The sequence below is a fragment of the Stenotrophomonas sp. 17(2023) genome (genome assembly GCF_030345315.1).
GTDB lineage: Bacteria > Pseudomonadota > Gammaproteobacteria > Xanthomonadales > Xanthomonadaceae > Stenotrophomonas > Stenotrophomonas acidaminiphila.
Genome location: NZ_CP128405.1, coordinates 469,023 through 524,216, shown reverse-complemented (window position 1 = coordinate 524,216; position 55,194 = coordinate 469,023). Strand labels below are relative to the sequence as shown.

Below are 55,194 nucleotides of genomic sequence, written 5' to 3'. Positions count from 1 at the left end.
GATATCAACGGCCGCTGGCTCGACCTGCTGCGCCGCCAGCCGGGCGTGGAGGCCGCCGGCGTGGTCAACAGCCTGCCGTTCGCGCAGCGCGCCGGCGCCGCCGGCGTCACCCTGGACCCGGAAGGCAAGCGCTTCGGCGGCGTGCCGCACTTCTACACCTTCGACCCCGGCGCGATCCGGGCGCTGGGGCTGGTGCCGGTGCAGGGCCGTGCCTTCACCGCCGCCGACTACCAGCCGGTCGAGAACTTCCTGCCGGCCAACGCGCAGGTGTGGATCACCCGCGATTTCGCCGAGCACCTGTGGCCCGGCGAGAATCCGCTCGGCCGTGAGTTCTGGATGAGCACCTTCCACCTGACCGTGGCCGGCATCGTCGACCACTTCGCGGTGCCCAATCCCGGCCGCAGCGAAGGCGGCATCGCCGCGGCGCAGTGGTCGGTGATCGTGCCGGTGGCCACCGATGCGCAGAGCGGCACCTACGTGGTGCGTGCCGATCCGCGCGACCTGCCCGGGATCGTGCAGACCGCGGTGGCCGCCGCGCCGACCCTGGTGCCCGAAGCCATCCTCAACCGCGAGTACAGCACCACCCTGGCCGAACTGCGCCACCGCTATTTCACCCAGGACCGCGCCATGACCCGGCTGCTGCTGGGCGTGTGCCTGGCGATGCTGCTGGTCACCGCGCTGGGCATCGTCGGCCTGGCCAGCTTCTGGGTGCAGCAGCGCACCAAGCAGATCGGCATCCGCCGCGCGCTCGGCGCCACCCGGCGCCAGGTGGTGGCCTACTTCCAGACCGAAAACCTGCTGCTGAGCGCCGCCGGCATCGTGCTGGGCATGCTGCTGGCCTATGCCGGCAACCAGGTGCTGATGCACTACTTCGAGACCGCGCGGCTGCCGCTGCTGTACCTGCCGCTCGGCGCCATTGCCCTGTTCGCGCTCGGCCAGGCAGCCGTCATCGGCCCGGCACTGCGCGCCGCCACCGTTCCGCCCATCGTCGCCACCCGCGGTCAGTGACCGCCCGCAAGGACCCGTCCATGTTCGCCTACTACTTCAAACTGGCGCTGCGCAGCTTCCGTCGCAACAAGGTGCTCACCGCGTTGATGGTACTGGCCATCGCGCTCGGCATCGGCGCGGCGATGACCACCCTGACCGTGTTCAAGGTGCTGTCCGGCGACCCCATCCCGCACAAGAGCGAGCGCCTGTTCTATGTGCAGCTCGATCCCTACACCAAGGAAGGCTACAAGCCGGGCGAAGAGCCGGAGCAGCAGCTGACCCGCTTCGATGCCGAGGAACTGCTGCGGCAGAAGAAGGCCCCGCGGCAGGCGATGATGACCGGCGGCGACGGCATCGTCGATCCGCGCGTGGATGCGCTCAAGCCGTTCAGCGTGAGCGCGCGTTACACTTCCGCCGATTTCTTCCCCATGTTTGACACGCCGTTCCTGTACGGACAGGGCTGGAGCGGCGCCGAGGACAGCGGCCACGCCCGGGTGGCGGTGATCAGTCGCAACCTCAACGAGAAGCTGTTCAAGGGCGGGAACAGCGTCGGCCGCGAGGTGCTGTTCGAAGGCCATCCGCTGCGCATCGTCGGCGTGCTCGACACCTGGTCGCCGCAGCCGCTGTTCTACGACGTGTTCGTCGGCAAGTACGACCGCAAGGAAGAAGTGCTGCTGCCGTTCTCCACCTCGCGCGACCTGAAGCTGGACCGCAGCGGCAACATGAACTGCTTCGGCCGCGAGATCGTCAACGACGCCACCGCGCTGAACGTGCCCTGCGCCTGGATCCAGTACTGGGTGGAACTGGATTCGGCCGGTGATGCCGGCACGTTCAAGACCTACCTGGACAACTACTCCGACCAGCAGCGCGCCGCCGGCCGCTTCGAGCGCCCGGCCAATACCCGCCTGCGCAACGTGATGCAGTGGATGGACTACCGCGGCGTGGTGCCCGGCGACGTGCGCCTGCAGATGTGGCTGGCGTTCGGCTTCCTGCTGGTGTGCCTGGTCAACACCGTGGGCCTGCTGCTGGCCAAGTTCCTGCGCCGCAGCGGCGAGATCGGCGTGCGCCGGGCGCTCGGCGCCAGCCGCGGCGAAATCTTCAAGCAGTGCCTGGTCGAAGCCGGCACCGTCGGCCTGGCCGGCGGCCTGCTCGGCCTACTGTTCGCGCTTGCCGGACTGTGGGCGGTGCGGCAGCGCCCGGCCGAGTACGCGTCGCTGGCGCACCTGGACGGCTCGATGCTGCTGCTGACCTTCGCCATGGCCATCTTCGCCAGCCTGCTCGCCGGCCTCCTGCCGGCATGGCGGGCGATGCAGGTGACCCCGGCGCTGCAGCTCAAGAGCCAGTAAGGCTGGAACGACTGGAGGGGTGGCGAGCAGGTCCGACCGGCTCTCCGCCCGCTTCCCACCCCTCGTTTTTTTCTTCCGCTTCCGGAGAACCCCATGGAAATCCGCCCCATCCTCTCCACGCTGGCGCGCCACAAGATGGCGGCTGCGCTGATCGTGCTGGAGATCGCGCTGAGCTGCGCCATCATCTGCAACGCACTGTTCATCGTCACCCAGCGCCTGGAGACGCTGAACCTGGCCAGTGGCATGGACGATGACCGCCTGGTCGAGATCGCCCTGAGCGGCATCGGCCAGCAGACCGACGCCGATGCCCGTACCGCCGAGGACCTGGCGTCGCTGCGCGCCATCGCCGGCGTCGAACGCGTGGCCATCACCAACCAGCTGCCGTTCCAGAACGGCAGCTGGAACACCTCGCTCTCGCTCAGTGCCGAGCAGGAAGTCCCCACTCTCAGTGCCACCCAGTACATGTTCAGCGAAGGCGCGCTGGCGTCCATGGGGCTGAAGCTGGTCGCCGGCCGCGACTTCAACGCCGACGAATACAAGAGCAACGACGAGCTGAGCAAGATCGAGGACGTCAGCAACCTGTCCTCGGCCATCATCCTGAGCAAGGCCGCCGCCGACAAGATGTTCCCGGAAGGCGACGCGATCGGGAAAACCGTGTACATGGCCAACATCCCGCTGACCATCGTCGGCGTGGTCGACACCCTGCTGCGGCCGAACATGATGGGTGGCAACCGCACGTTCTCGGTGATCTTCCCGATCCGCATGAACTTCTCCAACGGCGGCCGCTACCTGATCCGGGTCAGCGACCCGGCACGCCGCGCCGAAGTGCTCGAACAGGCACTGGCCGCGCTGGACAAGAACGATCCCAACCGCCTGGTCTGGCGCAAGCAGACCTACGAAGAGGGCCGCGCCAGCTACTTCGCCAACGACCGCGACATGATCGGCCTGCTGCTGATCGTCAGCGCCCTGCTGCTGCTGGTGACCGCACTGGGCATCGTCGGCCTGGCCAGCTTCTGGGTACAGCAGCGCACCAAGCAGATCGGCATCCGCCGCGCGCTCGGCGCGACCAAGGGCCAGATCCTGCGCTACTTCCAGACCGAGAACTTCCTGCTGGCCACGATCGGCATCATCGTCGGCATGCTGCTGGCCTACCTGCTGAACCAGTGGCTGATGGGGCGCTACGAACTGCCGCGCCTGCCGCTGCTGTACCTGCCGGTCGGTGCCGCCGCGCTGTGGCTGCTGGGCCAGCTGGCGGTGTTCGGCCCGGCGCGCCGCGCCGCGGCGATCCCGCCGGCCGTCGCCACCCGCAGCACCTGATCACGGACGTCCCTGCCCGCACGGGCAGGGGACGGACGCCCCGCCCCGGCACATCCAGCCCCCTGGCAATACCGCGATACAGGAGCCTACATGCTCGGTTACTACCTGCAGCTCGCGCTGCGGAGCTTTGGCCGCAACAAGGTGCTGACCACCCTGATGGTGGTGACGATCGGCATCGGCATCGGCGCGGCGATGACCACGCTCACGCTGTACAAGGTGCTGTCCGGCGACCCGATACCGGAAAAGAGCACGCGCCTGTTCTACCCGCGGCTGGAGCCACGCACGCTCGGCCGCGACGTCAGCCTGGACCCGGAGCCGATGGACCAGCTGACCCGCTTCGACGCCGAGGAACTGCTGCGGCAGAAGCGCGGCGTGCGCCAGGCGATGATGAGCGCCGGCTCGGTGACCATCCTGCCCGAAGGCACCGCGGCGCAGCCCTTCCGCGCCTCGTCGCGCTACACCTCGGCCGATTTCTTCACCATGTTCAACGCGCCGCTGCGCGCCGGCCGCGGGTGGAGCGCGGACGATGACGGTGCCCGCGCGCGGGTTGCGGTGATCGGCTCCAAACTGGCCGGGAAGCTGTTCGGCGACGCCGATCCGGTCGGACGCGAGATCCACCTGTCGCAGGGCGTGCTGCGCGTCATCGGGGTGATGGACGAGTGGACGCTCAACCCGCGCTTCTACGACCTGAGCAACCGCCGCTTCGGTGGCGGCGAGCAGCTGTTCCTGCCGTTCTCCACCTCGCGCGACATGCGCCTGCCGACCCAGGGCAGCATGAACTGCTGGGGCAACAGCAACACGGACGCGGAAGGTGCGCGCGGACTCAACGCACCGTGTGCCTGGATACAGTACTGGGTGGAACTGGAATCGCCCGGACAGGCCGCCGACTACCGCAAGTACCTGGCCGACTATTCGGACCAGCAGCGCGCCGCCGGCCGTTTCGAGCGCCCGGCCAACGTGCGCCTGGACGACGTCATGGGCTGGCTCGACTACAACCGCGTGGTACCCAACGACGTACGCATGCAGATGTGGCTGGCGTTCGGCTTCCTGCTGGTGTGCCTGCTCAACACCGTCGGCCTGCTGCTGGCCAAGTTCCTGCGCCGCAGCGGCGAGATCGGCGTGCGCCGGGCACTCGGCGCCGCGCGTGGCGACATCTTCCGCCAATGCCTGGCCGAGGCCGGCGCCATCGGCCTGGCCGGCGGACTGCTCGGCCTGGGCTTCGCCGCGCTGGGTCTGTGGCTGATCCGCCAGCAGCCGGACGATTACGCGCGGCTGGCGCAGATGGACACCGCCACGTTGCTGCTGACCGTCGCCCTGGCGCTGGGCGCCAGCCTGCTTGCCGGCCTGTTGCCGGCGTGGCGCGCGATGCAGGTGCCGCCGGCGCTGCAGCTCAAGAGCCAATAGGGAGAGCAAGACCCATGGAAATCCGTCCCATCCTCTCGATCCTGATGCGGCACAAGACCGCCGCGGCGCTGATCGTGCTGGAGATCGCATTGAGCTGCGCGATCATCTGCAACGCGATCTTCGTGATCGGCCACCGCACCGGGGAGATGCGCCGCGACAGCGGCATCGTCGAGGACGAGCTGGTCTACCTCAGCGTCAGCAGCCTGCAACCGGACCGCAACCGCGATGCGATGCGGCGCGAGGACACCGCCACCCTGTCCGCCGTGCCCGGGGTCCGCTCGGTCACCAGCGTCAACCAGCTGCCCTACGGCGACAATGTCTGGGCATCGGGCATCAACCTGCGCCCGGGCCAGGCCGACGCCATCCTCACCGCCTCCAATTACATGGACGATGGCCGCCTGCTGCCCACCCTGGGCCTGCGCGTGGTCGAGGGCCGCGGCTTCAACCCGGACGAGTACCAGGGCCAGGACGCCCTGGACGTACCGGGCCAGACGCCGCAGGTGCCCGCCGTGCTTCTGAGCCGCGCGCTGGCGGCGCGGCTGTTCCCCGGGCGGAGCGCGGTCGGCCAGGACATCTACGTATGGGGCGATGCGCCCAGCCGCGTGGTCGGCGTGGTCGACCGGCTGATCGCGCCCGGGCGCGGGCGCATGTTCGAGGACAGCTTCCACACCATGATCTTCCCGTTGTGGGTGTCCAACGGCGGCTATGTGCTGCGCACCGATCCGGCGCGCCGCGACGAGGTGCTGAAGGCCGCGGTGGCCGCGCTCGACCGCGCCGATCCGAACCGGATCATCGACACCCGGACAACGGTCAGCGAGATGCGCCGTGATTTCTACAGCCGCGACCGCGCGGTGATCTGGCTGCTGGTGAGCGTGTGCGTCGCGCTGCTGGCGGTCACCGCCTTCGGCATCGTCGGCCTGGCAAGCTTCTGGGTACAGCAGCGCACCCGCCAGATCGGCATCCGCCGCGCGCTGGGCGCCACCCGCACCCAGATCCTGCGCTACTTCCAGGCCGAGAACTTCGTGCTCACCAGCACCGGCATCCTGCTGGGCGTGCTGCTGGCCTACACCTTGAACCTCACCCTGATGCGCCAGTACGAGCTGCCGCGCCTGCCGCTGGCCTACATCCCGGCCAGCGCGCTGGTGCTGTGGCTGCTGGGCCAGGTCGCCGTGTTCGGCCCGGCGCGCCGCGCCGCGGCAATCCCGCCCGCCGTCGCCACCCGCAGCGCCTGACCGGCGCAGGAGAACCACCATGAAACCCCTGCTGTACCTGTTGCCCCTGCTGCTGGCGGCGCCCGCCGCTCCGGCGCTGGCGGACGACGACCTGGCCACCACCATCGCCGCGCTGGACCACGCCGTGTTCGACAGCTTCAACCGTTGCCAGGATCCGGCGCAGCTGGAGCGGCACGCCGGTTACTTCGACCCGGCGGTCGAGTTCTACCACGACACCGGCGGCGTCACCTGGACCCGCGAGGCCATGCTCGACAACACCCGCAGGCACGCCTGCGGCCGCTACACCCGCGAACTGATCGACGGCAGCCTGCAGGTTTTCCCGATCAAGGACTTCGGCGCCATCGCCCAGGGCAGCCACCGCTTCTGCGACACCGCCAGCGGCACGTGCGAGGGGCTGGCCGACTTCGTCATGCTCTGGCACCTGCACGATGGCCGGTGGTCGATCACCCGCGTGCTGAGCTATGGCCACCGCGCGGCCCACCCGCCTGCCGCGCAACCATGAACTACACGCTGGAGACCGGCATGCGCGGCTGCCTGCGGCATCCGCGGACAATGCTGCTGGCGATCCTGACCCTGGCGCTGGGACTGGCGTCGGTGATGACCATGCTGACCCTGTTGTCGGTGCTGTCGGCCGATCCGCTGCCCGGCATCAGTCACAAGCTGCACATCGCCTGGGCCGATTCGCGACCGGCGCCCCGCAGCGGCGAGGACGACAGCACCGACGGCACTGGCGCAGGCGTGCCGCCGTTATGGAAACTGGACGACGTGCAGGCCATGCGCAGCCAGCGGGCAGATATCCGCCAGGCGGGGCTGCTGACCGCTCCGCTGTCGGTGGCCAATGCCGACGGCAGCAACACCCGCACGGCATCGGCGGTACTGGCAGTGGGACCGATGCTGCAGATGTTCGGGGTGCCCCTGCGCCACGGCCGTACCTGGACCCCGGCCGAGGAACAGGCGCGCGCGCCGGTGGTGGTGATCAGCCGCGCGTTGAGCCTGCGGCTGCTCGGCCGCGAGGACGGCACCGGCGCCGCCATTCGACTTGGCCGCCATACGTTCCGGGTGATCGGAATCAGCGAGCGCTGGGCGCCACGCCCGCGGCCGCACTTCCTGCCCGGCAACGATCCCGGCTGGAAGGGGGACGGCGACGAGATCTTCGTGCCCGCGATGGCCGCGGTTGAAGCGGGGGCGGAGATAACCAGCACCCGGCAATGCGATGGCGGTGGCTTCGACGGCTTCCGCTTCGACGAGATCAACGTCGGCAACTGCCGTTGGCTGGTGCTGTGGGCCGAGCTGCAGGACGACGCACAACGCGAGGCATACGTCCACAGCCTGCAGGCATTCGCGGCGCAGCGTCGTGCCAGCGGTGCCTTTGAACGCGCTGCGTACACGAATCTGCGGCCAATGGCCGAATGGCTGCGCTTCAATCGCGTGGTACCCGATAGCGTGCGCCTGAACCTGTGGCTTGCTGCCGGCCTGCTGATGCTGTGCCTGGTCAACGTCGCCGGGCTGCTGGCTGCGCGCTTCCTGCGGCGTGCCGGCGAGCACGGCGTGCGCCGCGTACTCGGTGCGCCACGCCGCTCGATCATCGCCGCCTGCCTGGTGGAAGCCGGCCTGGCCGGGCTGCTGGGTGGCGTATGCGCCCTGCCGCTGACACTGGCGGGCCTGTGGCTGATGCGCCAACAAGGAGAGGCGTACGCGCCACTGGCGCGCTTCAGTCCCGCACTGTTCATCGTCCTGCTGGCCCTGGCACTGCTCACCGGCCTGCTGGTGGGACTGCTGCCTGCGGTGCGCGCGGCCCGGCAGGAGCCGGCGCTGCAGGTCAAGACGCTCTAAGGAGGACCGGCATGTTCCCTCTGTTGTCCGCGCTGCGTCGCAACCCGCTGATGCCACGCCTGATCGCGCTGCAGGTCATGGTGGCCTGCGCGATTCTCTGCAACACGCTGTTCCTGCTCGGCCAGCAAGCGGCCCCGCTGCTGGTCGACGATGGACTGGCCGGAGACGAACTGGTGATCGTCGACCAGGTGGTCAGCCGCGGCGCCCCCTGGACACCTGCGCAGGTCCGCGCCGGCCGCGATGCACTTGCATCCATTCCCGGCGTACACGCCGCCAGCGCCGCGTCGGGCGTACCAATGCGCCAGACCCTGACCCTGACGTTCGACCTCAAGTCTGCCGGCGGCCCGACACTGACGACCACCGGCTACATCGGTGAGCGCCTGCTGGATACCTTCGGCCTGCGCCTGACCCGGGGCCGCGACTTCCTGGACACCGAGTACCGCGACATCAACATGTCCAACGACATGCGCACCCCGATCATCATCACCGAAGCGCTCGCACGGGAACTTCTGGGGGACGGCGACCCCGTCGGTGCGACGCTGAGCTCGGGCGACGGCACCGGCAGCTACACCGTGGTCGGCGTCGTCGCCCACCTCATGCGCTACCAGTTGTCGGAGCTTGACGACGGCAAAGCCGAATACTCGGTCATCATTCCCGGCATCCTTGCCGGCATGCCCATCGCCAGCTATGTGCTGCGTACCGCTCCGGAGAACCGCGAAGCGGTGCGTGCACAGGTGGCGCAGGTGCTTGAACAGAGCTTTGCCGGGCAACTGGTGCCGGGCATCGAGCCGGTCGTGGCCGACTACGAACGCCTGCGGGACGACGGGCTGCGTACCCGCCGCGCCGCGGTCTGGCTGCTGTCCACGGTCAATGCGGTGGTCGCCACGATCACGCTGATCGGCATCGCCAGCCTGAGTGGCTACTGGATCCAGCAACGGACGCGCCAGATAGGCATACGCCGCGCGCTGGGAGCCACCCGCGGGCAGATCCTGCGTCATTTCCTGGCTGAGAACCTGGTACTGGTCGGTGTGGGGTTGGCGCTGGGGCTACTCCTGGCACTGGGCATCAACCACTGGCTGATGCAGCATTACGAGCTGGCACGGCTGCCGTTACCCTACCTGCCGGCGGCGGCGGTGTTGCTGCTGGCGCTGGGGCAGCTGGCGGTCGCCGGTCCGGCGCACCGCGCCGCGGGGCTGCCACCTGCAAGCGCGGCCCGCAGTGTGTAAGGCCGGCGCTTCCCCAACCCTTTCTTTCCTGCAAGGCCCCGAATGCCGCAGATACTGATCATCGACGACAACGCCGCCGTGGCCACCGCGCTGGACGTGCTGTTCTCGCTGCACGACATCGAGACGCGCCACGCGTGCTCGCCCGAGCAGGGGTTGGCGATGCTCGCCGAACAGGAGTTCGACCTGGTCATCCAGGACATGAACTTCACCGCCGACACCACCTCCGGCGAGGAGGGGCAGGTGCTGTTCCGGCAGATCCGCGACAGCTGGCCGGACCTGCCGGTGATCCTGCTTACCGCCTGGACCCACCTGGACAGCGCGGTGGAACTGGTCAAGGCCGGTGCCGCCGACTACCTGGCCAAGCCCTGGGACGATGGGCGCCTGCTGACCACGGTCAACAACCTGCTGGAACTGGCCGAGACCCGCCGCGAACTGAGCCGCCGCCGCCAGCGCGAGCTGAAGCAGCGCCAGAGCCTGCACGAACGCTACGACCTGGCCGGGGTGGTGTTCGCCGACCCGGCCAGCGAGCGCGTGATCAGCCTGGCCTGCCAGGTCGCGCGCTCGGACCTGCCGGTGCTGATCACCGGCCCCAACGGCGCCGGCAAGGAGAAGATCGCCGAGATCATCCAGGCCAACTCCGGCAAGCGCGGCGGCGCGTTCGTCGCGCTCAACTGCGGCGCGATCCCGGCCGAGCTGATCGAGGCCGAGCTGTTCGGCGCCGAGGCCGGCGCCTACACCGGCGCCAACAAGGCGCGCGAGGGCAAGTTCGAGGCCGCCGACGGCGGCACCCTGTTCCTGGACGAGATCGGCAACCTGTCGCTGGCCGGGCAGATGAAGCTGCTGCGCGTGCTCGAGACCGGCCGCTTCGAGCGCCTGGGTTCCAACCGCGAGCGCCAGGTGAAGGTGCGCGTGGTCAGCGCCACCAACGCCGACCTGCCGGCGATGATCCGCGACGGCAGCTTCCGCGAGGACCTCTATTACCGCCTCAATACGGTGGAACTGGCGTTGCCGGCACTGGCCGAGCGCCGCGAGGACATCCTGCCGCTGGCCCGCCACTTCCTCGGCGACGAGGGCAAGCCGCTTTCGCCGCAGGCCGCACAGGCGCTGCAGCGGCACACCTGGCCCGGCAACGTGCGCGAGCTGCGCAACGTGATCCAGCGCGCCTGCCTGCTCGCGCAGGGGCCGCGGATCGAAGTGGCCGACCTCAACCTGCCGCGCGCGCCGCAACGGCCCATCGCGCAGGCCGACGAGCCGGACCGCGCGCGCATCATCGGCGCCCTGGAACGTGCCGGCGGGGTCATCGCCCAGGCCGCGGCGGACCTGGGCCTGAGCCGCCAGGCGCTGTACCGGCGCATGGACCGCCATGGCATTCCGCGCGAATGACACGCCCATGCTGAAAACCCGCTCCTTCACTTTCCGCCTGTTCCTGCGCCTGTTGCCGGTGCTGGCGCTGGCCGCGGCGCTGCCGTGGCTGCTGGCCTACTGGATGGACCGCGGCTGGGTGGTCACCGTGGTTTCCACGGTGCTGCTGCTGTCGCTGATGTGGTGGACACTGCGCCGCGCCACCGCGCCGATCCGTTCGCTGCTGCGCTCGCTGGCAGGCATCACCAGCAGCTACCGGGACGGCGAATACAACTTCGGCGTGCACTGGCGCGGCGACGACGAGCTGGCGCAGCTGGTGAAGGCGCATGCCGAACTCGGCGACGTGCTGCGCGAACAGCGCCAGTCGCTGGTGCAGCGCGAACTGCTGCTCGACACCATGGTGCAGAACACGCCGGTGGCGATGCTGTTGCTGGCCGACGGCGGCGATGGCGTCCAGCGCGTGGCGTTCTCCAACATCTCCGCACGCAAGCTGCTGCACGGCGGCTGGAAGCTGGAAGGCAAGCGCATGCACGAGCTGCTGGAGAACATGCCGGTGGAACTGCGCAACGCCATCGCCCGCGGCGGCGACAGCCTGTTCGCGGTGCGCGAGGCCGACGGCGACGAGGACGACGAGCAGATCTACCACCTGTCGCGCCGCAGCTTCCACCTCAACGGCCGTCCGCACGACCTGCTGCTGCTGCGCCTGCTCACCGCCGAGCTGCGGCGGCAGGAAGTACAGACCTGGAAGAAGGTCATCCGGGTCATCAGCCACGAGCTCAACAACTCGCTGGCGCCGATCGCCTCGCTCGCCCATTCCGGCGCCGAACTGGTGCGGCGCGGGCGCATCGACCGGCTGGAAGACATCTTCGGCACGGTCGAGGAGCGCGCACGCCACCTGGAGGGCTTCATCCGTGGCTACGCGCGCTTCGCCAAGCTGCCGCAGCCGCAACTCCAGACCATCGCGTGGGCGCCGTTCCTGCGCGGGCTGCAGCAGCAGATCCCGTTTCGCATGGTGCCGCCGCCCGATGACCTGTGCAGCCGCATCGATCCGGCGCAGTTCTCGCAGGCGCTGCTCAACCTGCTCAAGAACGCGCACGAGGCCAGCAGCGACAACGGCGTGACCGACGACACGGTCGAGGTCAGGATGGCGCGGTTGCCGCATTGGCTGCGCATCGAGGTGCTGGACCGCGGCACCGGCATGAACGAAGCGGTGCTGCAGAACGCGCTGATGCCGTTCTATTCGACCAAGCGCAACGGCACCGGCCTGGGCCTGGCGCTGACCCGCGAGATCATCGAGGCGCATGACGGCCGCATCTCGCTGCAGAACCGCAACGACGGCGGCCTGTGCGTGACCCTCCTGCTGCCCACCAGCGGCTGAGCCGCGCGCGGCGCCACGCCGGGGCGCGCGGTTCGATGTCCGCCACCGCCGTCATCGGCGCCCTGCCCGCTTCCCGCCTGCCGGTACGCCGGGCGACCGCGGCGGCACCGGGCCACGCAGCGCATGCCGGGGGACGGGTCGCGGCGCGCCGACCGCCCTGCCACGGTGGCGGCGATCAGACCTTCTTCTGCGGACGCTTCCAGCCTTCGATGGTCTGCTGGCGGCTGCGCGCCACCGTCAACCGGTCCGCCGGCGCGTCACGGGTGACCACCGAACCGGCGGCGATGGTGGCGCCGTCGCCCAGCGACACCGGTGCGATCAGCGCGCTGTTGGAACCGACGAACACGCGGTCGCCGATGCGGGTCTGGAACTTGTTCACGCCATCGTAGTTGCAGGTGATGGTGCCCGCGCCGATGTTGCTGCCGCTGCCGATCACCGCGTCGCCCAGGTAGGTCAGGTGATTGGCCTTGCTGCCCTTGCCCAGCGTCGCGTTCTTGGTCTCCACGAAGTTGCCCACGTGCACGCCGTCGGCCAGCACCGTGCCGGGGCGCAGCCGCGCGAACGGACCGATCTGCGCGGCACCCTCGCTGACCACGCCCTCCAGGTCGCAGTGCGGGCGCACCTGGGTGCCGGCGCCGAGGCGGACGTCCTTCAGCCGCACGAAGGCGCCGATGGTGACGCCATCGCCCAGCTCGACCTCACCCTCCAGCACCACGTTGGCATCGATCTGCACGTCGCGCCCGGCCTTGACCGTGCCGCGCTGGTCCAGGCGTGCCGGGTCCAGGAGGCGCACGCCCTGCTCGCACAGCGCACGCGCCGCGCGCAGCTGCCAGGCGCGTTCGAGCTGGGCCAGCTGCCAGGGATCGTTGGCGCCTTCGGCTTCCTGCGGGTCGGCCACGTGCACCAGCAGCGCCGGCGTGTACTCGGCCGCAGCCGCGGCGAACACATCGGTCAGGTAGTACTCGCCCTGCGCGTTGGCGTTGGACAGGCCGGACAGCCAGCGCCGCAGCGCGGTGGATTCGGCGGTGATGATGCCGGTGTTCACCGTGCGGATGCGCTTGTGTTCGTCGTCGGCATCCTTCTGCTCGACGATGGCCGCGACCTTGCCTTCGGCATCGCGCACGATGCGGCCGTAGCCACTGGGGTCGTCGAGTTCGGCCACCAGCACCGCGAGCCGCGGCGCGTCGTGCAGCAGCGCACGCAGGGTATCGGCACGGATCAGCGGCACGTCGCCGTACAGCACCAGCACCTGCGCGGTGTCCGGCACGACCGGCATCGCCTGCAGCACGGCATGGCCGGTGCCCAGCTGCTGCACCTGCTCGGCCCAGGCCAGGTCGTCCTGGCCGGCGAAGGCGGCACGCACGGCCTCGCCGCCGTGGCCATGCACCACGTGGATGCCGGCAGGCTGCAGCTGTCGCGCGGTCTCGATCACATGCGCCAGCATCGGCCGCCCCGCGACCGGCTGCAGCACCTTGGGCAGGGCCGACTTCATGCGCTTGCCGGCGCCGGCGGCGAGGATGATGACGTGCAGCGGTTGGCTCATCGGCGGATTTCCGGTAATCGATGCTGGGATTCTAAGAATGCGCCGTCAGGCCGTCGAGCGCGATGGCGCGGCATGTCCCGGATGTGCGTGGCAGGCAGGCAGGCGCCGGACCTGCGCCGCCACTGCACGATCACGGCGGGAGACCCGCCGCATGGATGCCGTTGCAATCGCGATGGGCAACCGCTGCCGACGTCGCGGCCGTCGCCAGCGGGTAGCATGGGCGTCTTTCCGTGTCCGCGTTCACCCTGATGACCCTGTTGCGACAAGGCGGCCGCTATATCGCCGCCGGCCTGATGCAGCTGCTGCTGGACTGGCTGGTGTTCGTGGCGGCCACCGCCGCCGGCCTGCCGCCTGTGCCGGGCAACCTGCTCGGGCGCGGCAGCGGCGCATTGCTGGGGTTCTGGCTCAATGGCCGCTACACGTTCCCGCGCGACGACGGACGCCGCCACGGGTGGAGCCACTTCGCCCGGTTCCTCGCGCTGTGGCTGCTGATGACCGCCGCCAGCAGCGGGCTGCTGGCGTGGACCACGGATACGCTGGGGCTGCAGATGGCGTGGCTGGCCAAGCCGCTGGTGGAAGGCGGGCTGGCGGTGCTGAACTTCTTCCTGCTGCGCCACGTGGTCTACCGCTGAGCCGGCCCACGCAGGCAAGGCGGGCGCTTCGACGGCATGCCGGTCGCGCGTGCCCGCGGCTGCCGGTGCAGGGGGCGCGCAAATGAAAAACGCCGGGCAAGCCCGGCGTTCCTCGTTACCTTGACCGCAGCGCGCTCAGTGCTTGAGGTTGCGGCGCAGGCGTTCCAGCGCCTGCAGCTGGGCGGTGACTTCGGCCAGGCGCTGCTGCGCCTCGGCCAGCTCCATGGCTTCGCCACGGTTGGCCAGCACGCGCTCGGCTTCTTCCTTGGCCTTGCGTACCGCGGCCTCGTCGATGTCGGTGGCGCGGATGGCGGTGTCGGCCAGCACGGTCACGACCTGCGGCTGCACTTCCAGGATGCCGCCGGAGATGGCGAAGTCCAGGTGCTCGCCGGCGGCGGTGGTGACCACGACCTTGCCCGGCTTCAGGCGGGTGATCAGCGGCGCATGCTTGGGCGCGATGCCCAGCTCGCCCAGTTCACCGGTGGCCACGACCAGGGTGGCTTCGCCGCTGAAGATCTGCTGCTCGGCACTGACGATGTCGCAACGGATGGTGCTCATGGAACTCTCTTCGCCTGGTTGGGTGGGCCTGCGCCCACCGCAGGATGCCGCAGAGGCGGAGCGGACTCCGCCTCACGCCGGAATTAGGCCTTTTCGGCCATCTTCTTGGCCTTCTCGACCGCTTCTTCGATGCCGCCGACCATGTAGAACGCCTGCTCCGGCAGGTGGTCGTACTCGCCGTCGACGATGCCCTTGAAGCCGCGGATGGTTTCCTTCAGCGGCACGTACTTGCCCGGCGAGCCGGTGAACACTTCGGCCACGTGGAACGGCTGGCTGAAGAAGCGCTCGATCTTGCGCGCGCGCGACACGGCCTGCTTGTCTTCCTCGGACAGTTCGTCCATGCCCAGGATGGCGATGATGTCCTTCAGCTCCTTGTACTTCTGCAGGGTCTGCTGGACGCGCTGGGCGGTGTCGTAGTGCTCGTTGCCGATGACCTGCGGGTCCATCTGGCGCGAGGTCGAGTCCAGCGGGTCGACCGCCGGGTAGATGCCCAGCGAGGCGATCGAACGCGACAGGGTCACGGTCGAGTCCAGGTGGGCGAAGGTGGTGGCCGGCGACGGGTCGGTCAGGTCGTCCGCGGGCACGTACACGGCCTGGATCGAGGTGATCGAACCGGTCTTGGTCGAGGTGATGCGCTCCTGCAGGACGCCCATTTCCTCGGCCAGGGTCGGCTGGTAGCCCACCGCCGACGGCATGCGGCCCAGCAGCGCCGACACTTCGGTACCGGCCAGCGTGTAGCGGTAGATGTTGTCGACGAACAGCAGCACGTCCTTGCCCTTGCCGTTGGCGTCCTTCTCGTCGCGGAAGTACTCGGCCATGGTCAGGCCGGTCAGGGCGACGCGCAGGCGGTTGCCCGGCGGCTCGTTCATCTGGCCGTACACCATCGCCACCTTGTCCAGGACGTTGGAGTCCTTCATCTCGTGGTAGAAGTCGTTGCCCTCGCGGGTACGCTCGCCCACGCCGGCGAACACGGACAGACCCGAGTGCGCCTTGGCGATGTTGTTGATCAGTTCCATCATGTTGACGGTCTTGCCGACGCCGGCGCCGCCGAACAGGCCGACCTTGCCACCCTTGGCGAACGGGCACATCAGGTCGATGACCTTGATGCCGGTTTCCAGCAGCTCGGTCGAGGAGGACTGGTCTTCGTACGACGGCGCGGCGCGGTGAATTTCCCACGAATCGGACGCGGCGACCGGGCCGGCCTCGTCGATCGGGCGGCCCAGCACGTCCATGATGCGGCCCAGGGTGCCGGCACCGACCGGCACCGAGATGGCGCGGCCGGTGTTGTTGGCGATCAGGCCGCGCTTCAGGCCGTCGGTGGAACCCAGCGCGATGGCGCGGACGATGCCGTCGCCCAGCTGCTGCTGGACTTCCAAGGTGATGTCGGTGTTGTCGACCTTCAGCGCGTCGTACACCTTCGGCACGTCGCTGCGCGGGAATTCGACGTCGACGACGGCGCCGATGATCTGAACGATCTTGCCCTGACTCATTGCTGCATCCTCTAATTAAATGCTTTGACTGTGCGCGTCAGACTGCTGCCGCGCCGCCGACGATTTCGGAGATTTCCTGGGTGATCGCTGCCTGGCGGGCCTTGTTGTAGACCAGCTGCAGGGTTCCGATCAGCTTGTTCGCGTTGTCGCTTGCCGCCTTCATCGCCACCATGCGTGCCGCGTGCTCGGAAGCAACGTTCTCCAGCACGGCCTGGTACACCAGCGACTCGATGTAGCGCGTGATCACGTGCTCGAGCACGGTCGCGGCATCGGGTTCGTACAGGTAGTCCCAGTCGTGCGAGGCGACCTGCGTCTCGCTGGCCGGCAACGGCAGCAGCTGGTCGAAGGACGCCTTCTGCGTCATCGTGTTGATGAAGCGGTTGTAGACCAGGTACACGCGGTCGACCTTGCCTTCGGTGAAGGCGTCGAGCATCACTTTGATCACGCCGATCAGCGTCTCCAGCTTCGGCTGGTCGCCGATGTGGGTGACGCTGCCGACCATGTTCACGTTGACCCGGCGGAAGAACACGCTGGCCTTCTGGCCGACGGTCACCATGTCGATCTCGGCGCCCTTTTCCTGCCAGCCGCGCATTTCGGCCACGGCCTTGCGGAACAGGTTGTTGTTCAGGCCGCCGGCCAGGCCGCGATCGGAGGAGATCACGATGTAGCCCACGCGCTTGACGTCTTCGCGCTCGACCAGGAACGGATGCTGGAAGTCGGTGCTGGCCTGGGCCAGGTGGCCGATCACCTGCTTCATCGCCTGCGCGTACGGACGCGAGGTCTTCATCCGATCCTGCGCCTTGCGGATCTTGGAGGCGGAGACCATCTCGAGCGCGCGCGTCACCTTGCGGGTGTTCTGCACGCTCTTGATCTTGGTTTTGATTTCGCGTCCGCTTGCCATCTCTTATTCCCATGAAGCGGGGGCCTTCCCCCGCTGTGTCACAGTGAAGCGGGGCCAGGGCCCCGCTCTACGTGCGGCTTACCAGCTGCCGGTGGTCTTGAACTCGGAGATGCCCTTCTTGAAGGCGGCTTCAATCTCGTCGTTCCAGGCGCCGCTGGCGTTGATCTTGGCGGTCAGTTCGCCGGCGGTGTTGGCGAAGTGGGCATGCAGGCCCTCTTCGAACGCCAGCAGCTTGTTGACCGGCACGTCGTCCAGGTAACCCTCGTTGACGGCGTAGATCGACAGCGCCTGGTTGGCGATGGACATCGGCGCGTACTGCTTCTGCTTCATCAGCTCGGTGACGCGCTGGCCGCGCTCGAGCTGCTTGCGGGTGGCTTCGTCCAGGTCCGAGGCGAACTGCGCGAACGCCGCCAGCTCGCGGTACTGCGCCAGCGAGATGCGGATGCCGCCGGACAGCTTCTTGATGATCTTGGTCTGGGCCGAGCCGCCGACGCGCGACACCGAGATACCGGCGTTCACGGCCGGGCGGATGCCGGCGTTGAACAGGTCGGTTTCCAGGAAGATCTGGCCGTCGGTGATCGAGATCACGTTGGTCGGGACGAACGCGGACACGTCGCCGGCCTGGGTCTCGATGATCGGCAGCGCGGTCAGCGAACCGGTCTTGCCGGTGACCTTGCCTTCGGTGAACTTCTCGACGTACTCCTCGGACACGCGGGCAGCGCGTTCGAGCAGGCGCGAGTGCAGGTAGAACACGTCGCCCGGGTAGGCTTCGCGGCCCGGCGGACGCTTCAGCAGCAGCGAGATCTGGCGGTAGGCCACGGCCTGCTTGGACAGGTCGTCGTACACGATCAGGGCGTCTTCGCCGCGATCCATGAAGTACTCGCCCATGGTGCAGCCGGAGTAGGCGCTGATGTACTGCATCGCGGCCGACTCGGAAGCGGTGGCGGCCACGACCACGGTGTGGGCCAGCGCGCCGTTCTCTTCCAGCTTGCGCACGATGTTGGCCACGGTCGAGGCCTTCTGGCCGATCGCGACGTACACGCACTTGATGCCGGTACCCTTCTGGTTGATCACCGCGTCGATCGCCATGGCGGTCTTGCCGGTCTGGCGGTCACCGATGATCAGCTCGCGCTGGCCGCGGCCGATCGGGATCATCGAGTCGACCGACTTGTAACCGGTCTGCACCGGCTGGTCGACCGACTTGCGCCAGATCACGCCCGGGGCAACGCGCTCCACCGGTGCGGTCAGCGAGGTGCCCAGCGGGCCCTTGCCGTCGATCGGCTCGCCCAGCGCGTTGACCACGCGGCCGAGCATTTCCGGACCCACCGGCACTTCCAGGATGCGGCCGGTGGTCTTGGCCACGTCGCCTTCGCGCAGGTGCTCGTAGTCGCCCAGCACCACGGCGCCGACCGAGTCGCGCTCCAGGTTCAGCGCCAGCGCGTAGGTGTTGTTCGGCAGCTCGATCATTTCGCCCTGCATCACGTCGGCCAGGCCGTAGATGCGCACGATGCCGTCGGACACCGAGGTCACGGTGCCTTCGTTGCGCGATTCCGCGGACAGCGCGACCTTCTCGATGCGGTTCTTGATCAGTTCGCTGATTTCGGAGGGGTTGAGCGTGGTAGCCATCGTCAAGTCCTAGTGCCGGCGATCAAGCCGGACGATAAGTGAATTCAGTTTGCGAGCGCGGTCTGCAGGCGCGACAGCTTGCCCTTGAGCGAACCATCGATGACCACGTCGCCGGCATCGATCACGGCGCCGCCGATCAGCGAAGCGTCCACCGCGGTCGAGACCTCGACGTCGCGGCCGAAACGCCTGCGCAGCGCGAGCTTGATCTTTTCCAGTTCGTCGGCCGAAAGCGCGGCCGCCGAGGTGACGGTGGCCTTGACCACGTTCTCGGCTTCGGCGCGCAGCTGGTCGAACAGGCCGGCGATCTCCGGCAGCTGCTGCAGGCGGTGCGACTCGGCCAGCAGGGTCAGGAAGCGGCCGTAGGTTTCACCCGCCGCTTCCGGGGCCAACAGGGCCACGGCGTCGCCGCGGGCCAGCTCCGGATTGGACAGCAGGGCCGACACGCGCGGATCGGCGGCAACGCGGGCGGAGAACGCAAGCGCTTCCGACCACGGCGCGAACTTGCCTTCCTCGCGCGCAATCGCGAACGCGGCGCGGGCATACGGGCGGGCAAGCGTGAGGGCCTGGCTCATCTATCAGATCTCCGCGGCCAGCTCGTCGAGCAGCGCCTTGTGGGCGTTGGCGTCGATTTCGCGCTTGAGCAGCTTCTCGGCACCGGTCACGGCCAGCGCGGACACCTGCTTGCGCAGGTCTTCGCGGGCGCGGTTGGCGGCGGCGTCGATTTCAGCCTGGGCCAGGTCTTTCTGGCGGTTGGCTTCGGCGATGGCTTCGTTCTTGGCGGCCTCGACGATCTGGTTGGCGCGGGCGTGGGCCTGGTCGATGATCTCGTTGGCCTTGCCACGGGCTTCCTTCAGCGCCTCGTTGACCTTCACTTCCGCCTGGGCCAGGTCTTTCTGGCTGCGGTCGGCAGCGGCGAGGCCTTCAGCGATCTTCTGCTGGCGCTCTTCGATGGCCTTCATCAGCGGCGGCCAGATCTTGGTCGCGATGATCCAGATCAGCGCGGCAAAGGCCAGTGCCTGTGCAAAGAGGGTGAGATTGATATTCATGGGTTAGCTCGATCGCTGGTGTCGGGGTGGTTGCGCCGCCGCGGCGGCGCAACCGGACCTTCATCCGAAGCCGGATGCCATCAGGCACCCGGCCGTCTCACTTCAGCTGGATCAGCCCGCCAGCTTGGCGGCTTCGGCCAGCAGGGCAGCGGCCAGCGGGTTGGCGAAGGCCAGCAGCAGGCCGACGGCGACCGAGATGATGAACGCGGCGTCGATCAGGCCGGCGGTGATGAACATGCGGACCTGCAGGACCGGGATCAGTTCCGGCTGGCGGGCAGCCGATTCCAGGAACTTACCAGCCATGATGGCCAGACCCAGACCGGCGCCCAGCGCGGCCAGGCCGATCATGATGCCGACGGCAAGGGCGGTGGAGCTCTGAACTTGGGCGAGATTGGTCAGGACGGCGAAGTACATGGTTTTCTCCGAGAACTATGGGTAGCTAAGGGTGATGAAACGGATGAAGGTTGGAACTGGTTGAAGCTTGTAGCTTAGTGGCTGTCTTCCGACAGGCTCAGGTACACGATCGACAGCATCATGAAGATGAAGGCCTGCAGCGGAATCACCAACAGGTGGAACAGCATCCAGCCCAGGCCGAATACGCCACCGGCAACAGCACCGAACACGCCGGCGCCGCCCAGCACCCAGATCAGCAGGAAGACGATCTCGCCGCCGAACATGTTGCCGAACAGTCGCATCGCCAGGGAGATCGGCTTGCTCAGCCACTCGACGATGTTGAGGATCAGGTTGAACGGCATCATCCACTTGCCGAACGGGGCGGTCAGGAACTCCTTGACGAAGCCGACCAGACCCTTGGAACTGAGCGAGAAGAAGACCATCAGGAAGAACACGCTGATCGACATGCCCAGGGTGGCATTGACGTCGGCGGTCGGCACCGGCTTCCAGTAGTGGACGCCCGCCCATTCCAGCGGCTTGGCGATGAAGTCGGCCGGGATCATCTTGATGAGGTTCATCAACAGGATCCAGAAGAAGATGGTGATCGCGATCGGCGTCACCAGCTTGCTCTTGCCGTGGTAGGTGTCCTTGGCCTGGCGGTCAACGAACTCCAGGCAGATCTCGACGAACGCCTGCCACTTGCCCGGCACGCCGGCGGTGGCCTTGCGGGTGGCCATCCAGAAGGCGAACACCATCAGCAGGCCCATCAGCACCGCGGTGACGACGGTATCGACGTGGATGGTCCAGAAGCTGCCGCCGTCCCCGACCTTGGCGGTCAGGTTCTGCAGGTGATGCTGGATATAGGTGGTAGGGGTTAGAGCCTCGCCCGCCATGAGTCCGGATACCTTTTATGAATTCGATCAACGCCTGGCCAGAGCCAGAACCTGGAACATCAGCGCCACTGGAATCGCCGCCAGCAGCGCCAAGGGAGGAAGCCGCCACCAGACGAACGCCATTGCCAGCACGGCGACAATCAGCACGATCTTCAGCGCGAACCCCAGGAACATGCGGATCATCGCCGAACCGGCGGCCTGAACGCCGCCGCCGAGCCCCACCCATGCCGCCAGCACCGTCCCCGCCACCACCGCCGCGCCTGAAACCAGCGCACCGAGGGCGTACTTCGGCCCCACCAGCAGGAAGGCCAGCGCCAGGACAACCACTGCGACCAGCGGGTACACCGCGGCACGCAGCATCAGCCGCCGACCCGCATCAACGGAGTTCAGCACGTGGAATGTCCTGCTTCATGGAACAAGGAGATCTGGGCGGCGCCAGGGGGCGCCTCGTCGAGCCGCGAAAGTATAGCAGCGGGACATTTTGCGAGACAACCGCCACAAGCCGCCCCCGGCGGATCGCAAGTTGTGGCATTTACTGGATTTTTCGGCCGGACCGGGTTAGGACGGGCAAATCCCGTTTTTGCGCCGCAGCATGCGGAACTTCGGCCGCGGCGGCGGGTCACACATGCACGTCCGCCGCCATTACCTCGTCGATGTGCGCGACGGACGCACAGGGCGAGGTGGCCCGCCCAGGGCCACCTCGCCGCATTTTGCACACCGCGTGCACTCCGCGGTCACGCAGGTGCCACATCGCTTCGGCCACGGTAGCCGCTCCCTGATTTCCTACACGGAGCGAACCGAACGATGCGCCTCCCCCCGCACCTCACGATCTGCGCGTCCTGCGCGCTTGCCCTGGCCCTGCTGCAGGCCGCGCCCGCCCACGCCGCGGACGGCGATCCGCGCTTCACCCTGCGCCTGGGCGCGATGAACATCGATTCTTCCAATACCCTGCGCGGCAGCGGCACGGTCGGTGGCCAGGAACTGGCCTTCGACGAGGATTTCGACCTCGGCGGCAAGGAATGGGAGCCGCGCGTGGACGGCCTGTTCCGCATCAGCGAGCGGCAGCGGCTGATCTTCGATTACTTCCGCTACGACAAGGACCGCCGCCAGGCGCTGGGCGAGAGCATCAGCTTCGACGGCACCACGGTGCCGGCCGGCAGCTTCGTCAAGGGCAACCTGAAGTACCAGGTGGCCAGCCTGGTCTATGACTACGCGGTGGTCGACGGCGAGCGCTTCGACCTCGGCCTGCAGCTCGGCGCCGAGTACGCCAAGGTGGACGCCAACGCCTATGCCGATCTCGGCCAGCTGTACCAGGGCCAGGTGCTCGACGAGAAGACCGACGGCATCGCCCCGGTGGTCGGCGCGCGCCTGACCTTCACCCCGTCCGAGCACTGGCTGATCAACCTGCAGGGCCAGTACCTCAACACGCGCTGGGGCAACTTCGATGACTACGAAGGCGACCTGAGCCGCGCCAACGCCATCGTGCAGTACAACGTCAACCCGAACTTCGGCATCTTCGCCGGCTACGACTGGTTCAAGCTCGACGTAGACCGCAAGGGAAGCGATGGGCTCATCGGCCTGAAGCAGGAGTTCAAGGGGCCGCTGGCCGGCATCAGCGTGTCGTTCTGACCCGCCTGCGCGCGCCACCACCGGTGGCGCGCTTTCCGCCGGAGCCGGGAACAACGACGCCCCGGCGAAGGGGCGTCGTGACGATCACGGCGTATGCCGCTTACTTCTTCTTCGGGATGTACAGGTCGGTGATGGTGCCGTCGTAGATCTCCGAAGCCATCGCCACCGATTCGCTCAGCGTCGGGTGGGCGTGGATGGTGTGGCCGATGTCCTCGGCCTCGGCGCCCATCTCGATGGCCAGTCCGATCTCGGCCAGCAGTTCGCCGGCATGCACGCCGACGATGGCGCCGCCGATCACACGATGGGTCTCTTCGTCGAACACCAGCTTGGTGAAGCCCTCGGTGCGGCCGATGCCGATGGCGCGGCCGCTGGCCGCCCACGGGAACTTGGCCACGCCGACCTTCAGCCCCTTGGCCTTGGCCTCGGTCTCGGTGACGCCGACCCAGGCGATCTCCGGGTTGGTGTAGGCCACCGACGGAATCACCCGCGCCACCCACTCCTTCTTCTCGCCGAAGGCGACTTCCGCGGCCAGCTTGCCCTCGTGCGTGGCCTTGTGCGCCAGCATCGGGTTACCGACGATGTCGCCGATGGCGAAGATGTGCGGGACGTTGGTGCGCATCTGCCGGTCGACCGGGATGAAGCCACGCTCGGTCACTTCCACGCCGGCCTTGTCGGCATCGATCTTCTTGCCGTTCGGCGCGCGGCCCACGGCCACCAGCACGCGGTCGAAGGTACCGCTCTGCATCGCCGGCTTCTCGCCCTCGGTGGCGGCCTCGAAGGTCACGGTGATGCCCTTCTTGTCGGCGCTCACGCCCGCGGCCTTGGTCTTCAGGTGCACTTCGATGCCCTGCTTCTTCAGGCGCTCGGCCAGCGGCTTGACCAGGTCCTTGTCGGCGCCCGGCATCAGCTGGTCCATGAACTCGACCACGGTGACCTGGGCGCCCAGCGCGCTGTACACGGTGGCCATTTCCAGGCCGATGATGCCGCCGCCCACGACCAGCAGCGACTTCGGCACTTCGGCCAGTTCCAGCGCGTCGGTGGAATCCATCACGCGCTTGTCGTCCCACGGGAAGTTCGGCAGCTTCACCGCCTGCGAGCCGGCGGCGATGATGCACTGCTCGAAGCGCAGCAGCTGGGTCTTGCCGTCGTCGCCGGTGATCTCCAGCTCGTTGGCCGAAACGAATTTCGCCACGCCCTGCACGGTGCGCACCTTGCGCTGCCTGGCCATGCCGGCCAGGCCCTTGGTCAGCTGGCCGACGACCTTTTCCTTGTACTCGCGCAGCTTGTCCAGGGTGATCTTCGGCTTGCCGAAGGCGATGCCCAGCTCATCGGCATGCGCGGCATGGTCGATGATCTCGGCCGCATGCAGCAGCGCCTTGGACGGGATGCAGCCGACGTTGAGGCAGACGCCGCCGAGGCTGGCGTAGCGCTCGACCAGCACCGTGTCCATGCCCAGGTCGGCCGAACGGAACGCGGCGGTATAGCCGCCCGGGCCGGCGCCCAGCACCACCATCCGGCATTCGATGTCGGCGGCGCGGCCGGTCGACGGCAGCGCACGGGCGGCCACGGCCGGGTCCGGCGCGCGGTGCGACGGGGTCACCGGCGGCCTGCTGCCCGGCGCCACGTTGCCGACGCCGGCCGCGGGCGTGGCGCCCTGCGCGTCCAGCACCACCACCACGTCGCCCTCGGACAGCTTGTCGCCGAGCTTGACCTTGATCTCCTTGACCACGCCGGCGGCGGTGGACGGCACTTCCAGCGTGGCCTTGTCCGATTCCAGCGTCACCAGCCCCTGGTCCTTCTTCACCGTATCGCCCACGGCCACCAGGATCTCGATCACCGGCACGCCGCTGTAGTCGCCGATGTCCGGCACCTTGACCTCGACCGGGCCGGTTGCGGCCGCGGTGGCCGGCGCACTGACCGCCGCCGGAGCGGCCGCGGCAGCCGGCTGCGCGGCGGGAGCGGGGGTCGCGGCCGGGGCAGCGGCGGGCGCCGGCGCGGCAGCCGCGCCTTCGGCCTCCAGCACCACCACCACGTCGCCCTCGGACAGCTTGTCGTCGAGCTTGACCTTGATCTCCTTGACCACGCCGGCGGCGGTGGACGGCACTTCCAGCGTCGCCTTGTCCGACTCCAGCGTCACCAGGCCCTGGTCCTTGGCCACCGTGTCGCCCACGGCCACCAGGATCTCGATCACCGGCACGTTGCTGTAATCGCCGATATCGGGGACTTTGACTTCAATCGTGTTCGCCATCTTTCAAGTCCTCGGGATCAGAGCAGCACGCGGCGCATGTCGGCCAGCACCTGCGACAGGTACGTGGTGAAGCGCGCGGCCAGGGCGCCGTCGATGACGCGGTGGTCGTAGCTCAGCGACAGCGGCAGCAGCAGCTTCGGTGCGAATTCCCTGCCGTTCCAGACCGGCTGGATCGACGACTTGGAGACGCCGAGGATGGCCACTTCCGGGGCGTTGACGATCGGGGTGAACGCGGTGCCGCCGATGCCGCCCAGCGAGCTGATCGAGAAGCAGCCGCCGCTCATGTCGGCCGGGCCCAGCTTGCCGTCGCGCGCCTTCTTGGCCAGCTCGCCGGTTTCCTGCGCGATCTGCACCACGCCCTTCTTGTCCACGTCGCGGATGACCGGCACGACCAGGCCGTTCGGCGTGTCGGCGGCAAAGCCGATGTGGAAGTACTTCTTCAGGGTCAGGTTCTCGCCGCTGGCATCCAGCGAGGCGTTGAACTCGGGGAACTTCTTCAGCGCCGCGGCACTGGCCTTGATCAGGAACGCGAGCATGGTCAGCTTGATGCCGGCCTTCTCGTTTTCCTTGTTCAGCGCCACGCGCAGGGCTTCCAGCTCGGTGATGTCGGCCTGGTCGAACTGGGTGACGTGCGGAATCATCGCCCAGTTGCGCGCCAGGTTGGCGCCGGAAATCTTCTTGATCCGCGACAGCGGCTGCACTTCGGTCTCGCCGAACTTGGCGAAGTCCACCTTCGGCCACGGCAGCAGGTTCAGGCCACCGCCAGCGGCCACCGGGGCGCCGGCCACGGCAGCACCGCCGCCGGTCAGCGCGCCCTTGACGAACTTCTGCACGTCGGCCTTGGTGATGCGGCCGCCCTTCTCGGTGCCGGCCACCTGGGCCAGGTCCACGCCCAGCTCGCGGGCGAACACGCGCACCGCCGGGCTGGCGTAGGGCACGTTGGACGGCAGCACGCCCTCGGCGTTGAACTGCACCGGCGGGCTGGCCGGCTTGCTGGCGGCCAGCACGGCTTCCTGCGCGATTTCGCGCTGGGCCAGCTTGTCCGCCACCGGGGCCACGGCCACCGGCTCGACCCTGGCGCCGGTCTCGGCGGTCGGCTCGACCTTGGCCGGTGCGGCCGGCGCGGCGGCGGCGGCCGGCTTTGCGCTCTCCTCGGCCACTTCGATCAGCGCCACGACCTTGCCCTCGGACAGGGTGTCGCCGACCTTGACCTTGATTTCCCTGACCACGCCGGCCACGGCCGACGGCACTTCCATGGTCGCCTTGTCCGATTCCAGCGTGACCAGGCCCTGGTCCTTCATGACCGTATCACCGACGGCGACCAGTACTTCGATCACCGGGATGTCGCTGTAGTCACCGATATCGGGGACAACTGCTTCCTTGATTTCGGCCATGAAACTACTCCAGCAACAGTGAGGGAAACTCCTATTGTGGCGCCAGTGCGCCGCAGCGCCAACCGCCGCCCGTGGATTCGCATACGTATGTCCGCGGACAGGGACGGGCCATGGCAGGCCGGGCGCGGCTGCGCGCGCCCGCCGCGCGGGCATCACCGGCCAGGTGCCTGTCCCGGCCTGTCTCCACGGCCAGGCACCGCGGAAATGGACTGTTCCGCCACCGGCAACCACGGCGCCAGCCGGCGCCATTCATCCAGCAGCCGCGCGAACGACCAGGCGGCGTTGGCCGGGCTGGTGGACGGCAGCGCCAGCACGGTCACTCCATGTCCGGCCGGCAACGCGGGGTGCACATGGCGTTCGAACGCCTGCGCCGCCGCGGCGCCGTTGCAGGCGATCGCGCGCAGATGCGGCAGCCGCCGGAGCAGTTCCGGCAGCGGGTTGGCGACTTCGCTGCCACGGACGATGGCCGCGTCCAGGCTGCCACGCCGCCGGCACCGGCCGATCACGTCCCACAGGCCGACACCGGCCTGCTGCAGCCGGGCCAGCCGCAATGGATAGTCCAGTGCCGGGTCGAAACCGCACAGCGCCCCCATCAGCGGCCAGAAGCGATTGCGCGGATGCGCGTAATAGCGCGCCGCCTGCAGCGAAGCCATGCCCGGCATCGAACCGAGCACGAGCACGCGGCAGTGCGCGTTCACCTGCGCAGGCAACCCCAGCAGCAGCGTTTCGTTCGTCACGCGCGCCCCAACTCCATGAATGATCCTGCCGCACCCGCGCCCGCCATTCCGGGCGTGGCGCCATTTTCGCTGAACGACGCAGCATGAGGGCATTGGCGCGTACGGATCGATTCATCCTGCCGCGGCGAGGATGGGCGCGCCCCGAACGAGGGCCTCGATAACAACGCAATCCCGAGAGCACTACGAGGAGTCACCCCATGCGTACCATCAAGATCATGAGTTTCGCCGTCCTGGGCGCCCTGGCGCTGTCGCCCGCCGCGTTCGCGCAGGACGCCGGCGCCGCGCCGGCCGATACCGCCTCCGGCAAGCGCTTCGCCGTCGTCGGCGGCGTGACCCTGCTGCAGCCCAAGAGCGGCCCGGCCACCGGCATCGACAAGGTCGACGGCGGCCCGGCGCCGACGCTCAGCGCCAGCTATTACTTCAACGACAACGTCGCGGTCGAACTGTGGGGCGCGGCGGACAAGTTCGACCACCGCGTGCGCACCAGCGGCGGCGCCAAGGCCGGTACGGTCGAGCAGCAGCCGCTGGCGCTGAGCGCGCAGTACCACTTCGGCGCGGCCGACAACGTGTTCCGTCCGTTCGTGGGCGCGGGCTACTACGAGTCGAACTTCAGCAACGAGAAGATCGACGGCCTGGCCGCCGGCGGCGACCACGTGGGCCTGCGCACCGCCAAGGGCGCCATCGGCACGGTCGGCGTGGACATGAACATCAACTCCACCTGGTTCGCCCGTGCCGACGCGCGCTACATGCATGCGCGCCCGGAACTGAGCGTGGCCGGCAGCGGCACCGGCGAGAAGCTCAAGCTGGACCCGTGGACCGTGGGCTTCGGCATCGGCGCCCGCTTCTGATCCAGCCCGCAAACGGCGCCAACGGCAGGCACGGACCGTCCGCGGTCCGTGCCTGTCGCGTTCATGGCCCCCGGCGCTGCGCCAGCAAGGTCATGGGGTACCGTCGTCGCCCCACTGCAGGGCGCGGTAATCGAAGCCCGACTGCAGCCGCGGCTTGACGATCTCGAAGAACGGCGACACGTCGAAATCGCGCGGCGTGTACAGGCTGTAGTTGCGGATATGCAGGATCTCGCGCTGCTGCTGGCGGCCGCCGGCATGGCCAAGCACGGTCTCGATCCCGGGCAGGATCGGGTAGCGGATCGACTCGAACGCCTGCGCCAGCAGGGTCGAGCAGATCGCCTTGGTCGGCTCGCCGCTGCCCGGGCACATGCGCCGGCGCATGTGCCCGGGCACCGGCGGCAGGATCAGGTAGCGCGCCAGGTCGAACACGTTCTTCAGGTCGTAGCTGTAGCCGATGCGCGCGCGCATGAAGCCGACCAGCTGGTCGATGACCGGCGGCGGCAGTCCGTGCGCGCGGCAGATGCGGGTATGCACGTCACTGAACGCGTCCAGCGGCACCCGCCGCACACCCGCTTCCACGTCCACGTCCACGTCGATCAGCATCGGCCGCCGCGGCCCGCCCGGCGCCAGCGCTTCCTCGCCGATATACAGCGCCGCGTGCGACCAGGTGGACTGGGTGAGGTACTTGATGACGGTGGAGAAGCGGCTGTTGCCTTCCACCAGCAGCACGTCGCCACGGCGCAGGGTGCGCGCCAGCAGCTGCGGGCCACTGGTGGGCGGATGCGCCTGGCGCCGTCGCGGCTGGGCCAGGAAATGCGCCATGCGACGCCCGGCGAAACGCAGCAACCCCATCGGCAAGCTCCCCTGGAACGGAGCATGAGCCTAACGGCAGCGGCGCGATGCCGCCAAATCGGGCGCCCCGGCGCAGTGCGCCCGCGCCGGGGCGGGCGCAGCGGCCATCCTCAGAACGCCGGCAACACCGCGCCCTGGTACTTGCTCTGGATGAAGGCCTTCACTTCCGGACCGGTCAGCGCCTTGGCCAGCTTCTGCACGCGCGGGTCGTCGCGGTTGTCCGGGCGCGCGACCAGGAAGTTCACGTACGGCGAATCCTTGCTCTCGATCGCCAGCGCGTCACGGGTCGGCTCGAGCCCGGCGTCGAGCGCGTAGTTGGTGTTGATCAGCGCCAGGTCGACCTGGTCGAGCACGCGCGGCAGCATCGCCGAGTCCAGCTCGCGGAACTTGAGCTGCTTCGGGTTGTCGATGATGTCGCGCTGGGTGGACAGCGCGTTGGACGGATCCTTCAGCTTGATGACGCCGGCCTTGTCCAGCAGGATCAGCGCGCGGCTGTTGTTGCTCGGGTCATTGGGGATGACCACGTCGGCGCCGGCCGGCAGCTCGGCCAGCGACTTGACCCGGCGCGAGTACGCACCGAACGGCTCGATGTGCACGCCGACCACGGTCACCAGCTGGGTCTTGCGGTCGCGGTTGTAGGCATCCAGGTACGGCTCGGTCTGGAAATAGTTGGCGTCGACCTGCTTCTGCACCAGCTGGTCGTTGGGCTGCACGTAGTCGTTGAACACGCGCACGTCCAGGGTGACGCCCTGCTTTTCCAGGATCGGCTTGACCACTTGCAGGATCTCGGCATGCGGCACCGCGGTGGCGGCCACCACCAGCCTGGACTCGTCGGTGGCGGGCTTGCCGCAGGCCGCCAGCGCCAACACGGCGGCAGCGGCGAGCAACGGGCGGAACAGGGAAGTCTTCATCGGGATTCCAGTGCGGGAAGGGGGCCGCTCAACGGCGAGTGTAGTGGCGCACCAGCCGGTCGCCCAGCATCTGCAGCAGCTGCACCAGCACCAGCAGCAGCACCACGGTGACCAGCGCCACGTCGGTGTGCGAACGCTGGTAGCCGTCGCGGAAGGCCAGGTCGCCGAGTCCGCCCGAGCCGATGGCGCCGCCCATTGCGGTGAAGCCGATCAGAGCGATGGTGGTGACCGTGGCGCCGGCGATCAGGCCCGGCCGCGCTTCGGGCAGCAGCACCTTGAACACCAGTTGCGCGGTGGTGGCGCCCATGGCCTGGCTGGCCTCGATCACGCCGCGGTCCACTTCGCGCAGCGCGGTCTCGACCAGCCGCGCATAGAACGGCGCGGCGCCGACCACCAGGGGCAGGATCGCGCCACGCACGCCCAGCGATGTGCCCATCAGCGCCAGCGTCAGCGGGATCAGCACGATCATCAGGATGATGAAGGGCACCGAGCGCAGCACGTTCACCAGCAGCGCGGTGACGCCGTACAGCAGCGGGCGGCGGCGCAGCTGCGGCGAGCCGGTGAGGAACAGCAGCACGCCCAGCGGCAGGCCGATGGCCATGGTCAGCGGCAGCGAACCGGCCAGCATCAGCAGCGTATCGATGGTGGCCTGGCCGATGTCGGCCCATTTGCCGGCATCCAGGTGGCGGAAGAAACCGCCGGCGGTGGCGACGATCATCGACGCAGTTCCTCCACATGCACGCCGGCCTCGACGAAGCCGGCCTGGGCCGCATTCTGGTCGCCGCCCACCAGGGCCACGGTCAGCTGCCCGTAGGGCGTGTCCTTGATCCGGTCGATGCGGCCGGACAGGATGTTGTAGTCCACCCCGGTCTGCCGCGCGATGCGGCCCAGCAGCGGTTCGTAGGTCCCGTCGCCGAGGAAGGTCAGGCGCACGATGCGCCCGCCCACGGCGGCGAAATCGCGGTGCAGCTCGCCTTCGTCCACGTGCTCGGATTCGGAGACGAAACGGCGCGTGGTGGGGTGCTGCGGGTGCAGGAACACCGCGCTGACCGGCCCGCTCTCGACCAGGTGGCCGGCATCGAGCACCGCCACGCGGTCGCAGACCCGGCGGATCACGTCCATCTCGTGGGTGATCAGCACGATGGTCAGGCCCAGCTCGCGGTTGATCCTGGACAGCAGCGCCAGCACCGAGGCGGTGGTCTGCGGGTCGAGCGCGCTGGTGGCCTCGTCGCACAGCAGGATCTTCGGCCCGGTGGCCAGCGCGCGGGCGATGCCCACCCGCTGCTTCTGCCCGCCGGACAGCTGCGCCGGGTACTTGGCCGCGTGCGCCTCCAGGCCGACGGTATGCAGCAGCTCGGCCACGCGCGCGTCGATCCGCGCCTTCGGCGTGCCGGCCAGCTCCAGCGGAAACGCGACGTTGCCGGCCACGGTGCGCGCCGACAGCAGGTTGAAGTGCTGGAAGATCATGCCGATGCGCCGGCGCAGCGCGCGCAGGCCATCGGCATCGAGCGCGGTGGCATCCTGGCCATCGATCAGCACGCGGCCGCCACTGGGCTCCTCGAGGCGGTTGATCAGGCGGATCAGGGTCGACTTGCCGGCGCCGGAGTGGCCGATGATGCCGAACACCTCGCCGGCGCCGATGGTCAGGTCGAGCGGATGCAGCGCGGTGATCGCGCGGCCGTCCACGGCATAGGATTTGTGCAGGTTCTGGAACTCGATCACGGCCAGGGCGGGTGGACGGACGGAAGGGCGGCAAGCCTAGCAGCGCCGCGGCCGCGGCGCCCGCACGGGCAGCGGGAATCTTATTCCTTTTGGTTCTATGCGGACCGGCCGGCGTTCAGGGATGGTCCACCTGCCCGGCCCGCCGCGCATGCTGTACCCGCTCGCGGTGCAGCAGGTACAGGCCGCTGGCGACGATGATCGCCGCACCGATCCAGGTCATCCGGTCCGGCAGCACGCCCCACAGCAGCAGGTCCCAGCCGATCACCCAGACCAGGCCGGTGTACTCCAGCGGCGCGATCATCGACGCCTGGCCCAGCTGGAAGGCGCGGGTCAGCGCGATCTGGCCCAGCGCGCCGGCCAGGCCCATGCCTGCGATCAGCCCTGCGTGCCGCCACTGCAGCGGCTGCCACTGCGGCCAGGCCAGCAGCCCGGCGCCGATCGCCATGATCAGCAGGAACCACACCACCATCGCCTGCGGGGTGTCGGTACGGGTCAACAGGCTCACCGTCACCGCCGCGATCGCGTAGGCGGTGGCCGCCAGCAGCACCATCAGCCCCGGCAGCGAGATGAAGCCGTCCATGCCCGGGCGCAGCACCACCAGCACCCCGACCAGGCCGACGCCGATCGCGACCCAGCGCCGCGGCCCCACCCGCTCGCCCAGCAGCGGCACCGACAGCGCGGCCACCAGCAGCGGTGCGACGAAATAGATCGAATAGGCGGTGGACAGCGGCAGGCTGCGCAGCGCGTAGACGAAGCAGCCGATCATGGCCATGCCCAGCGCGCCGCGCAGCAGGTGCAGGCCCCAGCGCACCGGGATCAGCGAGCGCGGCCCGGCGGTGGCCAGCACCCACACCAGCACGAACGGCAGCGAGGCGGCGCCGCGCAGCATGGTCACCTGCAGGGTCGGATAGCCGGCCGACAGCAGCTTCATGCCGGCATCCATCAGCGAGAAGAAGGCGACGGCCGACAGCATCCACGCCACGGCGGCGGCGGGGGAGCGCGAGACAGAGGGGGAAGAAACGGACATGGCGCGATTATCGCAGGCCGTGCCGGTACCCGCTGCGCTGCCGCTATGCTCGCCCCATCTTCCGCCGGAGCCGGACGCATGCCTGCCACTTCCATCCCGCTTCGCCCGCTGGCCGCGCTGGCCCTGTCCCTGGCCTGCACGACGGTGGCCGCGCAGGCGCCTTCGGCCACCGACCTGGCGCGGCTGGACGGCTTCGTCCTCGGGCTGGAGACCGCCGGACGCTTTTCCGGCGTGGTGCTGGTCGCGCACGACGGCAAGGTGGTGTTCGAGAAGGCCTACGGCCCGCGCGACGAGAATGGCGGTGCACCACTGCGTGTCGACGACCGCCTGAACCTGGCCTCGGCCGGCAAGATGTTCACCAGCGTGGCGATCCTGCAGCAGGTCGCCGCCGGCCGCCTCACCCTGGACAGTCGCGTCGGCGAGGTGCTGCCGGACTACCCCAACCGTGCCTTCGCCGACACCGTGACGGTGCGCCAGCTGCTCACCCATACCGCCGGCGCGGGCGACGTCGATGAACTGTTCGGTGCCACGCATGCGGCCGAACGCACGCGGCTGCGCACGCCGGCCGACATCATCGCCCTGCACGGCAACCGGGCGCCGGAGTTCGCGCCGGGTACGCAGCAGAAATACGGCAACTACGGCTACGTGGTGCTGGGGCGCATGGTCGAGGTGCTGTCCGGGCAGGATTTCGAGTCCTACATCCGCACGCATGTGCTGGCACCGGCTGCGATGTCGCGCACCGGCTTCGTCGACTGCGACGATCCGGCACCGGACCTGGCGGTGGGCTATGCAGAAGTCGAAGGCAAGCGCGTGCGCAACTGCGCCACGCTGCCGGTGCGCGGTTTCGCCGCCGGCGGGCAGGTGGCGCCGGCCGGCGACCTGCTGCGCTTCGTGCAGGCACTGGTCGACGGCCGGCTGCTGCCCCTGCCGCTGTTCAGGCAGGCGACCACGCCGCAGCGCGAGTTCATGGGCCTGGGCTTCTTCGCCACCGGCTACGGCGAGGGCGTGCCCGAACGCGATTTCCGCTGGGGCCACGGCGGCAGCGCCGACGGCATCTGCACCGACGTGCGCACCTACCCGCATACCGGCGAAACGGTGATCGTGCTGTCCAACAGGGACGCCCCGGCCTGCTACGCGGCAGCCAACCTGCTGCATGCGCAGTGGAAGCAGGCGCGCTGACCACGGCCCTCCCGGGCGATGGCCTAGAATGGCCGCTGTTTTTCCGCCAGGAGCTTCCCCATGCCTTCCTTCGACGTCGTGTCTGAAGTCGACAAGCACGAACTTACCAACGCCATCGACCAGGCCAACCGCGAGCTGTCCACGCGCTTCGATTTCAAGGGCGTGGACGCGAAGTTCGAGCAGGACGGCGACACGCTGATCAAGCTGGCCGCGCCCAGCGACTTCCAGCTCAAGCAGATGGCCGACATCCTCAAGCAGCGCCTGGCCGCGCGCAGCATCGACTTCCGCTGCATGGAGTTCGGCGACATCGAGACCAACCTCGGTGGCGCGCGCCAGCAGGTCACCGTCAAGCAGGGCATCGAGCAGAAGCTGGCCAAGCAGATCGCGGCGAAGATCAAGGAGTCCAAGATCAAGGTCGACACCCAGATCAACGGCGACAAGCTGCGCGTGAACGGCAAGAAGCGCGACGACCTGCAGGAGACGATCGCGCTGCTGAAGAAGAGCGAGTTCGAGCAGCCGCTGCAGTTCGACAACTTCCGCGACTGAGTGCCGCCGCCGGTCCACGCGCCCGGCGCGATGCCCGCCACGCCCCCTAGAATGGCTGCCCCCCGTTTGCCGCCCGATGCCATGAACGAGACCGCCCACGACCCGATCGCCGACACCCGCCGCTGGCTGGAGAGGGCCGTGATCGGGCTGAACCTGTGCCCCTTCGCCAAGGCGGTATACGTCAAGGAGCAGGTGCGCTTCGTGCTCAGCGACGCCACCACGCCCGAGGCGCTGCTGGAACAGCTGGCCGAGGAACTGCTGCTGCTGCGCGATACGCCGGCCGAGCAGACCGATACCACGCTGATCGTGCACCCGCAGGTGCTCACCGATTTCCTCGACTACAACGACTTCCTGGACAATGCCGACGCGGCGGTGGAAGCGCTGGACCTGCAGGGCGTGCTGCAGGTAGCGAGCTTCCACCCGCAGTACCAGTTCGCCGGTACCGCGCCGGACGATGCCAGCAATTACACCAACCGCGCGCCGTGGCCCACCCTGCACCTGCTGCGCGAGGACAGCGTGGAACGGGCGGTGGCCGCGTTCCCGGACCCGGACGTGATCGTCGAGCGCAACATCGCCACGCTGGACAAGCTGGGCGTGGAAGGCTGGAACAGGTTGCTGGCCGGGGAGTGATGCCGCCCCGCTGGCCGGTGCCCCAGCCAGCCCCCAGCGCGCCGGCATGACCGGCGCAGCCGCGCCCCCCGCCGCCTACCCGGCCGCGTGTTGCCCGGCGACGGGCGCCCCGAGCAGCGGCAGCAGCAACCCGCGCACATCGTGCAGCGAGCCGGCGATGGCATGGCCCAGCGCGCGCACGTCCGCGTCCGGCTGCAGCAGGTCCGGCACCTGGATCACGGTCATGCCGGCAGCCAGCGCGGCGCGCACCCCGGTGGGCGAATCCTCCAGCGCCAGACAGTGGCGTGGCTCGACCCCGAGACGAGCCGCGGCCAGCAGGTAGATGTCCGGTGCCGGCTTGGGATGGGCGACGTCGCTGCTGGTCGCCACGTGTTCGAAATAACGCAGCAGCCCGGCACTTTCGAGCTTGCGCAGCGCCAGCGGGCGCCGCGTGGACGTCGCCACCGCACGCGGCACGCCATGCGCGACCAGCGTGTCGAGCAGGTCGATGATGCCGGGACGGTGCGGCACACCGGCCGCCACCAGGCGCTCGTAGCGCGCGTACGAATCCTGCAGCAGGGCATCGACCGCGTCGGCCCCGACCTGCTCGGCGATGCGCTGGCGGGTGAGCGCGTCGCTGGAGCCGATCAGCGAGAGCAGGAACGCCTCGGGCAGCACATGCCCGGCCTCGGTGCCAGCCTGCGCCAGGCAGCCCAGCAGCGCGCGCTCGCTGTCCAGCATCAGCCCGTCCATGTCGAAGATCACCGCCTGCGGTGGCGTCGCCAGTTCCACCAGCAGGGTCATGGCCGGTCCCCGAACAGGACCTGCAGGTCGTCCGCCGACAGCACCCGCCACTGCCCTTCGGCCAGGTCATCGAGCGCCAGCCCGCCGATACGGCTGCGGTGCAGGGCATCGACGTGGTTGCCGACCGCCGCGAACATGCGCCGCACCTGGTGGTAGCGGCCCTCGTGCAGGGTGAGCCGCGCGTGGCGCGGGCCGAGCACCTCCAGTTCGGCTGGCAGCAGCGGTTTGTCGTCCGATTCCAGCAACAGCGTGCCGCTGGCGAAGCATGCCGCCTCGTCGCCGCGCAGGTCCTGGGCCAGCCGCGCCTCGTAGACCTTGTCCAGCTTCGACTTCGGCGACACGATCCGGTGCAGCAGGCCGCCGTCGTCGGTCATCAACAACAGTCCGCTGGTGTCGCGGTCCAGGCGCCCGACGGTGGACAGCAGCGGCGAGCGGTCGCGGAAGCGCGACGGCAGCAGGTCGTAGACCAGCCGCCCCTGGTCCTTGGTCGAGCAGGTGTAGCCGGCCGGCTTGTGCAGCACCAGGGTCAATCCCGGCGGTGGGTCCAGCGGCTCGCCATCGACACGGATGGCGTCGTGCCCGACCTTGTCGTCGGCGTACAGCACCTGCCCGTCGGCATCGGTGACGCGGCCCTCGCGGAACAGCCACTGCACCTGCTTGCGGCTGCCGTAGCCGAGGTTGGCGATGTGCTTGACCAGCTTCATGCGCGGCCCCCGCGGGTACCGACGATGACTTTGAAGCCATCGCGCTCGGCTGCCACGTGCACCTGCCCGAAACTGTCGTTGAGGATCTGTTCGTAGGGCAGGTGCCGGTTGGCGACCATGAACAGGCACCCGCCCGGGCGCAGCGCCTGCGCGGCCACGGCGATGAAGCGCTGGCCGATGTCCGGCCGGTCCTCGCGCGCGGGGGTATGGAACGGCGGGTTGGAGACGATGAAATCGTAGCGGCCGTCGATGCCGGCGGTGACGTCGTGCCAGCGGAAATCCAGCTGCGCGCGGCTGCCGGCCAGGTTGTGGCGGGCCAGTGCCAGCGCCCGCGACTCGGCCTCGTACAGGTCCAGCGCGGTCACCTTGGGGCAACGCGCCAGCACTTCGGCCGACAGATAGCCCCAGCCGGCACCGAGATCGGCGCCCCGCCCGGCCAGATCCGGCGGCAACTGCTCGACCAGCAGCGCCGAGGCCGGATCGATGCGGTCCCAGGCAAACACGCCCGGACGGCTAAGGAAGCGCCCGTCCATGATCGGCCGCGGCGCATCCAGCGCCGCCCAGCGCACGCGCAGGGCTTCGTCGTGGTGGCCATCGAGCGGCGCGCTCCAGTACACGCGGCAGTGGTTCTTGGTCAGCTTGCCGCCAAGGCCGGCCAGCAGCTGCAGGTCGCTTTCGCCGGAGCGCGCGCCCTCGTTGTTGGACTGGCAGGCCAGCAACACGCCGCCCGGCGCCACCCGCTCCAGCGCACGCGCCAACAGTGCACGGGCTTCGTCGCGCTGGCGCGGCGGCAGCACCAGCACCAGCGGGTAGCGCGCATCCGCTGCGTCCAGCCCGGCTTCTTCGCGCACCTCCCAGCCGCCACGCTCCAGCGCCTGCGCAAACGGGCGGAAACTCTGCACGCACACCAGTTGACCGGGCGCGGCGTGCTCGCGCAGTGGCCAGCCCTCGCGCGCGCGCAGGAACAGCACCGGTCCCTGCGGCCATGGCAACGCGCCATTGGCGAACGGGAGGAACAGGGTCTGCAGCGGGGCGTCTTGAGCGGCGGCCATCGCGGATATCCAGCGGAACGTAGCTGGTCATTCTAGCGGCCCGCCCGCACTGGGACCGGTCGTGCACGAAGGGGGTTCAGCGGCGAGTACAGGCCTCGCGGATCGCGCCGACCAGCTGCGCCACGCTGTAGGGCTTGGCGACATGCATCTGGAATCCGGCCGCCAGCGCACGGCGGCGGTCGTCGCCGCGCGCCAGTGCGGTCACCGCGACCGCCGGCAGTTCCACCGCGGAAATGCCCATGGTCTCGCGCAGCGTGCGTACCAGTCCGTAGCCGTCCATGCCGGGCATGCCGACGTCGCTGACCAGCACGTCGAAGGCGGCATGGCCGCGCAGGTCGAGCAGGCCCAGCGCCTCTGCGGCGGACGTCGCGGCCACCACGCTGGCGCCCTGCTCCTCCAGCACCCGCCGCAGATAGGCCAGCACCTCCGGCTGGTCCTCCACCGCGAGGATGCGGGTCCCGGCCAGGGCATGGCCAGCCACCACCTGCTCGCCGTTCGCGACCCGTTGCACGGTGCGCCGCGGCCGTCCGGCATTCTCCACGCGATACACCGGCAGGCGCACGCTGAAGGTGGCCCCCTGGCCGGCGCCCGCGCTCTGCGCGCACACCGATCCGCCATGCAGTTCGGTCAACTGCCGGGCGATGGCCAGCCCCAGCCCCAACCCGCCATGGCGGCGGGTGGTGGTGGTATCGGCCTGGCTGAAGCGGCTGAACAACTGCGCCAGGAACTCCGGCGCGATGCCGTCGCCGTTGTCGCGCACGTCCACCGCGTAATGCCCGTCCTCCTGCCGCAGCACGACCTCGATCCGGCCCTCGACCGGGGTGAACTTGATGGCGTTGGCCAACAGGTTCCACAGCACCTGCTGCAGCCGCGTGGCGTCGCCCAGCACCGGGCACGGCGCCTGCGGCACGTCGACCAGCAGGGTCTGCGCCTTGTCCCGTGCAGCCAGCTCCTGCAGGCGCGCCGCTTCGCGCACCTGCTCTGCCAGGTCGAGCACTTCGACCTCCAGCTGCACCTTGCCCAGCAACATGCTGCTCAGGTCGAGCATGTCCGACATCAGCCGCTTCTGCGCCATGGCGCTGCTGGCGATCACCTCCACCCCGCGGCGCATGGGGTGGTCGGCCTCCATGCGCTGCAGCAGCAGCTCGCTCCAGCCCAGGATGGTGGTGAGCGGGGTGCGCAGTTCGTGCGACAAGGTGGCAAGGAATTCGTCCTTCACCCGTGCCATGCCTTCGGCCGCGTTGCGCGCGGCGCGCTCGGCCCCCAGCAGTTCCTCGCGCGCCATCTCGACCTCGCGGCGCTCGGTGATGTCCGGGCTGTTGCCGGCCAGGCCGATGAAGCGGCCATCGGCCGAGAAACGCGGCACGGCGTTCATCTCCAGCCACCGCCATTGGCCATCATGGCGGCGCAGGCGCGCGTTCAGGTGCATGTCGCGCTCGTTGGACAGGGCGTCCTCCAGCGCGTATTCGAAGACCTTCAGGTCTTCCGGGTGCAGCAGCCCTTCCCACCAGCGCGGCCCGAAGCGATGGTCCGCCTCCAGCCCGAAGAAGGTGCCGAAGGCATTGTTGACGAAGCGCACGTGGCCCAGGTCGTCCAGCACCCAGACAGGCATCGGCAGGCCGTCGGCCAGCGCGCTGAAGCGCGCCTCGCTTTCGGCCAGTTCGGTCTCGATCTGCTTGCGCCGCGAGATGTCCACGAACAGCACCGCGATGCGCCGGGTCCCCGCCGGGCCGAGCCGGACCGCCTCGACCGAGTACCAGCGGCCGAGTTGCGGCAGGTGGCGCTCGAACTGCGCGGGCACGCCATCGTGGACCACCCGGCCGAACACCCGGAACCAGTACTCGTCCAGCCCCGGCAGCACCTCGGTGGCGCGGCGCCCGGCCACCCCGCTCAGGCCGGTGATGCGCTCGAATGCCGCATTCACCTTGCAGTGCAGGAAGTCCACCGCGCGGGCTTCGTCGAACAGCACCTCGATCACGCAGAACCCGGTGCCGACGGCCTCGAACACGTCCTGGTAAAGCGAGGCGTCGTCCAGCCCCACCGCGGCCGGCGGCGGGACGAATGGTTCCAGTTCGGGCGGATGCATGCTCAAGGCGGGTGGTCAGGTCCTCGCGGCCGTGCCGCAACGGGGAAAAGTCTGGGCGCGCAACTATCCACGGCATGTGATGATGAACCGTCCACAACCCGCGGCCAACCGCCGGGCGGCTGGCGATTGCCCGGGGCGGTGATCGCCCCCACACTGCGTGAAGACCCGTTTCCGGAGGTTCGTCATGAAAACCCCGACCGTTGCCGCCCTGGTGCTGGCCTGTCTGCTCGCGGCGGGTGCCGCCGATGCCCGGCCCGCCAGTGTCACCGACCCGCAGGCGCCGCGCGCCCTGGCCGTGGAAGGCCCGGTGCAGGTGCAGTGGAACGATCCGTCCGGGTTCACCGAACTGCGCCAGAGCCGCAACCGCTGGGATGCCGAGCGCGGTGACTGGGTAGTGGACCTGGCCGAATACCTGCGCAAGCAGGCGTCCAGCAAGTTGCCCGAAGGGCAGCAGATGACCGTCACCATCACCGACATCAAGCGCGCCGGCGATTACGAGCCCTGGCAGGGCCCGCGCCTGGACGACGTGCGCATCATGCGCAACATCTACCCGCCGCGGATCAACCTGCAGTTCACCGTCACCGACGCCCAGGGCCAGGTGATCGACCAGGGCGAGCGCAAGCTGGTGGACAACGCCTACCTGTACGGCGCCACGCGCCTGTCCGACACCGATCCGCTGCGCTACGAGAAGCGCCTGCTCGATGACTGGCTGCGCCGCGAACTGCGCGAGGACCGCCCCACCGCCGGGCTCTGACCGCCGCCGCCAGGCACTGCCTCGCATCACCGAAAGGGCCGCACACGCGGCCCTTTCCTGTTGCCGCTACTGCGACAGGTAGATGCGCGGGGTGCGCTTGAGGCTGCAGGGCAACCGGTAGGCGCTGGTGTTGCAGCGCGGCGCCAGCTCGGAAATCGTCGGCGAGGTTCCCCACAGCTGCACGATGCTGCCCAGCCCCGCCTGCGGGTGGTTGGTCAGGTCGATGGTGAGCATGTCCATCGACACCCGCCCGATCAACTGGCCCGGCACGCCATCGATCTGAACCGGAGTGCCGTTGGGCGCGAACTGCGGATAGCCGTCGGCGTAGCCCATGGCCACCACGCCCACGCGCGTGGGCCGTTGCGCGACGAAGCGCGCGCCATAGCCCAGCGGTTCGCCGACACCGATCTCGCGCACCGCGATCACCCGCGACTGCAGGGTCATCACCGGGCGCAGCCGCGCCGCATGCGCGCTCGGCTGCGGGTACAGCGGGTCGGCGCCGTACAGCATCAGGCCCGGGCGCACCCAGTCGCTGCGCACCTGCGGCCAGCCCAGCAGCGCCGGCGAGTTGCACAGGCTGGTCTCGCCCGGCAGGCCGTCGATGGCGCGGTTGAAGGTCTGCAGCTGTTCCAGCGTACGCGGGCTGTCCAGCTCGTCGGCGCGCGCCATGTGGCTCATCAGCACCATCGGCGCGATGTGCGGCAGCGCCGACAGCCGCGCGTGCGCGGCGCGGAATTCATCCACCGACAGCCCCAGCCGGTGCATGCCGCTGTCCAGCTTCAGCCAGACCTGCAGTCTGGTATCGGTGCTGAACGCCGCCAGCGCCTCGACCTGCCACGGCGAGGCTGCCGCGGTCCACAGGTCGTGCTCGACGATCAGCGGCAGTTCGGCGGCGTCGAAAAAGCCCTCAAGCAACACCACCGGCTTGCGGATGCCGGCCTGGCGCAGTTCCAGCGCTTCCTCGATGCAGGCCACGCCGAAGCCGTCGGCCTCGGCCTCCAGCGCGCGCGCGCAGGCGACCGCGCCGTGGCCGTAGGCGTCGGCCTTGATCACCGCCAGTGCCTTGCCGCCGCCCAGCTGGCGCGCCAGGCGGTAATTGCCGCGCAGTGCCTCCAGGTCGATCAGGGCCTGTGCCGGGCGCATCAGCCTGCCCTCTGGCCGCCGTAGCGGAAGATATCCAGGCCTTCGCTGCTGATCTGCGGCGTCCTGCCGTCCATCAGGTCGGCCAGGTAACGCCCGGAACCGGCGGCCATGGTCCAGCCCAGCGTGCCGTGGCCGGTATTGAGGAACAGGTTGCGGTACGGCGTGGCGCCCACCACCGGGGTGCCGTCGGGCGTGGCCGGGCGCAGGCCGGTCCAGAACTCGGCGTGCGACAGGTCGCCGCCATGCGGGTAGAGGTCACGCACGACCTTTTCCAGGGTGGCACGGCGGCGCGGATCCAGCGACAGGTCGAAGCCGGCCACCTCGGCCATGCCACCGACCCGGATGCGGTCCTCGAAACGGGTGACCGCCACCTTGTAGCTCTCGTCCAGGATGGTCGAGGTCGGCGCCATCGCCGCGTCGGTGATCGGCAGGGTCAGCGAATAGCCCTTGAGCGGGTACACCGGCAGGCGCATGCCCAGCGGCGCAAGCAGCTGCGGCGAATAACTGCCCAGTGCGACCACGTAATGGTCGGCGGTCTCGAGCCTGCCGCCGATGCGCACGCCGGTGATGCGGTCGCCGTCGCGCTGCAGCCCCGCCACGTCCTGGTCGAAGCGGAACTCGACGCCCGCCGCGGCCGCCAGCGCGGCCAGCTTGCGGGTGAACAGCTGGCAGTCGCCGGTCTGGTCCTCGGGCAGGCGCAACGCGCCGACCAGGGTATCGGCCTTGCCGGCCAGCGCCGGTTCCACGCGGACGATGCCCTGGCGGTCCAGCACCTCGTAGGGCACGCCGTACTGGCGCAGCACTTCGATGTCCTGGGCGGCGGCATCCAGCTGCTGCTGGGTGCGGAACAGCTGGGTGGTGCCGAGCTGGCGGCCCTCGTAGTCGATGCCGGTGGCCGCGCGCAGCTCGTTGATGCAGTCGCGGCTGTAGTCGGACATGCGCACCATGCGCGCCTTGTTGATCGCGTAGCGGCCGGCGGTGCAGTTGCGCAGCATCTGCCACAGCCAGCGGTACTGGGCGATGTCGGCAGTGGGGCGGATCGCCAGCGGGGCATGTTCCTGGAACAGCCACTTGACCGCCTTCAGCGGCACCCCGGGGGCGGCCCACGGCGAGGTGTAGCCGAAGGAGAGCTGGCCGGCGTTGGCAAAGCTGGTTTCCAGTGCCGGGCCGGGCTGCCGGTCCAGCACCGTCACCTCGTGGCCCGCCTGTCGCAGGTACCAGGCACTGGTCGTGCCGATCACACCACTGCCGAGTATCAGAACCCGCATCGTCGTCTCCTGGGAACCTGCACGCGCCCGGCGCAGGCGCGGCGGGAATGGCGGCAGGCCCTGACCCTGTCAATTCCCTGCGCCGAATCGGGCAGGGGCCATGAACGGCGCAGTATATTCAGCCCATACCAGTGTTTTTTCCTGTATTGAAGGATAAAACAGGGTAATTTCCCGTTTCCTTCACACAAAGCAGAGCGCCATGGCCGCCCGTAGCCGCGAGCTGGACAAGATCGACCGCCGGATCCTGCGCATCCTGCAGGCCGAAGGCCGCATTTCCTTCACCGAGCTCGGCGAGCGGGTGGGATTGTCCACCACTCCCTGCACCGAACGCGTGCGCCGGCTCGAGCGCGAGGGCGTGATCACCGGCTACTACGCGCGGCTGGACCCGCAGTACGTGAAGGCCGGGCTGCTGGTGTTCGTGGAGATTTCGCTGGCCTACAAGTCGGGCGACATCTTCGAGGAATTCCGCCGTGCCGCGCTGAAGCTGCCCAACGTGCTGGAATGCCATCTGGTTTCGGGCGACTTCGACTACCTGCTCAAGGCACGCATCAACGAAATGGCCTCCTACCGCAAGCTGCTCGGCAGCACCCTGCTGACCCTGCCGCACGTGCGCGAATCCAAGAGCTACATCGTGATGGAGGAAGTAAAGGAAACGCTCAGCCTGCCCATCGTCGACTGAGCCTGCGACGGCAACACGACGCGCCAGGCCCGCCATTTCCGCGACCCGCAACGCCCGTCGGCTCCCGGCTCCCGGCAATGGGCAAGCAGGCGCCCTGGCACGGCCGTTCCGGCTGCCGCATGCGCTCCGCGCATCGTGCGCTGCCGGCACTCAGCGCACGATGCGCACGCCGTCGCCGCTGGGCACGGTGTCGTGGTAGCGCCCGGTACGGGTGTCCATCACCCGCCCGGGACCGGCCGGACGCATGCCGTTGAGCCGTCGCCCCTGCTGGTCGTACACCGGCACCGCGGCCGTCTGCGGCCTGGCCGCCGGTTTCGGCCTGGCGGCCGCGTTGGCCGGACTCGACTGTTCCAGCTGCTCGCGCAGGCGCGCGTTGTCGGCCGCCTGGCCGGAGGCGTCGCTGGCCGGCCTCGAGGGCGGCGGCAGGCTCACCGGCCGGGTTTCGGTCGGTGCCGGCGCGGGCCTGAGCTGGGCCATGGCCGGGGTGGCCGCCAGCATCGCAATCGACAGCAGGGCAATCCGTCTCATCGGGTACTCCCACAGGTCCATGTCCGGTGATGATGCACCTTGGCCGCTGCAGGCGGGTTAACCGCGGCGGTTGGAGCGGCGCCGGCCGCCCCCTACCATGAAGCCCCCCCCATGGAGGCGCGGCCATGACCGCTTTCGACCTGACTCCCCCAGACGACGCCCAGCGCGGCGCCCTGGTCGCCGGCCTGGACGACGCCGAACGGCGCGTCCTGCTGCACCACGGCACCGAGGCGCCGTTCTGCGGCGTGTTCCTGGACAACAAGCGCGAAGGCACCTACTGCTGCCGGCTGTGCGGCCTGCCACTGTTCCGCTCCAGTACCAAGTTCGACTCCGGCACCGGCTGGCCGAGCTTCTTCGCCCCGTTCGACCCGGCCCATGTCGGCCGCATCCGCGATACCAGCCACGGGATGGTGCGCACGGAAATCGTCTGCGCCCGCTGCGGCAGCCATCTGGGCCACGTGTTCCCGGACGGCCCGCCGCCGACCTTCGAAAGGCACTGCCTGAACTCGGTTTCGCTGTCCTTCGTCGGCCGCGGCGAGCGCTGGCCGGACCCGTTGCGGCGTGGCGGGGCCGAAGCGACACCCGCCGACTGAGTTCACATTTTCCCCCTTCAGATCCGGCCGGCGCGGCCGACAACGGGATATCCCCTCCCGTGTCCCGCGCCCCATGCTCATCATCGTCGGTCTGCTTGTCGTCATCATCAGCGTGCTCGGCGGCTATGTCGGCGCGCACGGAAAGCTCGGCGCGCTGTGGCAGCCCTACGAGCTGGTGATCATCGGCGGCGCTGCGCTGGGTGCCTTCCTGGTCGGCACCCCGGCCAAGACGGTCAAGAAGACCCTGCAGGCCGTGGTCGGCGTGTTCAAGGGGCCGCGCTACAAGCAGCAGGACTACCTGGACGTACTGAGCCTGCTGTACGAACTGCTCAACAAGGCGCGCCGCGAGGGTTTCATGTCGCTCGAGGAGCATGTCGAGAACGCCGCCGAGAGCCCGATCTTCGCCAATTACCCGAAGATCCAGGCCGATCACCACCTGATCGACTTCATCACCGACTGCCTGCGGCTGATGATCGGCTCCAACATCGAGCCGCACGAGCTGGAGCCGCTGCTGGAGCTGGAGCTGGAAAAGCACCACCACGAAGCCATGGAACCGGCGCACGTGCTGACCAAGGTGGCCGACGGCCTGCCGGGGTTCGGCATCGTCGCGGCGGTGCTGGGCATCGTCATCACCATGGGTTCGATCGGCGGCGACATCAAGGAAGTCGGCGCGCACGTGGCCGGCGCCCTGGTCGGCACCTTCCTCGGCATCCTGCTCGGCTATGGCTTCATCGGTCCGGTCGCGGCCGCGGTGGAGGCCCGCGCCGAACAGGACTCGCGCATCTACGAATCGGTCAAGACCGCGCTGCTGGCCTGCCTGCGTGGCTACAACCCGAAGATCGCGCTGGAGTTCGCGCGCAAGACCGTGCCGTCGGCACTGCGCCCGGGCTTCACCGAGTTCGAGCAGCACCTGAAGTCGGTCAAGTAAGCCATGGCCAGCAACGATGCCAAGCCCACGGTGATCGTGCGGCGCGTGAAGAAGATCCAGGGCGGAGGCCACCACGGCGGTTCGTGGAAGGTGGCCTACGCCGACTTCGTCACCGCGATGATGGCGTTCTTCCTGGTGATGTGGCTGCTCGCCTCCACCAGCAAGCCCGAACGCGCGGCCATTTCCGAATACTTCCGCAACCCGAGCCCGTTGAGCGGCACCAGCAGCACCCCGGCACCGGGCATGGCCGGTCCCGGCGGTGCCAGCACGTCGATGATCAAGCTCGGCGGTGCCACCGACATCTCCCGCGGAAACAGCAACGACCCGTTCCAGAACCAGCGCGAGTCGATCCCCACGCCGGTGGAGGAACGCGAGCGCGAGAAGAAGCAGCTCGAGGTGCTGAAGCAGGAGCTGGAGGAAGCCATCGGCAAGAGCCAGGCGCTGGAGCCGTTCAAGGACCAGCTGCTGCTGGACATCACCTCCGAAGGGCTGCGCATCCAGATCGTGGACAAGCAGAACCGGCCGATGTTCGACATGGGCAGCGCCAAGCTGATGCCGTACACGCGCGAGATCCTGCGCGAGCTGTCGCACTTCATCAACCAGGTACCCAACCACATCAGCATCAGCGGCCACACCGACATCACCGCCTATTCCACGCAGCTGGGCTACAGCAACTGGGAGCTGAGCGCGGACCGTGCCAACGCCGCGCGCCGCGCCCTGCTGGAAGGCGGCATGGGCGAGGACAAGGTGGCGCGGGTGGTCGGGCTGTCGTCGTCGGTGCTGTTCGACAAGACCGACCCGCAGAACCCGATCAACCGCCGCATCAGCATCGTGGTGATGACCAAGGAAGCCGAGGCCGCCGCACTGTCGGCGATCGCGGCGCTGCCGGCCCCGGCCGTCGCCGCGCCCGCTGCCGGCAATGGCGAGGCCGGCGCGGCGCCGGGCCCCGGCGTCGACTGAACGGCCGCGCCACGGCGCCGGTTCGGCATCCACAGCAGCGGCCGCCTACAATGGCGGCCGTTTCCTTTTGTCGAACGATCATGTCCAAGCAGTCCAAAGCCAAGCGCGACAAGCGCAAGAAGCAGCAGCCCCGCCGCCCGTTCCTGCGCCTGGACGCGCAGCAGCAGGTGCAGAACCACGCCGTGCTGGTGAACGAAGAGGGCCAGGTGGTCGCCGCCATCGGCCTGCAGGGGCGGCAGTGGCTGCTGTCCGTCGGCGGCCAGACCATGGGCAACGCCGACAACCCGGTGCCGATGCTGGCCATGCTCAAGCACCTGGCCAACGTGCAGGAGAAGGAAGGCCGCAAGGTCGCGCTGGAGTACTCGGAGCAGCTGCAGCAGCTGATCGACACCAGCGCCGCGGCCGAAGGCAAGAGTGCCGACGACTACCTGGCCGGCCTGGTCGCCGAGTTCGAGGGCGTCGAAGGCGAGGAAGCCGCGGCCGTGGCCGGCGGCGATGACGCGCAGGACACCGGCACCGGCGACGCTGCGGCCGACGCCGCCGACAAGCCGCAGGCCTGAGCGATGGCGCGGCGGTGACGGTCTATATCGACGATGCGGTACACCCCTGGCGCGGCGAGCGCTGGGCGCATCTGCTGGCCGACACCCTGCCCGAGCTGCACGCCATGGCGCAGCAGCTCGGGATTCCGCGGCGGGCGTTCCAGAACCGCCGCAGCGGCGCGCACTACGACGTGCCGGCGGCGCTGCGCGACACCGCCATCGCGCTGGGCGCGGTGGCGATCTCGCGGCATGCCGACCGCACCCTGGTGCGGCGGGTCATCGCCAACGCCCGCGCCCAGTACCAACCGCTGTGACCGCGCCTGCCGCGCCCGCGGCCTGGCTCAGAACGGATCGCTGCCCGGCCGTACTTCCACGCCCAGCAGCGAGCACAGCGCCAGCATCGCCTCGTCGTCGCGGCTGAGCGCGATCCAGCCGGCGTAGCCGTCGCCCCCCGTGTTCCAGTTCCACACCGTATAGCCATGCTCGCGCAGGCGGTCGTGCGCGGTGGTCATCAGTGCCGGCACGTCGAGATCCTGGGCGAAATCCTCGTCGTCCAGGTCGCCACCCCAGTCGATGCGCAGGTTCCAGCGCGCGGCCAGCTCGTCGATCGCGGCCACGAACGAATCGATGTCCTTCCAGTCCACGTAGAAGCCAGAGCGCCAGTCGATCGCGTCCTTCAGGTCCCACAGCCACTGCTCGTCGCCGCTGTCGTGCTCGGCACCGGCACGCGCTTCGCGCCAGGCATCGAACTGCTGCAGCGCGGCCTCCTCGTCGCCGGGATTGACCAGCCACAGCAGGTTCCACACCCGCGCCGGATGGTCGTCCTCGTCGAAGGTCGGCAGCAGTTCGTCGGAATCTTCGTAATCGGCACTGTTGTCGGGCATGGCGGCTCTCCACTGCGTGATGGCGCGCATTCTGCCGCCACGCGCACGGCAGCGGAAGCGGCAGCGGTTATCCTTGTGCCCATGAAGAGGGCCACGGTGGCCGTCAACGAACACAGACATGAGCGATACCCCTCCCGACCGCCTGGCGGTCAACCCCACCAGCCCGTTCCACGACCCGGCCGCGCTCGAACGCGGCGTCGGCGTGCGCTTCAACGGCATCGAGCGCGATGACGTGGAGGAGTACTCGGTCAGCGAAGGCTGGATCCGCGTGCAGGCGGGCAAGGCCCGCGACCGCCGCGGCAACCCGATGACGCTGAAGATCACCGGCTCGGTCGAGCCGTATTTCCTCGAACTGAACAAGTAACGCCGGCGGCGCCCCGCGCGGGCGCCTCCACCGTGTACGCCGCCGGACGCTGCCGGCGGCGCCGGCTCAGTCCCGCTGCCGGCTTTCCAGCAGGTCCAGGTTGCGGATCAGCTTGCGTGCGACCTCGTCGGGTATCTGGCCATGCCGGGTCAGGCGGAACAGTTCCTCGCGCTCGGCGGTGAGTCCGGCCGTGCGCAGGCTGCGGTAGGCCTGCTCCATGCGCCGCACCATCTCCGGGTCCTCGTCCGGGCCCTGCCCCTTCTCCAGGTTGCGCTGGTACAGCAGGCTGACCCGCGCGGCGGCATCGTTGTAGAGCTGCACGTTGGTGGTGGTCTGGCCTTCCACCAGCTGCTGGCGGGTCTTCTCCACCGCGGCCAGCGCGGCCTTGGACGAGAGCTTGCGGGCCAGGTCCTCCACCCGCCGGCTGTCGTCGTCCCTGGGCAGCTCCAGCCCGCGCAGCAGCCGCGGCAGCAGCAGGCTGGCCCCGAGCAGCGACACCAGGATCACCGACGCGGCCAGGAAGATCACCAGGTCGCGTGCCGGGAACGGCTCGCCGCCGGGCACCATCAACGGCAGGGTCAGCACGCCGGCCAGGGTGATGGCGCCGCGCACGCCGGCCACCGACATCGCCAGCACCACCCGCCACGAGGTCTGGTTCGCACGCTCCTCGCCACGCCAGCGCGCGCGCAGCAGGTTCCAGCGCAGCGACAGCCATACCCATACCAGGCGCAGCACCACCAGCATCGCGTTGATCGCCACCACGTAGATCGCCAGCCACCACCAGTCGCTGTGCCCGGTGACCGCGATGGTGTCCATCGCGCGCTGGACGATGCCCGGCAGCTGCTCGCCGAGCAGCACGAAGATGATGCCGTTGAAGCTGAACTGCACGGTGCTCCACACCGCCGTGCGCTGCACGCGCATGCTGCCGCTGATGCGGCCGGTCAGCTCGACGTAGCTCATGGTGATGCCGGCGGCCACCGCGGCGAGGATGCCGGAGGCGTTGAACTCTTCGGCCAGCAGGTAGGCGGCAAACGGGATCAGCAGGTTGACCAGCAGCGCCGCGCCCGGCTCCTCGCCGAAGCTGCGCCACAGCCAGCGCTGGAAGGTGGACACGCCCAGGGTCACCGCCACGCCGATGCCCAGGCCGGCGAGGGCCACCCACAGGAAGGTCAGCGAGGCCTGCGCCAGCGAGAAACTGCCGGTCATCACCGCGGCCACCGCGAAGCGGAAGCAGACCAGGCCGGACGCGTCGTTGAGCAGCGACTCGCCTTCCAGGATGTGCATCAGCCGCTTGGGAATCGGCACCCGCGAGGCGATGGCACCCACCGCGACCGGATCGGTGGGCGAGACGATCGCCGCCAGCGCGAATGCCACCGCCAGCGGCATGGCCGGGATCAGCCAGTGGATCAGCAGCCCGGCGCCGACCACGGTGAACACCACCAGGCCGAATGCCAGCTCCAGGATCGCACCCTTGTCGCGGAACAGGCCCTGCTTGGGAATGCGCCAGCCGTCGAGGAACAGCAGCGGCGGCAGGAACAGCAGGAAGAACATGTCCGGCTCGAGCGCATGGCCGCGCTTGAACACGCCGGCGATCAGGGCGCCCAGGCCGATCTGCACCAATGGCAGCGGCAGCGAGAACGGCAGGATCCTCACCAGGTAGCCGCTGGCGACCACCGCCACCAGCATCGCCAGAACGACTTCGATCGTGTGCATGCCTCTCCACGAAGTCGCCACCATGGCAGCGACGGGTTGAACAACGCGGAAAAACTATCACAGGCACGCGCCGCCGCCGATGGGGGCGGCGGCCATCCGTGGAGGAAGGTCCGGACCTATGCCGCGCCGTCGAAGCGGTAGATGTCCATCGCCAGGAAGCCCATGTCGATGCCGGCATCGATGCGGCGTGCGCCGAGCCGGTCGGTGCCGGCCGCGCCCATGGCGAAATGCAGCGGCAGCAGGTGCTCGTCGGTGGGGTGCGCCTGTTCGGCGAACGGCGCCTGCCGGCGGTAGTCCAGCAGCGCCGGCACGTCGTCGGCGTGCAGTTTCTGCTCCACCCACTGGATGAACGGAAGGACGTACGGCGCCTGTCCGCCCTGCGCGTAGTGGTGCCAGTCGTGCAGGTTGTGGGTGATGCTTCCCGAGCCGACCAGCAGCACGCCGTCGCCGCGCAGCGGCGCCAGCGCACGGCCCATCGCCCACTGGTGCGCGGGCCCCAGCGCCGGCTGGATCGACAGCTGCAGCACCGGGATGTCGGCCTGCGGGTAAAGGAAGCGCAGGGGCACCCAGGCGCCGTGGTCGAGCCCGCGCTGCGGGTCGATCACCGGCGACAGCCCGGCCGCGGCCAGCCGCGCCGCCACGTCCTGCGCCAGTTCCGGCGCACCCGGCGCCGGGTACTGCAGCTGGTACAGCGCCTCGGGAAAGCCGCCGAAATCGTGGATGGTCCGCGGCCGCTCCGCCGCCGATACCGTGGGCGTGCGGCCCAGCCAGTGCGCCGAGGCCATCACGATGGCCCGCGGGCGCGGCAGCGCGGCAGCCAGTTCGGCCAGGCGCGGCCCCACCGCACCGGGCTGCAGCGCGGTCATCGGCGATCCATGGGAGATGTACAGGGACGGCAGCGATGTCGATGGCATGGGGGACTCCAGGGGAGGATGCGATGCCATACAGGTTATTGCCGTGGCACCCGGCAACAAATAACCTCGGCATCAACGTTTTATTGCCAAAGCGGAAACAATGGACACCATCGATGCCATGCGGGTGTTCGTCGCGGTGGTCGAGCGCAATGGTTTCAGCGCCGCCGCCCAGGCCCTGGACCTGTCCACCGCCGCCGTCACCCGGCAGGTCGCCGCACTGGAAAGGCGCCTGTCCGCGCGCCTGCTCAACCGCACCACGCGGCGGGTCAGCCCGACCAGCATCGGCACCGCCTACTACCAGCGCTGCGTGCAGCTGCTGGCCGAGTTCGACGCGCTCGAGGCCTCGGTCGGTGCGCAGGCGCTGCAGCCTTCGGGCCGGCTGCGGATCAATGCGCCGGTCAGCTATGGCATCGCCCGCCTGGCGCCGCTGCTGCCCGGCTATGCCGAGCGCCACCCGCAGGTGGAACTGGACCTGTCGCTGTCCGACCGGCAGGTGGACATGGTCGAGGAAGGCTTCGACCTGGCGATCCGCATCACCCGCCAGCCGGCGCCCTCGCTGATCGCCCGGCGCCTGGCCGAAGCAGCGATCGTGCTGTGCGCCGCACCGGCCTACCTGGCGCGGCATGGCACCCCGGAGCGCCCGGACGACCTGTCGCGGCACGCATGCCTGGCCTACAGCTACTGGGCCGGGGGCGACAGCTGGCACCTGCAGGGGCCGCAGGGCGAAGCGAGCGTGCCGGTGGCCGCGCGCATGCGCGCCAACAACGGCGAGGTACTGCGCGAGGCGGCCATCGCCGGCATGGGCATCATCGCGCAGCCGGATTTCATCGTCGGCCAGGCCCTGGCCGATGGCCGCCTGGTCACGGTGCTGCCGGACTGGCAACTGCCGCCGGTCGGCATCCATGCGCTCTACGCCAGCCGCAGCCACCTGGCGCCGAAGGTACGCAGCTTCATCGACTACCTGGTGGAACGGCTCGGCACGGACGCGGCCGGCCCGGGCTCACGCTGAGTCGGGCACCAGGGCCAGCAGCGCCAGCAGATCGCGCAACGGCATCGGCCGGCCCAGCAGATAACCCTGCACCTGGTCGCAGCCGTGCGCCACCAGCCAGTCGAGCTGGCCTTCGGTCTCCACGCCCTCGGCGATCACCACCAACCCCATGCTGTGCCCCAGCGACAACAGCGCGCGGCAGATGGCGGCATTGCGCGGGTTGCGTTCCACGTCGGCGACGAACGCGCGGTCGATCTTCAGCGAATCCAGCGCCAGGTGCTGCAGGTAGGACATGCTGGAAAAGCCGGTACCGAAGTCGTCCAGGGCCACCGCGATGCCATGGGCGCTCAGGCTCTCCAGCACCTGCATCGCCTGCGCCGGATTGCGCATCAGGCTGCTCTCGGTCAGCTCCATCTGCAGCGCGCCCCGCGGCAGCCCGTGCTCGGCGGCGGCGTGGGTGAACTCGCCGACCAGGTCGCTGTTGAACAGCTGCACCGCCGAGACGTTGACCGCGATCGGCAGCCCGGCCCAGCCGTTGTCGGCCAGCACGCGTCCGGCGCGCGCGGCCGCACGGATCACCCAGCGCCCCAGCGCGATGATCTGGCCGGTGTCCTCGCACAGCTGGATGAAGTCCGACGGGGGGATGAAGCTGCCATCGGGCTGCGGCCAGCGCAGCAGCGCTTCCAGCAGCGCCGGCGAACCATCGACGGCATGCCGGATCGGCTGGAAATACAGTTCGAACTCGTCGCGTTCGATGGCCAGGTGGATGCGCCCGGCCAGTTGCAGGCGGTCGGCGTGGCGCTGTGCCAGCGCGTGATCGAAGCGCAGCACGACCACCCCGTTCTCGCGGGCGGCATGGGCCGCCTGCGCCGCGCGCCCCAATACCAGGTCGGCACTCGCGCCATCGCCAGGGTTGCCGGCCACGCCGATGCGCGGTTCCAGCTGGTGGAAGGAGTCGCGGCCGCGCACCGGTTCGGACACCGCCTCGCGCAGCGCCTCCAGTGCCTGTTGCGGATCGTGTCCGTCGGCCACCGCCAGCACGAAATCCTCGGCCGGCTGGTACGCAAGCAGGCCGTAGCGCGCGCCCAGCGTATCGAGCCGGGCAACCATCGCCTGCAGGACCTCGTCGCCGGCTTCGCGGCCCAGCGTGTCGGTGACCATCTGCAGCCCGCGCAGTTGCGCATGCAGGATGGTGTAGCCGGCACCGCCGGCGTCCAGCCGCTCGGCCAGCGCTTCGATCGTCAGCAGGCCGGTGCCGGGGTGGTGGCTGGCACGCCAGGCCAGGTCGCGCTCGTAGGCCAGCCGCTGGCTGACGTCCTCGGCCAGCACCAGGCAGGCCGGGCGACCATCGAACTCCAGCCGCGCCAGGTGCGCCAGCACCTCGAACCGACTGCCGTCGCGACGCCGGTGCACGCGCACCTGCGGTGCCGGCGAACTGCCGTCCCGGGACTCCTCCAGCGTGCGCTGGATTTCCTCCCTGGCCTCCTCCGGGCGTATGTCGAGGATGCTCATGGCGAGGAATTCCTCGCGGCTGTAACCGTACTGATCGATCGCGGCCTGGTTCACTTCCAGGAACTGCAGCGTGTCCAGGTCGAAGATCCAGAACGGCGCGGGATTACGGTCGAACACCAGGCGGAACTGGTGCTCGGCACGCTGCACGCGGGCTTCGCTGCGCACCCGCTCGGTGATGTCGGTGACCGCACCGGTCATGCGCGGATGCGGCCCCAGCTCCTGTACGCGCTCGCCCCGCGCCGACAGCCAGCGCACCGAGCCGTCGTGCAGCACCAGGCGGAACAGCGCGTTCACCGCACGCCCGGCCTCCGTCGCCTGCCGGACCTGCTCGCGCAGCCACGGGCGGTCTTCCTCGTGCACGTGGTCGTAGAACTCTTCCAGCCGCGCATGCCGTACCGGCAACGCGAACATCCGCCGGGTCAGCGCCGACCAGTGCAGGATGCCGTCCTTGCGGTCGATCGACCATGTCCCCACCTTGCCGACCTGGTGCGCCAGCGCCAGTTCCGCCGCGCCGGCGCGCAGCTCGTCGGCCAGCCGCGCCTGGCGCTGCGCACCACGGCGCATGCTGCCGTACAGATACGCGAACCCGCACAGGTACAGCAGGTAGATGCCGCAGGCGACATAGAAATACGTACGCCACGGTGCCATGACCTCGTCATAGGACAGGCCGGCGAACAGGACCAGCGGGTAATCGCGCGGCGCGCTCACCGCGACGACGCGGCGCACGCCGTCCATCTGGCTGGTCGTCACCCCCAGCGCCTGCACCTGGTCGGCCCCGGGCAGCGGGCGTATCGGGCGCGGCAACGGCCGCTCCACCGCCGATGGATCCAGGCTGTGCGCCAGCAGCGCGCCCTGGCGGCTGCTGATCGAGACCACGCCGCTGCGGCCGGTATCCAGGCCACTGACCACCCGCTGGAACACCGCCAGGCGCACCCGTGCCAGCAGCCACTGGCCCGGCTGTACCGGCACCGCGGTCAACAGCACCATGCCGCCACCGGGAAGCGCCTCCAGCCCACCCACGTACAGCTCGCCGGCCAGTACGCGGTTCTCCGGCACCACCCACTGCGCGAGCGTCGGATCGCCGCGGCCTTCGAACAGCGGCATGCCGGCGTCGTCGACCACGGTGATCGCGGCCAGGTCGGTATTGCGTTCGAGCGTGCCGCGCACGCTGGCGGCCAGCAGCGCCGGCGCGCGCTCCGGCACCTGCCGGTAGTACTCGCGGCCGTCGCGGGCGGCGCCGCGCAGCGCACGTTCCATGGTGGTCAGTTCCGCCCGCAGCAGGCGGTCGCTGCCGGTCGCCAGCGCCATGCTCTGGCGCTGCGCGGCCTGCAGGCGGCTGCCGCGGTCGTTCCACAACATGATCGCCAGGGTCGCCGCCAGCAGCAGCGCGATCACGGCGCCGAACACGGCGACCTGGCGCAGGGGCTGGCTCATGCCCCGGGGCACCGGCATCTTCCCTGCGTCAGCATTCGCTCTGCGTGCATGGTCTCGTTCGTTGTCCGCCGTGCCATCGGAAACCGCCGGCCGCCCGCGGCCAGCCGCTTCACTGGCGCTGCGCCGCACGCACGCAATGCGACGACCGTCCTCCCACGGAAGCCGCTATCGATGTCCGTTCGACAGCATGCAGTACAAACGCCCCCGACGGGAAGACTTGGCACGCGACAAGTACCCGAATCGGCAAGGCGACATCGCAGGCGTGGCACTAGACTGCGCACTCCATCCCAGAATCCGGAGCCAGCATGGCCCTGCAACGTTCGATCCTCGCACTCGCTCTCGGGTCCGCGCTGTCGCTGAGCGGCTGCGGCGGCGACAACGCTCCCGCCGGACAGACCACGGCAGCCACCGCCGCGCCGGCTGCCGTGGCCAGGGCGCAGCTGGGCAGCTTCGGCTTCGACGTCTCCGGCATGGACCG

55 protein-coding genes (2 of these 55 running past the window's edge) are annotated in these 55,194 nt (G+C 69.1%); 26 read left to right on the top strand and 29 right to left on the bottom strand.

The window, feature by feature from the left end; all coding sequences use genetic code 11:
- The 10 genes from QQA12_RS02265 to QQA12_RS02220 all read left to right on the top strand — a co-directional run.
- Window positions 1-1,008, top strand: the 3' portion of a protein-coding gene (locus tag QQA12_RS02265; protein WP_226050470.1) for an FtsX-like permease family protein. The gene continues 210 nt to the left of window position 1, outside the view; 1,008 of the gene's 1,218 nt are visible here — the last part of the coding sequence; its start codon lies off the left edge, out of view; it ends in the stop codon at window positions 1,006-1,008.
- Window positions 1,009-1,028: 20 nt separating this feature from the next.
- Window positions 1,029-2,333, top strand: coding sequence for an ABC transporter permease (locus QQA12_RS02260; protein WP_056931115.1), 1,305 nt, complete (start codon window positions 1,029-1,031; stop codon window positions 2,331-2,333).
- 93 nt (window positions 2,334-2,426) lie between these two features.
- On the top strand, window positions 2,427-3,650 hold the full coding sequence (locus QQA12_RS02255) for an FtsX-like permease family protein (RefSeq protein ID WP_054662026.1): 1,224 nt from the start codon (window positions 2,427-2,429) through the stop codon (window positions 3,648-3,650).
- A gap of 90 nt (window positions 3,651-3,740) precedes the next feature.
- Window positions 3,741-5,054, top strand: coding sequence for an ABC transporter permease (locus QQA12_RS02250; protein ID WP_182212589.1), 1,314 nt, complete (start codon window positions 3,741-3,743; stop codon window positions 5,052-5,054).
- Window positions 5,055-5,068: 14 nt separating this feature from the next.
- Window positions 5,069-6,286, top strand: coding sequence for an FtsX-like permease family protein (locus tag QQA12_RS02245; protein WP_226050471.1), 1,218 nt, complete (start codon window positions 5,069-5,071; stop codon window positions 6,284-6,286).
- Between the two features lie 19 nt (window positions 6,287-6,305).
- On the top strand, window positions 6,306-6,788 hold the full coding sequence (locus QQA12_RS02240; protein WP_056931091.1) for a nuclear transport factor 2 family protein: 483 nt from the start codon (window positions 6,306-6,308) through the stop codon (window positions 6,786-6,788).
- On the top strand, window positions 6,785-8,119 hold the full coding sequence (locus tag QQA12_RS02235; RefSeq protein WP_226050472.1) for an ABC transporter permease: 1,335 nt from the start codon (window positions 6,785-6,787) through the stop codon (window positions 8,117-8,119). Before QQA12_RS02240 ends, QQA12_RS02235 begins: the two co-directional genes overlap by 4 nt.
- A gap of 11 nt (window positions 8,120-8,130) precedes the next feature.
- Complete coding sequence (locus tag QQA12_RS02230) at window positions 8,131-9,345, top strand: FtsX-like permease family protein (RefSeq protein WP_226050473.1); 1,215 nt, start codon at window positions 8,131-8,133, stop codon at window positions 9,343-9,345.
- A gap of 42 nt (window positions 9,346-9,387) precedes the next feature.
- The gene (locus QQA12_RS02225; RefSeq protein ID WP_056931088.1) at window positions 9,388-10,728 is read left to right on the top strand and encodes a sigma-54 dependent transcriptional regulator; all 1,341 of its coding nucleotides are present in this window, start codon (window positions 9,388-9,390) and stop codon (window positions 10,726-10,728) included.
- Window positions 10,729-10,738: 10 nt separating this feature from the next.
- Entirely contained in the window at window positions 10,739-12,085 is a 1,347-nt protein-coding gene (locus tag QQA12_RS02220) for a HAMP domain-containing sensor histidine kinase (protein ID WP_082394262.1), read from the top strand.
- A gap of 175 nt (window positions 12,086-12,260) precedes the next feature.
- Here QQA12_RS02220 and glmU read toward each other — a convergent pair whose 3' ends face one another.
- Window positions 12,261-13,628 carry a bifunctional UDP-N-acetylglucosamine diphosphorylase/glucosamine-1-phosphate N-acetyltransferase GlmU gene (glmU, locus tag QQA12_RS02215; protein WP_226050474.1) on the bottom strand — a complete coding sequence of 456 codons (1,368 nt, stop codon included), beginning with the start codon at window positions 13,626-13,628 and terminating at the stop codon, window positions 12,261-12,263.
- 248 nt (window positions 13,629-13,876) lie between these two features.
- On the opposite strand from glmU, the gene QQA12_RS02210 reads away from it, so the two are divergent.
- Entirely contained in the window at window positions 13,877-14,260 is a 384-nt protein-coding gene (locus QQA12_RS02210) for a GtrA family protein (protein ID WP_182212925.1), read from the top strand.
- Window positions 14,261-14,395: 135 nt separating this feature from the next.
- Here QQA12_RS02210 and QQA12_RS02205 read toward each other — a convergent pair whose 3' ends face one another.
- The 9 genes from QQA12_RS02205 to QQA12_RS02165 all read right to left on the bottom strand — a co-directional run bounded on the left by QQA12_RS02205 (window position 14,396) and on the right by QQA12_RS02165 (window position 21,560).
- Entirely contained in the window at window positions 14,396-14,818 is a 423-nt protein-coding gene (locus QQA12_RS02205; protein ID WP_054661996.1) for a F0F1 ATP synthase subunit epsilon, read from the bottom strand.
- 83 nt (window positions 14,819-14,901) lie between these two features.
- Window positions 14,902-16,308 (bottom strand): F0F1 ATP synthase subunit beta, encoded by a 1,407-nt coding sequence (atpD, locus tag QQA12_RS02200; protein ID WP_054661993.1) that lies wholly within the window; start codon window positions 16,306-16,308, stop codon window positions 14,902-14,904.
- A gap of 37 nt (window positions 16,309-16,345) precedes the next feature.
- The gene (atpG, locus tag QQA12_RS02195) at window positions 16,346-17,209 is read right to left on the bottom strand and encodes a F0F1 ATP synthase subunit gamma (protein ID WP_056931087.1); all 864 of its coding nucleotides are present in this window, start codon (window positions 17,207-17,209) and stop codon (window positions 16,346-16,348) included.
- Between the two features lie 78 nt (window positions 17,210-17,287).
- Window positions 17,288-18,835 (bottom strand): F0F1 ATP synthase subunit alpha, encoded by a 1,548-nt coding sequence (gene atpA / locus QQA12_RS02190; RefSeq protein ID WP_054661987.1) that lies wholly within the window; start codon window positions 18,833-18,835, stop codon window positions 17,288-17,290.
- Between the two features lie 44 nt (window positions 18,836-18,879).
- The gene (locus tag QQA12_RS02185; protein WP_054661984.1) at window positions 18,880-19,407 is read right to left on the bottom strand and encodes a F0F1 ATP synthase subunit delta; all 528 of its coding nucleotides are present in this window, start codon (window positions 19,405-19,407) and stop codon (window positions 18,880-18,882) included.
- A 3-nt stretch (window positions 19,408-19,410) separates the two neighbouring features.
- Entirely contained in the window at window positions 19,411-19,881 is a 471-nt protein-coding gene (locus QQA12_RS02180; protein ID WP_056931086.1) for a F0F1 ATP synthase subunit B, read from the bottom strand.
- A gap of 111 nt (window positions 19,882-19,992) precedes the next feature.
- Window positions 19,993-20,295: a F0F1 ATP synthase subunit C gene (gene atpE / locus QQA12_RS02175; protein ID WP_054661978.1), complete on the bottom strand. Its 303-nt coding sequence runs from the start codon at window positions 20,293-20,295 to the stop codon at window positions 19,993-19,995.
- Window positions 20,296-20,369: 74 nt separating this feature from the next.
- Entirely contained in the window at window positions 20,370-21,167 is a 798-nt protein-coding gene (atpB, locus tag QQA12_RS02170) for a F0F1 ATP synthase subunit A (RefSeq protein ID WP_054661975.1), read from the bottom strand.
- Between the two features lie 27 nt (window positions 21,168-21,194).
- Complete coding sequence (locus QQA12_RS02165; protein ID WP_182212595.1) at window positions 21,195-21,560, bottom strand: ATP synthase subunit I; 366 nt, start codon at window positions 21,558-21,560, stop codon at window positions 21,195-21,197.
- 411 nt (window positions 21,561-21,971) lie between these two features.
- On the opposite strand from QQA12_RS02165, the gene QQA12_RS02160 reads away from it, so the two are divergent.
- Window positions 21,972-22,796 (top strand): hypothetical protein, encoded by an 825-nt coding sequence (locus tag QQA12_RS02160; protein WP_226050475.1) that lies wholly within the window; start codon window positions 21,972-21,974, stop codon window positions 22,794-22,796.
- A gap of 100 nt (window positions 22,797-22,896) precedes the next feature.
- On the opposite strand, the gene lpdA is transcribed toward QQA12_RS02160, so the two are convergent.
- From lpdA to QQA12_RS02145, 3 genes are all read right to left on the bottom strand, one after another.
- Window positions 22,897-25,044 (bottom strand): dihydrolipoyl dehydrogenase, encoded by a 2,148-nt coding sequence (gene lpdA, locus QQA12_RS02155; protein WP_243351572.1) that lies wholly within the window; start codon window positions 25,042-25,044, stop codon window positions 22,897-22,899.
- A 17-nt stretch (window positions 25,045-25,061) separates the two neighbouring features.
- Window positions 25,062-26,438 carry a dihydrolipoyllysine-residue acetyltransferase gene (locus tag QQA12_RS02150; protein WP_226050477.1) on the bottom strand — a complete coding sequence of 459 codons (1,377 nt, stop codon included), beginning with the start codon at window positions 26,436-26,438 and terminating at the stop codon, window positions 25,062-25,064.
- A 152-nt stretch (window positions 26,439-26,590) separates the two neighbouring features.
- Entirely contained in the window at window positions 26,591-27,175 is a 585-nt protein-coding gene (locus QQA12_RS02145; protein WP_226050478.1) for a DNA-deoxyinosine glycosylase, read from the bottom strand.
- A gap of 197 nt (window positions 27,176-27,372) precedes the next feature.
- Here QQA12_RS02145 and QQA12_RS02140 point away from each other — a divergent pair, with 197 nt between their 5' ends.
- Window positions 27,373-28,023 (top strand): OmpW family outer membrane protein, encoded by a 651-nt coding sequence (locus tag QQA12_RS02140; protein WP_161614310.1) that lies wholly within the window; start codon window positions 27,373-27,375, stop codon window positions 28,021-28,023.
- Window positions 28,024-28,113: 90 nt separating this feature from the next.
- Here QQA12_RS02140 and QQA12_RS02135 read toward each other — a convergent pair whose 3' ends face one another.
- The 5 genes from QQA12_RS02135 to QQA12_RS02115 all read right to left on the bottom strand — a co-directional run bounded on the left by QQA12_RS02135 (window position 28,114) and on the right by QQA12_RS02115 (window position 32,535).
- A complete protein-coding gene (locus QQA12_RS02135) occupies window positions 28,114-28,875 on the bottom strand; it encodes a YiiX/YebB-like N1pC/P60 family cysteine hydrolase (RefSeq protein WP_226050479.1) in 762 nt (253 codons plus the stop codon).
- A gap of 110 nt (window positions 28,876-28,985) precedes the next feature.
- Entirely contained in the window at window positions 28,986-29,786 is an 801-nt protein-coding gene (locus tag QQA12_RS02130; protein WP_054661956.1) for a MetQ/NlpA family ABC transporter substrate-binding protein, read from the bottom strand.
- Between the two features lie 28 nt (window positions 29,787-29,814).
- Window positions 29,815-30,504, bottom strand: a complete 690-nt coding sequence (locus QQA12_RS02125) for a methionine ABC transporter permease (RefSeq protein WP_226050480.1) — start codon at window positions 30,502-30,504, stop codon at window positions 29,815-29,817.
- Window positions 30,501-31,508, bottom strand: coding sequence for a methionine ABC transporter ATP-binding protein (locus tag QQA12_RS02120; RefSeq protein ID WP_226050481.1), 1,008 nt, complete (start codon window positions 31,506-31,508; stop codon window positions 30,501-30,503). The genes QQA12_RS02125 and QQA12_RS02120 overlap by 4 nt, the downstream gene beginning before the upstream one ends.
- Window positions 31,509-31,623: 115 nt before the next feature.
- A complete protein-coding gene (locus tag QQA12_RS02115) occupies window positions 31,624-32,535 on the bottom strand; it encodes a DMT family transporter (protein WP_056931080.1) in 912 nt (303 codons plus the stop codon).
- 78 nt (window positions 32,536-32,613) lie between these two features.
- Here QQA12_RS02115 and QQA12_RS02110 point away from each other — a divergent pair, with 78 nt between their 5' ends.
- The 3 genes from QQA12_RS02110 to QQA12_RS02100 all read left to right on the top strand — a co-directional run bounded on the left by QQA12_RS02110 (window position 32,614) and on the right by QQA12_RS02100 (window position 34,890).
- The gene (locus QQA12_RS02110; protein ID WP_226050482.1) at window positions 32,614-33,714 is read left to right on the top strand and encodes a serine hydrolase domain-containing protein; all 1,101 of its coding nucleotides are present in this window, start codon (window positions 32,614-32,616) and stop codon (window positions 33,712-33,714) included.
- Between the two features lie 60 nt (window positions 33,715-33,774).
- Entirely contained in the window at window positions 33,775-34,260 is a 486-nt protein-coding gene (locus QQA12_RS02105; RefSeq protein ID WP_226050483.1) for a YajQ family cyclic di-GMP-binding protein, read from the top strand.
- A gap of 81 nt (window positions 34,261-34,341) precedes the next feature.
- Complete coding sequence (locus QQA12_RS02100) at window positions 34,342-34,890, top strand: DUF1415 domain-containing protein (protein WP_233324852.1); 549 nt, start codon at window positions 34,342-34,344, stop codon at window positions 34,888-34,890.
- Between the two features lie 75 nt (window positions 34,891-34,965).
- Here the strand turns inward: QQA12_RS02100 and QQA12_RS02095 are convergent, their stop codons facing one another.
- The 4 genes from QQA12_RS02095 to QQA12_RS02080 all read right to left on the bottom strand — a co-directional run bounded on the left by QQA12_RS02095 (window position 34,966) and on the right by QQA12_RS02080 (window position 39,515).
- On the bottom strand, window positions 34,966-35,673 hold the full coding sequence (locus QQA12_RS02095; protein WP_056931077.1) for an HAD family phosphatase: 708 nt from the start codon (window positions 35,671-35,673) through the stop codon (window positions 34,966-34,968).
- Window positions 35,670-36,377 carry a pseudouridine synthase gene (locus tag QQA12_RS02090; protein WP_182212601.1) on the bottom strand — a complete coding sequence of 236 codons (708 nt, stop codon included), beginning with the start codon at window positions 36,375-36,377 and terminating at the stop codon, window positions 35,670-35,672. Before QQA12_RS02090 ends, QQA12_RS02095 begins: the two co-directional genes overlap by 4 nt.
- Window positions 36,374-37,429: a class I SAM-dependent methyltransferase gene (locus QQA12_RS02085; protein WP_226050485.1), complete on the bottom strand. Its 1,056-nt coding sequence runs from the start codon at window positions 37,427-37,429 to the stop codon at window positions 36,374-36,376. The genes QQA12_RS02090 and QQA12_RS02085 overlap by 4 nt, the downstream gene beginning before the upstream one ends.
- A gap of 76 nt (window positions 37,430-37,505) precedes the next feature.
- Window positions 37,506-39,515 (bottom strand): ATP-binding protein, encoded by a 2,010-nt coding sequence (locus QQA12_RS02080; protein WP_226050611.1) that lies wholly within the window; start codon window positions 39,513-39,515, stop codon window positions 37,506-37,508.
- A 184-nt stretch (window positions 39,516-39,699) separates the two neighbouring features.
- On the opposite strand from QQA12_RS02080, the gene QQA12_RS02075 reads away from it, so the two are divergent.
- Complete coding sequence (locus tag QQA12_RS02075) at window positions 39,700-40,269, top strand: DUF3016 domain-containing protein (protein WP_054661920.1); 570 nt, start codon at window positions 39,700-39,702, stop codon at window positions 40,267-40,269.
- Between the two features lie 66 nt (window positions 40,270-40,335).
- Here the strand turns inward: QQA12_RS02075 and alr are convergent, their stop codons facing one another.
- On the bottom strand, window positions 40,336-41,412 hold the full coding sequence (gene alr, locus QQA12_RS02070; RefSeq protein ID WP_226050486.1) for an alanine racemase: 1,077 nt from the start codon (window positions 41,410-41,412) through the stop codon (window positions 40,336-40,338).
- On the bottom strand, window positions 41,412-42,680 hold the full coding sequence (locus tag QQA12_RS02065; protein ID WP_226050487.1) for a D-amino acid dehydrogenase: 1,269 nt from the start codon (window positions 42,678-42,680) through the stop codon (window positions 41,412-41,414). The genes alr and QQA12_RS02065 overlap by 1 nt, the downstream gene beginning before the upstream one ends.
- Window positions 42,681-42,879: 199 nt before the next feature.
- Between QQA12_RS02065 and QQA12_RS02060 the strand changes: the two genes are divergently transcribed.
- Complete coding sequence (locus tag QQA12_RS02060) at window positions 42,880-43,359, top strand: winged helix-turn-helix transcriptional regulator (RefSeq protein ID WP_054661911.1); 480 nt, start codon at window positions 42,880-42,882, stop codon at window positions 43,357-43,359.
- A gap of 150 nt (window positions 43,360-43,509) precedes the next feature.
- On the opposite strand, the gene QQA12_RS02055 is transcribed toward QQA12_RS02060, so the two are convergent.
- A complete protein-coding gene (locus tag QQA12_RS02055) occupies window positions 43,510-43,887 on the bottom strand; it encodes a classical arabinogalactan protein 4 (RefSeq protein WP_226050488.1) in 378 nt (125 codons plus the stop codon).
- A 125-nt stretch (window positions 43,888-44,012) separates the two neighbouring features.
- Here QQA12_RS02055 and msrB point away from each other — a divergent pair, with 125 nt between their 5' ends.
- The 5 genes from msrB (at window position 44,013) to QQA12_RS02030 (ending at window position 47,221) form a co-directional block, all read left to right on the top strand.
- Entirely contained in the window at window positions 44,013-44,480 is a 468-nt protein-coding gene (gene msrB, locus QQA12_RS02050) for a peptide-methionine (R)-S-oxide reductase MsrB (protein WP_054661905.1), read from the top strand.
- 73 nt (window positions 44,481-44,553) lie between these two features.
- On the top strand, window positions 44,554-45,408 hold the full coding sequence (gene motA / locus QQA12_RS02045; RefSeq protein ID WP_054661902.1) for a flagellar motor stator protein MotA: 855 nt from the start codon (window positions 44,554-44,556) through the stop codon (window positions 45,406-45,408).
- 3 nt (window positions 45,409-45,411) lie between these two features.
- On the top strand, window positions 45,412-46,368 hold the full coding sequence (motB, locus tag QQA12_RS02040; RefSeq protein ID WP_226050489.1) for a flagellar motor protein MotB: 957 nt from the start codon (window positions 45,412-45,414) through the stop codon (window positions 46,366-46,368).
- An 80-nt stretch (window positions 46,369-46,448) separates the two neighbouring features.
- The gene (locus QQA12_RS02035; protein ID WP_226050490.1) at window positions 46,449-46,928 is read left to right on the top strand and encodes a hypothetical protein; all 480 of its coding nucleotides are present in this window, start codon (window positions 46,449-46,451) and stop codon (window positions 46,926-46,928) included.
- A 14-nt stretch (window positions 46,929-46,942) separates the two neighbouring features.
- Window positions 46,943-47,221 (top strand): DUF4031 domain-containing protein, encoded by a 279-nt coding sequence (locus QQA12_RS02030; RefSeq protein ID WP_226050491.1) that lies wholly within the window; start codon window positions 46,943-46,945, stop codon window positions 47,219-47,221.
- 27 nt (window positions 47,222-47,248) lie between these two features.
- Here QQA12_RS02030 and QQA12_RS02025 read toward each other — a convergent pair whose 3' ends face one another.
- Complete coding sequence (locus tag QQA12_RS02025) at window positions 47,249-47,791, bottom strand: hypothetical protein (RefSeq protein ID WP_054661890.1); 543 nt, start codon at window positions 47,789-47,791, stop codon at window positions 47,249-47,251.
- 118 nt (window positions 47,792-47,909) lie between these two features.
- Here QQA12_RS02025 and QQA12_RS02020 point away from each other — a divergent pair, with 118 nt between their 5' ends.
- Window positions 47,910-48,155 (top strand): DUF3297 family protein, encoded by a 246-nt coding sequence (locus tag QQA12_RS02020; RefSeq protein ID WP_054661887.1) that lies wholly within the window; start codon window positions 47,910-47,912, stop codon window positions 48,153-48,155.
- Between the two features lie 66 nt (window positions 48,156-48,221).
- Here QQA12_RS02020 and QQA12_RS02015 read toward each other — a convergent pair whose 3' ends face one another.
- Together QQA12_RS02015 and QQA12_RS02010 are read right to left on the bottom strand one after the other, a co-directional pair.
- Window positions 48,222-49,868, bottom strand: coding sequence for a Na+/H+ antiporter (locus tag QQA12_RS02015; protein WP_056931069.1), 1,647 nt, complete (start codon window positions 49,866-49,868; stop codon window positions 48,222-48,224).
- A 116-nt stretch (window positions 49,869-49,984) separates the two neighbouring features.
- Window positions 49,985-50,782 carry a class III extradiol ring-cleavage dioxygenase gene (locus tag QQA12_RS02010; protein WP_056931068.1) on the bottom strand — a complete coding sequence of 266 codons (798 nt, stop codon included), beginning with the start codon at window positions 50,780-50,782 and terminating at the stop codon, window positions 49,985-49,987.
- Between the two features lie 100 nt (window positions 50,783-50,882).
- Here QQA12_RS02010 and QQA12_RS02005 point away from each other — a divergent pair, with 100 nt between their 5' ends.
- Complete coding sequence (locus QQA12_RS02005) at window positions 50,883-51,791, top strand: LysR family transcriptional regulator (protein ID WP_226050492.1); 909 nt, start codon at window positions 50,883-50,885, stop codon at window positions 51,789-51,791.
- Here QQA12_RS02005 and QQA12_RS02000 read toward each other — a convergent pair.
- Window positions 51,783-54,716: an EAL domain-containing protein gene (locus QQA12_RS02000; protein WP_226050493.1), complete on the bottom strand. Its 2,934-nt coding sequence runs from the start codon at window positions 54,714-54,716 to the stop codon at window positions 51,783-51,785. The two genes, QQA12_RS02005 and QQA12_RS02000, sit on opposite strands and share 9 nt — an antisense overlap.
- A gap of 305 nt (window positions 54,717-55,021) precedes the next feature.
- Here QQA12_RS02000 and QQA12_RS01995 point away from each other — a divergent pair, with 305 nt between their 5' ends.
- Window positions 55,022-55,194: the beginning of a M13 family metallopeptidase gene (locus tag QQA12_RS01995; RefSeq protein WP_226050494.1), read on the top strand. Its footprint extends 1,930 nt past the window's final position; the window shows 173 of its 2,103 coding nt (coding positions 1-173); its start codon is at window positions 55,022-55,024; its stop codon lies beyond the right edge, outside the window.

Bases quoted from the DNA above. Each gene is read 5' to 3' on its own strand.
- QQA12_RS02260 (WP_056931115.1), top strand. From the start codon at position 1,029: ATGTTCGCCTACTACTTCAAACTGGCGCTGCGCAGCTTCCGTCGCAAC.
- QQA12_RS02255 (WP_054662026.1), top strand. From the start codon at position 2,427: ATGGAAATCCGCCCCATCCTCTCCACGCTGGCGCGCCACAAGATGGCG.
- QQA12_RS02250 (WP_182212589.1), top strand. From the start codon at position 3,741: ATGCTCGGTTACTACCTGCAGCTCGCGCTGCGGAGCTTTGGCCGCAAC.
- QQA12_RS02245 (WP_226050471.1), top strand. From the start codon at position 5,069: ATGGAAATCCGTCCCATCCTCTCGATCCTGATGCGGCACAAGACCGCC.
- QQA12_RS02240 (WP_056931091.1), top strand. From the start codon at position 6,306: ATGAAACCCCTGCTGTACCTGTTGCCCCTGCTGCTGGCGGCGCCCGCC.
- QQA12_RS02235 (WP_226050472.1), top strand. From the start codon at position 6,785: ATGAACTACACGCTGGAGACCGGCATGCGCGGCTGCCTGCGGCATCCG.
- QQA12_RS02230 (WP_226050473.1), top strand. From the start codon at position 8,131: ATGTTCCCTCTGTTGTCCGCGCTGCGTCGCAACCCGCTGATGCCACGC.
- QQA12_RS02225 (WP_056931088.1), top strand. From the start codon at position 9,388: ATGCCGCAGATACTGATCATCGACGACAACGCCGCCGTGGCCACCGCG.
- glmU (WP_226050474.1), bottom strand. From the start codon at position 13,628: ATGAGCCAACCGCTGCACGTCATCATCCTCGCCGCCGGCGCCGGCAAG.
- QQA12_RS02210 (WP_182212925.1), top strand. From the start codon at position 13,877: ATGACCCTGTTGCGACAAGGCGGCCGCTATATCGCCGCCGGCCTGATG.
- QQA12_RS02205 (WP_054661996.1), bottom strand. From the start codon at position 14,818: ATGAGCACCATCCGTTGCGACATCGTCAGTGCCGAGCAGCAGATCTTC.
- atpD (WP_054661993.1), bottom strand. From the start codon at position 16,308: ATGAGTCAGGGCAAGATCGTTCAGATCATCGGCGCCGTCGTCGACGTC.
- atpG (WP_056931087.1), bottom strand. From the start codon at position 17,209: ATGGCAAGCGGACGCGAAATCAAAACCAAGATCAAGAGCGTGCAGAAC.
- atpA (WP_054661987.1), bottom strand. From the start codon at position 18,835: ATGGCTACCACGCTCAACCCCTCCGAAATCAGCGAACTGATCAAGAAC.
- QQA12_RS02185 (WP_054661984.1), bottom strand. From the start codon at position 19,407: ATGAGCCAGGCCCTCACGCTTGCCCGCCCGTATGCCCGCGCCGCGTTC.
- QQA12_RS02180 (WP_056931086.1), bottom strand. From the start codon at position 19,881: ATGAATATCAATCTCACCCTCTTTGCACAGGCACTGGCCTTTGCCGCG.
- atpE (WP_054661978.1), bottom strand. From the start codon at position 20,295: ATGTACTTCGCCGTCCTGACCAATCTCGCCCAAGTTCAGAGCTCCACC.
- atpB (WP_054661975.1), bottom strand. From the start codon at position 21,167: ATGGCGGGCGAGGCTCTAACCCCTACCACCTATATCCAGCATCACCTG.
- QQA12_RS02160 (WP_226050475.1), top strand. From the start codon at position 21,972: ATGCGCCTCCCCCCGCACCTCACGATCTGCGCGTCCTGCGCGCTTGCC.
- lpdA (WP_243351572.1), bottom strand. From the start codon at position 25,044: ATGGCGAACACGATTGAAGTCAAAGTCCCCGATATCGGCGATTACAGC.
- QQA12_RS02150 (WP_226050477.1), bottom strand. From the start codon at position 26,438: ATGGCCGAAATCAAGGAAGCAGTTGTCCCCGATATCGGTGACTACAGC.
- QQA12_RS02140 (WP_161614310.1), top strand. From the start codon at position 27,373: ATGCGTACCATCAAGATCATGAGTTTCGCCGTCCTGGGCGCCCTGGCG.
- QQA12_RS02135 (WP_226050479.1), bottom strand. From the start codon at position 28,875: ATGGGGTTGCTGCGTTTCGCCGGGCGTCGCATGGCGCATTTCCTGGCC.
- QQA12_RS02130 (WP_054661956.1), bottom strand. From the start codon at position 29,786: ATGAAGACTTCCCTGTTCCGCCCGTTGCTCGCCGCTGCCGCCGTGTTG.
- QQA12_RS02125 (WP_226050480.1), bottom strand. From the start codon at position 30,504: ATGATCGTCGCCACCGCCGGCGGTTTCTTCCGCCACCTGGATGCCGGC.
- QQA12_RS02115 (WP_056931080.1), bottom strand. From the start codon at position 32,535: ATGTCCGTTTCTTCCCCCTCTGTCTCGCGCTCCCCCGCCGCCGCCGTG.
- QQA12_RS02110 (WP_226050482.1), top strand. From the start codon at position 32,614: ATGCCTGCCACTTCCATCCCGCTTCGCCCGCTGGCCGCGCTGGCCCTG.
- QQA12_RS02105 (WP_226050483.1), top strand. From the start codon at position 33,775: ATGCCTTCCTTCGACGTCGTGTCTGAAGTCGACAAGCACGAACTTACC.
- QQA12_RS02100 (WP_233324852.1), top strand. From the start codon at position 34,342: ATGAACGAGACCGCCCACGACCCGATCGCCGACACCCGCCGCTGGCTG.
- QQA12_RS02095 (WP_056931077.1), bottom strand. From the start codon at position 35,673: ATGACCCTGCTGGTGGAACTGGCGACGCCACCGCAGGCGGTGATCTTC.
- QQA12_RS02090 (WP_182212601.1), bottom strand. From the start codon at position 36,377: ATGAAGCTGGTCAAGCACATCGCCAACCTCGGCTACGGCAGCCGCAAG.
- QQA12_RS02085 (WP_226050485.1), bottom strand. From the start codon at position 37,429: ATGGCCGCCGCTCAAGACGCCCCGCTGCAGACCCTGTTCCTCCCGTTC.
- QQA12_RS02080 (WP_226050611.1), bottom strand. From the start codon at position 39,515: ATGCATCCGCCCGAACTGGAACCATTCGTCCCGCCGCCGGCCGCGGTG.
- QQA12_RS02075 (WP_054661920.1), top strand. From the start codon at position 39,700: ATGAAAACCCCGACCGTTGCCGCCCTGGTGCTGGCCTGTCTGCTCGCG.
- alr (WP_226050486.1), bottom strand. From the start codon at position 41,412: ATGCGCCCGGCACAGGCCCTGATCGACCTGGAGGCACTGCGCGGCAAT.
- QQA12_RS02065 (WP_226050487.1), bottom strand. From the start codon at position 42,680: ATGCGGGTTCTGATACTCGGCAGTGGTGTGATCGGCACGACCAGTGCC.
- QQA12_RS02060 (WP_054661911.1), top strand. From the start codon at position 42,880: ATGGCCGCCCGTAGCCGCGAGCTGGACAAGATCGACCGCCGGATCCTG.
- QQA12_RS02055 (WP_226050488.1), bottom strand. From the start codon at position 43,887: ATGAGACGGATTGCCCTGCTGTCGATTGCGATGCTGGCGGCCACCCCG.
- msrB (WP_054661905.1), top strand. From the start codon at position 44,013: ATGACCGCTTTCGACCTGACTCCCCCAGACGACGCCCAGCGCGGCGCC.
- motA (WP_054661902.1), top strand. From the start codon at position 44,554: ATGCTCATCATCGTCGGTCTGCTTGTCGTCATCATCAGCGTGCTCGGC.
- motB (WP_226050489.1), top strand. From the start codon at position 45,412: ATGGCCAGCAACGATGCCAAGCCCACGGTGATCGTGCGGCGCGTGAAG.
- QQA12_RS02035 (WP_226050490.1), top strand. From the start codon at position 46,449: ATGTCCAAGCAGTCCAAAGCCAAGCGCGACAAGCGCAAGAAGCAGCAG.
- QQA12_RS02025 (WP_054661890.1), bottom strand. From the start codon at position 47,791: ATGCCCGACAACAGTGCCGATTACGAAGATTCCGACGAACTGCTGCCG.
- QQA12_RS02020 (WP_054661887.1), top strand. From the start codon at position 47,910: ATGAGCGATACCCCTCCCGACCGCCTGGCGGTCAACCCCACCAGCCCG.
- QQA12_RS02015 (WP_056931069.1), bottom strand. From the start codon at position 49,868: ATGCACACGATCGAAGTCGTTCTGGCGATGCTGGTGGCGGTGGTCGCC.
- QQA12_RS02010 (WP_056931068.1), bottom strand. From the start codon at position 50,782: ATGCCATCGACATCGCTGCCGTCCCTGTACATCTCCCATGGATCGCCG.
- QQA12_RS02005 (WP_226050492.1), top strand. From the start codon at position 50,883: ATGGACACCATCGATGCCATGCGGGTGTTCGTCGCGGTGGTCGAGCGC.
- QQA12_RS02000 (WP_226050493.1), bottom strand. From the start codon at position 54,716: ATGAGCCAGCCCCTGCGCCAGGTCGCCGTGTTCGGCGCCGTGATCGCG.